This window comes from Mesorhizobium sp. Mes31 (genome assembly GCF_024519675.1).
In the GTDB taxonomy this organism is placed as follows: Bacteria; Pseudomonadota; Alphaproteobacteria; order Rhizobiales; family Rhizobiaceae; genus Mesorhizobium.
The window spans coordinates 1-57,671 of sequence record NZ_JALJRL010000009.1 but is presented as its reverse complement, the minus strand read 5'-3'; the positions used below and the strand labels follow the sequence as shown (position 1 = coordinate 57,671).

Annotated in this window: 49 protein-coding genes (1 of these 49 running past the window's edge); 27 read left to right on the top strand and 22 right to left on the bottom strand. The window is 63.9% G+C overall.

Going from position 1 to position 57,671, the window contains the following annotated elements:
* Both NR193_RS16775 and htpX read right to left on the bottom strand, forming a co-directional pair.
* Nucleotides 1-386: the beginning of an RsmB/NOP family class I SAM-dependent RNA methyltransferase gene (locus tag NR193_RS16775; RefSeq protein WP_256751899.1), read on the bottom strand. Its footprint begins 1,003 nt before the window's first position; the window shows 386 of its 1,389 coding nt (coding positions 1-386); the start codon lies at nt 384-386; the stop codon falls past the left edge of the window.
* Nucleotides 383-1,402, bottom strand: a complete 1,020-nt coding sequence (htpX, locus tag NR193_RS16770) for a zinc metalloprotease HtpX (protein WP_256751898.1) — start codon at nt 1,400-1,402, stop codon at nt 383-385. The genes NR193_RS16775 and htpX overlap by 4 nt, the downstream gene beginning before the upstream one ends.
* A 105-nt stretch (nt 1,403-1,507) precedes the next feature.
* On the opposite strand from htpX, the gene NR193_RS16765 reads away from it, so the two are divergent.
* Nucleotides 1,508-1,729: a DUF1674 domain-containing protein gene (locus tag NR193_RS16765; RefSeq protein ID WP_256751897.1), complete on the top strand. Its 222-nt coding sequence runs from the start codon at nt 1,508-1,510 to the stop codon at nt 1,727-1,729.
* Between the two features lie 109 nt (nt 1,730-1,838).
* Here the strand turns inward: NR193_RS16765 and NR193_RS16760 are convergent, their stop codons facing one another.
* Nucleotides 1,839-2,504, bottom strand: a complete 666-nt coding sequence (locus NR193_RS16760; RefSeq protein ID WP_256751896.1) for an HAD-IA family hydrolase — start codon at nt 2,502-2,504, stop codon at nt 1,839-1,841.
* Between the two features lie 167 nt (nt 2,505-2,671).
* Here NR193_RS16760 and NR193_RS16755 point away from each other — a divergent pair, with 167 nt between their 5' ends.
* From NR193_RS16755 to NR193_RS16745, 3 genes are all read left to right on the top strand, one after another.
* Nucleotides 2,672-3,541, top strand: a complete 870-nt coding sequence (locus tag NR193_RS16755; protein WP_256751895.1) for a transglutaminase family protein — start codon at nt 2,672-2,674, stop codon at nt 3,539-3,541.
* A 345-nt stretch (nt 3,542-3,886) separates the two neighbouring features.
* On the top strand, nt 3,887-5,248 hold the full coding sequence (locus NR193_RS16750; protein ID WP_256751894.1) for a TadE/TadG family type IV pilus assembly protein: 1,362 nt from the start codon (nt 3,887-3,889) through the stop codon (nt 5,246-5,248).
* Between the two features lie 358 nt (nt 5,249-5,606).
* On the top strand, nt 5,607-6,875 hold the full coding sequence (locus tag NR193_RS16745) for a cyclopropane-fatty-acyl-phospholipid synthase family protein (RefSeq protein ID WP_256751893.1): 1,269 nt from the start codon (nt 5,607-5,609) through the stop codon (nt 6,873-6,875).
* 1 nt (nt 6,876) lies between these two features.
* Here the strand turns inward: NR193_RS16745 and NR193_RS16740 are convergent, their stop codons facing one another.
* Both NR193_RS16740 and acs read right to left on the bottom strand, forming a co-directional pair.
* Nucleotides 6,877-7,626, bottom strand: a complete 750-nt coding sequence (locus tag NR193_RS16740) for an MOSC domain-containing protein (RefSeq protein WP_256751892.1) — start codon at nt 7,624-7,626, stop codon at nt 6,877-6,879.
* Nucleotides 7,626-9,581 (bottom strand): acetate--CoA ligase, encoded by a 1,956-nt coding sequence (gene acs / locus NR193_RS16735; protein ID WP_256751891.1) that lies wholly within the window; start codon nt 9,579-9,581, stop codon nt 7,626-7,628. The genes NR193_RS16740 and acs overlap by 1 nt, the downstream gene beginning before the upstream one ends.
* 304 nt (nt 9,582-9,885) lie before the next feature.
* On the opposite strand from acs, the gene NR193_RS16730 reads away from it, so the two are divergent.
* Nucleotides 9,886-10,158 (top strand): usg protein, encoded by a 273-nt coding sequence (locus tag NR193_RS16730; protein WP_091576148.1) that lies wholly within the window; start codon nt 9,886-9,888, stop codon nt 10,156-10,158.
* A 54-nt stretch (nt 10,159-10,212) separates the two neighbouring features.
* Here NR193_RS16730 and NR193_RS16725 read toward each other — a convergent pair whose 3' ends face one another.
* The gene (locus NR193_RS16725; RefSeq protein ID WP_256751890.1) at nt 10,213-11,247 is read right to left on the bottom strand and encodes an aldo/keto reductase; all 1,035 of its coding nucleotides are present in this window, start codon (nt 11,245-11,247) and stop codon (nt 10,213-10,215) included.
* A gap of 64 nt (nt 11,248-11,311) precedes the next feature.
* Entirely contained in the window at nt 11,312-12,493 is a 1,182-nt protein-coding gene (locus tag NR193_RS16720; RefSeq protein ID WP_256751889.1) for an MFS transporter, read from the bottom strand.
* A gap of 126 nt (nt 12,494-12,619) precedes the next feature.
* Here NR193_RS16720 and NR193_RS16715 point away from each other — a divergent pair, with 126 nt between their 5' ends.
* Nucleotides 12,620-13,528: a LysR family transcriptional regulator gene (locus NR193_RS16715; protein ID WP_256751888.1), complete on the top strand. Its 909-nt coding sequence runs from the start codon at nt 12,620-12,622 to the stop codon at nt 13,526-13,528.
* 47 nt (nt 13,529-13,575) lie between these two features.
* On the opposite strand, the gene NR193_RS16710 is transcribed toward NR193_RS16715, so the two are convergent.
* Together NR193_RS16710 and NR193_RS16705 are read right to left on the bottom strand one after the other, a co-directional pair.
* A complete protein-coding gene (locus tag NR193_RS16710; protein ID WP_256751887.1) occupies nt 13,576-14,625 on the bottom strand; it encodes an aldo/keto reductase in 1,050 nt (349 codons plus the stop codon).
* 195 nt (nt 14,626-14,820) lie between these two features.
* Nucleotides 14,821-15,483, bottom strand: coding sequence for a YggS family pyridoxal phosphate-dependent enzyme (locus NR193_RS16705; RefSeq protein WP_256751886.1), 663 nt, complete (start codon nt 15,481-15,483; stop codon nt 14,821-14,823).
* Between the two features lie 155 nt (nt 15,484-15,638).
* On the opposite strand from NR193_RS16705, the gene leuS reads away from it, so the two are divergent.
* The 3 genes from leuS (at nt 15,639) to NR193_RS16690 (ending at nt 21,658) form a co-directional block, all read left to right on the top strand.
* Nucleotides 15,639-18,263, top strand: coding sequence for a leucine--tRNA ligase (gene leuS / locus NR193_RS16700; RefSeq protein WP_256751885.1), 2,625 nt, complete (start codon nt 15,639-15,641; stop codon nt 18,261-18,263).
* Nucleotides 18,250-18,834 carry an LPS assembly lipoprotein LptE gene (locus NR193_RS16695; RefSeq protein WP_256751884.1) on the top strand — a complete coding sequence of 195 codons (585 nt, stop codon included), beginning with the start codon at nt 18,250-18,252 and terminating at the stop codon, nt 18,832-18,834. Before leuS ends, NR193_RS16695 begins: the two co-directional genes overlap by 14 nt.
* Before the next feature lie 265 nt (nt 18,835-19,099).
* Nucleotides 19,100-21,658, top strand: a complete 2,559-nt coding sequence (locus tag NR193_RS16690; protein WP_256751883.1) for a DNA translocase FtsK — start codon at nt 19,100-19,102, stop codon at nt 21,656-21,658.
* 86 nt (nt 21,659-21,744) lie between these two features.
* Here the strand turns inward: NR193_RS16690 and fsa are convergent, their stop codons facing one another.
* On the bottom strand, nt 21,745-22,401 hold the full coding sequence (gene fsa / locus NR193_RS16685) for a fructose-6-phosphate aldolase (protein WP_256751882.1): 657 nt from the start codon (nt 22,399-22,401) through the stop codon (nt 21,745-21,747).
* Nucleotides 22,402-22,491: 90 nt separating this feature from the next.
* On the opposite strand from fsa, the gene NR193_RS16680 reads away from it, so the two are divergent.
* The 8 genes from NR193_RS16680 to NR193_RS16645 all read left to right on the top strand — a co-directional run bounded on the left by NR193_RS16680 (nt 22,492) and on the right by NR193_RS16645 (nt 31,357).
* On the top strand, nt 22,492-24,675 hold the full coding sequence (locus NR193_RS16680) for a primosomal protein N' (RefSeq protein ID WP_256751881.1): 2,184 nt from the start codon (nt 22,492-22,494) through the stop codon (nt 24,673-24,675).
* A gap of 50 nt (nt 24,676-24,725) precedes the next feature.
* Nucleotides 24,726-25,421, top strand: a complete 696-nt coding sequence (locus NR193_RS16675; RefSeq protein ID WP_256751880.1) for an aspartate/glutamate racemase family protein — start codon at nt 24,726-24,728, stop codon at nt 25,419-25,421.
* Between the two features lie 98 nt (nt 25,422-25,519).
* Nucleotides 25,520-25,915 (top strand): DUF4345 family protein, encoded by a 396-nt coding sequence (locus NR193_RS16670; protein WP_256751879.1) that lies wholly within the window; start codon nt 25,520-25,522, stop codon nt 25,913-25,915.
* 246 nt (nt 25,916-26,161) lie between these two features.
* A complete protein-coding gene (locus NR193_RS16665; protein WP_256751878.1) occupies nt 26,162-26,722 on the top strand; it encodes a F0F1 ATP synthase subunit delta in 561 nt (186 codons plus the stop codon).
* Entirely contained in the window at nt 26,722-28,251 is a 1,530-nt protein-coding gene (gene atpA, locus NR193_RS16660) for a F0F1 ATP synthase subunit alpha (protein ID WP_256751877.1), read from the top strand. The genes NR193_RS16665 and atpA overlap by 1 nt, the downstream gene beginning before the upstream one ends.
* Nucleotides 28,252-28,283: 32 nt before the next feature.
* The gene (locus NR193_RS16655) at nt 28,284-29,168 is read left to right on the top strand and encodes a F0F1 ATP synthase subunit gamma (RefSeq protein WP_256751876.1); all 885 of its coding nucleotides are present in this window, start codon (nt 28,284-28,286) and stop codon (nt 29,166-29,168) included.
* Nucleotides 29,169-29,238: 70 nt separating this feature from the next.
* Nucleotides 29,239-30,849: a F0F1 ATP synthase subunit beta gene (gene atpD, locus NR193_RS16650; RefSeq protein WP_256751875.1), complete on the top strand. Its 1,611-nt coding sequence runs from the start codon at nt 29,239-29,241 to the stop codon at nt 30,847-30,849.
* A 100-nt stretch (nt 30,850-30,949) separates the two neighbouring features.
* Nucleotides 30,950-31,357 carry a F0F1 ATP synthase subunit epsilon gene (locus NR193_RS16645; protein WP_256751874.1) on the top strand — a complete coding sequence of 136 codons (408 nt, stop codon included), beginning with the start codon at nt 30,950-30,952 and terminating at the stop codon, nt 31,355-31,357.
* A 50-nt stretch (nt 31,358-31,407) separates the two neighbouring features.
* Here NR193_RS16645 and NR193_RS16640 read toward each other — a convergent pair whose 3' ends face one another.
* Complete coding sequence (locus tag NR193_RS16640; protein ID WP_256751873.1) at nt 31,408-32,901, bottom strand: mannitol dehydrogenase family protein; 1,494 nt, start codon at nt 32,899-32,901, stop codon at nt 31,408-31,410.
* A gap of 179 nt (nt 32,902-33,080) precedes the next feature.
* Between NR193_RS16640 and uxaC the strand changes: the two genes are divergently transcribed.
* Together uxaC and NR193_RS16630 are read left to right on the top strand one after the other, a co-directional pair.
* Nucleotides 33,081-34,490 (top strand): glucuronate isomerase, encoded by a 1,410-nt coding sequence (gene uxaC, locus NR193_RS16635; protein ID WP_256751872.1) that lies wholly within the window; start codon nt 33,081-33,083, stop codon nt 34,488-34,490.
* A gap of 47 nt (nt 34,491-34,537) precedes the next feature.
* Nucleotides 34,538-34,876: a cupin domain-containing protein gene (locus tag NR193_RS16630; RefSeq protein ID WP_256751871.1), complete on the top strand. Its 339-nt coding sequence runs from the start codon at nt 34,538-34,540 to the stop codon at nt 34,874-34,876.
* A gap of 172 nt (nt 34,877-35,048) precedes the next feature.
* On the opposite strand, the gene NR193_RS16625 is transcribed toward NR193_RS16630, so the two are convergent.
* On the bottom strand, nt 35,049-35,501 hold the full coding sequence (locus NR193_RS16625; RefSeq protein ID WP_256751870.1) for a cupin domain-containing protein: 453 nt from the start codon (nt 35,499-35,501) through the stop codon (nt 35,049-35,051).
* A 138-nt stretch (nt 35,502-35,639) separates the two neighbouring features.
* Between NR193_RS16625 and NR193_RS16620 the strand changes: the two genes are divergently transcribed.
* Entirely contained in the window at nt 35,640-36,686 is a 1,047-nt protein-coding gene (locus NR193_RS16620; RefSeq protein ID WP_256751869.1) for an AraC family transcriptional regulator, read from the top strand.
* Between the two features lie 147 nt (nt 36,687-36,833).
* Here NR193_RS16620 and NR193_RS16615 read toward each other — a convergent pair whose 3' ends face one another.
* A complete protein-coding gene (locus NR193_RS16615; RefSeq protein WP_256751868.1) occupies nt 36,834-37,850 on the bottom strand; it encodes a glycosyltransferase family 9 protein in 1,017 nt (338 codons plus the stop codon).
* A 164-nt stretch (nt 37,851-38,014) separates the two neighbouring features.
* Entirely contained in the window at nt 38,015-39,436 is a 1,422-nt protein-coding gene (locus tag NR193_RS16610) for a coniferyl aldehyde dehydrogenase (RefSeq protein ID WP_256751867.1), read from the bottom strand.
* Between the two features lie 278 nt (nt 39,437-39,714).
* Here NR193_RS16610 and recQ point away from each other — a divergent pair, with 278 nt between their 5' ends.
* The 3 genes from recQ to NR193_RS16595 all read left to right on the top strand — a co-directional run bounded on the left by recQ (nt 39,715) and on the right by NR193_RS16595 (nt 43,705).
* Nucleotides 39,715-41,565, top strand: coding sequence for a DNA helicase RecQ (gene recQ / locus NR193_RS16605; protein ID WP_256751866.1), 1,851 nt, complete (start codon nt 39,715-39,717; stop codon nt 41,563-41,565).
* Nucleotides 41,566-41,669: 104 nt separating this feature from the next.
* Complete coding sequence (locus tag NR193_RS16600) at nt 41,670-43,061, top strand: sensor histidine kinase (RefSeq protein WP_375162708.1); 1,392 nt, start codon at nt 41,670-41,672, stop codon at nt 43,059-43,061.
* Nucleotides 43,058-43,705, top strand: coding sequence for a response regulator transcription factor (locus NR193_RS16595; protein ID WP_256751865.1), 648 nt, complete (start codon nt 43,058-43,060; stop codon nt 43,703-43,705). Before NR193_RS16600 ends, NR193_RS16595 begins: the two co-directional genes overlap by 4 nt.
* 110 nt (nt 43,706-43,815) lie before the next feature.
* On the opposite strand, the gene NR193_RS16590 is transcribed toward NR193_RS16595, so the two are convergent.
* From NR193_RS16590 to NR193_RS16555, 8 genes are all read right to left on the bottom strand, one after another.
* Nucleotides 43,816-44,277: a hypothetical protein gene (locus NR193_RS16590; RefSeq protein ID WP_256751864.1), complete on the bottom strand. Its 462-nt coding sequence runs from the start codon at nt 44,275-44,277 to the stop codon at nt 43,816-43,818.
* Nucleotides 44,278-44,295: 18 nt separating this feature from the next.
* Nucleotides 44,296-44,628 (bottom strand): hypothetical protein, encoded by a 333-nt coding sequence (locus NR193_RS16585; protein ID WP_256751863.1) that lies wholly within the window; start codon nt 44,626-44,628, stop codon nt 44,296-44,298.
* Between the two features lie 426 nt (nt 44,629-45,054).
* On the bottom strand, nt 45,055-45,267 hold the full coding sequence (locus tag NR193_RS16580; RefSeq protein WP_256751862.1) for a hypothetical protein: 213 nt from the start codon (nt 45,265-45,267) through the stop codon (nt 45,055-45,057).
* Between the two features lie 182 nt (nt 45,268-45,449).
* On the bottom strand, nt 45,450-46,577 hold the full coding sequence (locus NR193_RS16575) for an ABC transporter permease (protein ID WP_256751861.1): 1,128 nt from the start codon (nt 46,575-46,577) through the stop codon (nt 45,450-45,452).
* A complete protein-coding gene (gene rbbA, locus NR193_RS16570) occupies nt 46,577-49,324 on the bottom strand; it encodes a ribosome-associated ATPase/putative transporter RbbA (protein WP_256751860.1) in 2,748 nt (915 codons plus the stop codon). The genes NR193_RS16575 and rbbA overlap by 1 nt, the downstream gene beginning before the upstream one ends.
* Complete coding sequence (locus tag NR193_RS16565; RefSeq protein WP_256751859.1) at nt 49,321-50,337, bottom strand: HlyD family efflux transporter periplasmic adaptor subunit; 1,017 nt, start codon at nt 50,335-50,337, stop codon at nt 49,321-49,323. The genes rbbA and NR193_RS16565 overlap by 4 nt, the downstream gene beginning before the upstream one ends.
* A 12-nt stretch (nt 50,338-50,349) precedes the next feature.
* The gene (locus NR193_RS16560) at nt 50,350-51,654 is read right to left on the bottom strand and encodes an ATP-binding protein (RefSeq protein WP_256751858.1); all 1,305 of its coding nucleotides are present in this window, start codon (nt 51,652-51,654) and stop codon (nt 50,350-50,352) included.
* The gene (locus tag NR193_RS16555) at nt 51,651-52,373 is read right to left on the bottom strand and encodes a response regulator (RefSeq protein WP_256752092.1); all 723 of its coding nucleotides are present in this window, start codon (nt 52,371-52,373) and stop codon (nt 51,651-51,653) included. The genes NR193_RS16560 and NR193_RS16555 overlap by 4 nt, the downstream gene beginning before the upstream one ends.
* A gap of 223 nt (nt 52,374-52,596) precedes the next feature.
* Here NR193_RS16555 and NR193_RS16550 point away from each other — a divergent pair, with 223 nt between their 5' ends.
* The 4 genes from NR193_RS16550 (at nt 52,597) to NR193_RS16535 (ending at nt 57,537) form a co-directional block, all read left to right on the top strand.
* Complete coding sequence (locus tag NR193_RS16550; protein WP_256751857.1) at nt 52,597-52,935, top strand: hypothetical protein; 339 nt, start codon at nt 52,597-52,599, stop codon at nt 52,933-52,935.
* 120 nt (nt 52,936-53,055) lie between these two features.
* A complete protein-coding gene (locus NR193_RS16545) occupies nt 53,056-53,262 on the top strand; it encodes a hypothetical protein (RefSeq protein ID WP_256751856.1) in 207 nt (68 codons plus the stop codon).
* On the top strand, nt 53,243-54,391 hold the full coding sequence (locus NR193_RS16540) for an efflux RND transporter periplasmic adaptor subunit (protein ID WP_256751855.1): 1,149 nt from the start codon (nt 53,243-53,245) through the stop codon (nt 54,389-54,391). The genes NR193_RS16545 and NR193_RS16540 overlap by 20 nt, the downstream gene beginning before the upstream one ends.
* Nucleotides 54,388-57,537: an efflux RND transporter permease subunit gene (locus NR193_RS16535; protein ID WP_256751854.1), complete on the top strand. Its 3,150-nt coding sequence runs from the start codon at nt 54,388-54,390 to the stop codon at nt 57,535-57,537. Before NR193_RS16540 ends, NR193_RS16535 begins: the two co-directional genes overlap by 4 nt.
* Nucleotides 57,538-57,671 lie beyond the last annotated feature (134 nt).

Sequence of the window (57,671 nt, the reverse complement as noted above, 5' to 3'; positions counted from 1 at the left end):
AGGTCGACGGCGGCGCTGTCGGGAATGTCGAGGAACAGGATCTGCGCGGCCGCCACGTGCAAGATGTGCGACAGTGCGGTGGCGTTGGGCGGCAGCGACTTTTCCAGGCGTCGCGCCAGCAGCCCCGTGATGGTCATGCGATAGCGCAGCGCGGTGACCAGGATGGCGCGGACCAGGCCACGGTCGCGCGGGTCGAGCGCCTTGTATTGCGGGTGGCCGTTTTCGTGGTCGGTCAGTCCGTCGAGCGGCGTCCTGGCATCGATGACGGCGGCAAGCAGGCGCGCCGCCGCTTTGCGCGCGGCAAGACCGGCGACGAATTCGCCGCCGGCATTGTGTTCCTGATCGCCTGAAACCGTGCGTCGTGGTGCTCTGTCCGCCACGCTCACGACCACCGGCCCCTGGGCCCGGTCGGGTTCCGGCCCCACGGGTTGGGTTTCGGCTTGGCCGGCTCCGCCGGCTGCTCCGGCCGCGCGACCTGGTCCCATGGGCCCGAAGGCCGCTGTTCGTCCGCCTGCCGTGGTGTCGGGGCCTGACGCGGGGCGGCCTGGGCGGCGCCAGCCATCTGCCGCGCCATCGCCTGAAGGGCGGCGATGCGGTTCTCGGTGCTCGGGTGGGTGGAGAACAGACTGTCCATGCGCTCGCCGGAGAGAGGATTGATGATGAAGAGGTGGGCCATTGCCGGGTTGCGCTCGGCATCGAGGTTGGGAATGCGTTCGGCGCCGCGGGCGATCTTGTCAAGCGCTGACGCCAGCCAGAGCGGGTGTCCACAGATTTCGGCACCGCGCCGGTCGGCTTCGTATTCGCGGGTACGGCTGACCGCCATCTGCACGACCATCGCGGCAAAGGGCGCCACGATCATAGCCGCCAGCACGCCAACAAAGCCGAACGGGTTGTTGTTGTCGCGATTGCCGCCGAGGAAGAAGGCGAAATTGCCGAGCATCGAGATGGCACCGGCAAAGGTTGCCACGATCGTCATCGTCAGCGTGTCGCGATGCTGGACGTGAGCGAGTTCATGCGCCATCACCGCGGCAACTTCCTCATGCGTCAGTGCCTGCAAAAGGCCGGTGGAGGCGGCGACCGCCGCATTCTGTGGGTTGCGGCCCGTGGCGAAGGCGTTCGGCTGCGGATTGTCGATCAGGTAGGTCTTCGGCATCGGCAGGCCGGCACGCTCGGCGAGGCCCTGGACGATCGCGTGGTATTCGGGCGCGTTTTTTTCGCCGACCTCGACAGCGCGGTTCATCGACAGCACCATCTTGTCGGCGTTCCAGTAGCTGAACAGATTGGTGCCGGCGGCGATCACCAGGGCGATCATCATGCCGCCCGATCCGCCGATCAGGAAACCGACACCCATGAACAGCGCGGTCATCGCGGCAAGAAGCATGGCGGTGCGAAGTGTGTTCATCGTCTGCTCCTGTCCAGAGGGTGGCAAAAAGGGGTCGATCGTCGCGGGTTCATCGCTATATGATGGGAAACGCCAGGTCCCGTTTCAATCCGCCGGAAATATCGCATGAACGACGAAACCAGTAAAACGCCTGCCGGCCAAGGCGGCGACGCGCCGCAAAAAAAACTGACGCCGGCCGCGCGCCGCGCGCTGGCCGAGGCCGAGGCACGGCGGCAAGACTATCGCCAGAAGGAAGCAGCGATGCCGAAGGAAATCGGCGGCCGTGGCGGCAAGGAACCCGGCCGTTATGGCGACTGGGAGGTGAAGGGGTTGACCAGCGATTTCTAGCGCCTGGTCTAGGGCCTGTTCCATCCCGATGGGATCGGGATGGGGCTCTATCTCTTTGTTTGAACATGATCTTTCCCGAAAACCGGATTCCACTTTTCGGGATCATGCTCTAGGCGGCGCTGCGCTGCGGCTCCAGCGCGATCCAGCCACGCTCGTCGATGGTGATGCCGATCGTTTCGTAACCAGCGATCGCGGCATGTTGCGTGGGCAGCGGATGCTGGTGCGTGGCGTTGATCACCATGACCGCGGCCTCCGCGGCCTCGGCCGCCGCTATGCCGGCCGGAGCATCCTCGAATACGAGGCAATCACGCGCATCGAAGCCGAGCCGGTTCGCGCCGAGCCGGAAGCAATCGGGCGCTGGCTTGCCACGGGAAACATCTTCCGCCGCGACGAGGATGGAAGGGATGGGAATGCCGGCAGCGACCATGCGCAACAGCGCCAGTTCGCGTGGCGCGGAAGTCACGATCGCCCAGCGTTCAGGCGGCAGCGAGTTGAGAAACGCCGCAGCGCCGGCGATCTGAACAATGCCATCCAGATCGGCGGCTTCGGCCTTCAGCAGCAGATCGGCTTCATATGCCGGATCGACTCCTGGGAGTGCCAGGCGGGTAATCGTCTCGATCGCCCGCACGCCATGGATCGTTGGCAGGAAGGCTGCGACGTCCAAGCCCTGCCGCCGTGCCCAATTGCTCCACACCCGTTCCGCCGATGCGATGGAATTGATGAGCGTGCCGTCCATATCGAAGAGGAAGGCGGCGAATTTTCTGCCTGCGAACATGGTTTTCCTTGAATCGGGGGGAACGTGTCGAGGGAAGGCCCAACCGTAACGTCAAGGCGCGGGCATGGGAAGGCGCGGGCAGGACTTTTCAATCGGCCTAGGGAACTACGGCACCCCTCCCGCGTTTGAGCAAAACTGTTTTCCACGACGATCGAAGGGGACCCGCGATGCTGATCCGGCTCGGCTACGAAATCGCCATCGAATGCGCCGAGGCTATCCCGGTGATTTCCCTGCTTGAGATCCACAAGGACAGGCAGGCCGACATCAAGCGGCAGACGCGCGTGCTGACATCGCCTTCGGTGCCGACCAGGCTCTACCATGACCTCCACGGCAATGCCTGCCGTCGCTTCACGGCGCCCGCCGGCGGCTTTCGCATCCTCTACGATGCCGTCGTCGAGGACAGCGGCGAGACCGACGAGGTCAATACGCTGGCCAGGGAAGTGCCGGTGGCGGAATTGCCCGACGAGGTCCTTGGTTATCTCCTGGGCAGCCGCTATTGCGAGACCGATCATCTCAGCAATCTCGCCTGGCAACTGTTCGGCCATCTGCCGCCCGGCTGGGCACGGGTGCAGGCGATCGTCGACTATGTCCACAACCGCCTGTCCTTCGGCTATGGCTATGCCCGTTCGACCCGCACGGCCGCACAGGCGCATGAGGAGCGGGTCGGGGTCTGCCGCGACTTCGCTCATCTGGCGATCACGCTCTGCCGTTGCATGAACATTCCGGCGCGCTACGTGAACGGCTATCTCGGTGACATCGGCGTGCCGATCGATCCGGCGCCGATGGATTTCTCGGCCTGGCTGGAAGTGTTCCTCGACGGCAAGTGGTACACATTCGATGCCCGCCACAACACGCCGAGGATCGGCCGCGTCGTCATCGCGCGCGGCCGCGATGCGACCGACGTGCCGCTGCTGCACAGCTTCGGCCAGCATCGGCTCAACCTCTTCAAGGTATGGACCTACGAACAGGACAGCAATCTGTTCAACCCGCCCTATCACGGCGTCGACAGGACGGCCAGCGCGCGGATGCTGGCCTAGTCTCCGGCGGTTGGCACCTGCACCGAGTTCGTTCGAACGCGATTTTTTTGGTCCTGCGGCTTCGGGACAGCTGGCCCGCTTCGGCACACAAGCCGCGTGCCGCAACGGGACGTCATCGGGTATTTCGCGATCCCTGGGTCGATCATGGTAAGCGGCTCGTAGAACGCCGGAGCGGCGATGGCTTTCTGTTTACCAGTTGTTCACCATCCTGCAGTCCGAAACCAAGCAAAAACAATGCGTTGCTTGTGAACCCTCTCACCTGGTGGGGCGTAGCGTCGTCACCCGGCTGGAATCCTGCATTGCCCTCCCTGCGGCGATAAGGCCGAGGCATGCGGAGGCTGTTGGATGCGGAATTACGGGGGTCTTGTCCACGCGGTCGGCGGTTTCGCCAGACATCGCGGTGGAAATTTCGCGGTCCTGTTCAGCCTTGCCGCATCGGTCTTGTCGCTCGGTGTTGGCTTTTCCGTCAACGTATCACAGCTCTACAATGCCAAATCGAGCCTGCAGGGCGTGGTCGACGCCGCCGTGACGTCGACGGCGCGCGATCTGACGACCGGCGTCATCAAGGAAGCCGATGCCAACAAATCTGTGCAGGCCTTTCTCGACGCCAACAGCCAGGCAGGCATCCTGCAGGCTGACCAGATCGTGCTGGACAAGCTGACGCTCGACAAGAACGCCAAGACGGTCCAGGCGGACGTCCATGTCGATGTCGCCTTGTTCTTCCCGATTCTTGGCATGGGCGACATGAAACGCGTCGCCGCCTCGACGACGGCGCTCTATTCGGACAAGACCATCGAAGTGGCGATGATGCTCGACGTGACCGGTTCGATGGCGGGTCAGAAGATCAAGGACCTGAGGGCGGCGGCGAGCAATGCGGTGGACAGTTTCCTGGGTGGTCAGGATCCCAGCAAGCCAAGGGTACGCGTTTCCATCGTGCCCTATGCCAATTCGGTCAATGCCGGTCAGCTTGCGGTCAGTAGCGTCTACGTCGAAGCCAACGCCAGCGAGCGCAAGCAGGCGCCCGGCAATGCAAGCGCCCAGCTTGCCTCTGCTTCGCCGCGCCCGGACAACTGCGCCACCGAACGCAAGGGTGTCGATCAGTATTCGGACGCGGGTCCCGACTCCAGCATGGTCAATCGGGACTACCTGCTGTCGGGCTTTGCCACGAATACACGCACCGCCGCTTGCCCAGTCGCCGCGCTCGTGCCTTTGACGGCCGACGCCGCCACGCTCAAGAACGTCATCAAGGATCTTGTCGCTTCGGGCGGCACGGCCGGCCATATCGGCGTCCAGTGGACCTGGTACATGCTTTCGGAAAGCTGGGGCAGCGTGCTCAACGCTTCGCAACGGCCCGCCAAGGCTGATCCGAAGAAAGTTGGCAAGTACGCGATCCTTATGACGGACGGCGAATTCAACCTGTCCTATTTCGATGCCACCAGCGTGAACGGTGTCTATAACGATGCCGGCAAGGAAGCGACCCGCACTGCGGCGACAAAGCTCTGCGCCGCCATGCGCAACAAAGGCATAGAAATCTTCACGATCGGCTTCAAACTCGATGAGACCAATGCCGTCACGACACTGCAGACCTGTGCCAGCCCCGATACGGGTTCAGTCAAGCACTTCTACCAGGCCGCCGACGGCGTCGAATTGGATACGGCCTTCCAGACAATCGCCCGGAACATCGAGACATTGGCGTTGACGAAATAGAGTTCGGCCCAAAAGGAAAAGGCCGCCGCTTCTTTCGAAGCCGGCGGCCTTCCGTGTTTCCGTCCATGGCGCGGCCTCTAGCGGCGACCCATAAGGTCACCCGCCGCGCATCTCGCGCCTTAACGGGAAGACTGCTTCCCGAAAGTGCAATCCGCTGAGGCCACGTTCTGGAAAACGAAATCACTCGACATCGGATCACCTCCTTTCGATTTGTTGAACACGCACAGATGATGGGGTCTCATTTGGAAAATGGCAAGGCATCACCCTCAAAAAGCCGGGTGGTGTGTCTTTCAAGACGCGCCGGCTTGCAGTTCAGGGGCAAAGAGACAACATTGCTGCACTCGCTTCGGGAGGAAGCATGGACGCCACCGACAAGGCCGCGCGGATCGTTCGAACGGTCGTTGAAACGCTGAAGCCGGGCTTTGCGGTCAAGCTCTGGACCGGCGAGCGGATTGGCCCAGCCACCGGTCCGGTGCTCACAATCAACGACCAGGATATTGCCTGGCAGATCATTCGCCGCCCCTCCTTCTCGACGCTGATCGAGATGTGGATTTCCAAGGCGGTCGATATCGAAGACGGATCACTGTTTGATTTCTACGCCCTGCCTTCGCAAGGCAAGCTCAGGTCGAAACTCAAGGCATTGCCGAAGCTGGCGATCCTGCGCGACTTGCCCGCCGTTCTGTTTTCGAGAAAGCAGATGACAACGCGGGTCGATCTTGCCGGACGAAACCCTTTCGTCAGCGGATCGAGCAAGGAGGCGATCCAGCATCACTACGACATCTCGAACGCCTTCTATCGGCTCTTCCTCGACGAACGCATGGTCTACAGCTGCGGTTACTTCAAGGATTTCGCCAACGGCATCGACGAGGCGCAGGCCGACAAGCTCGACCATATCTGCCGCAAGCTGCGGCTGAAGCCCGGCGAAAGATTGCTCGACATAGGCTGCGGCTGGGGAGCGATGCTGATCCATGCCGCGAAAAATTACGGCGTCACCGGCCACGGCGTCTCGCTGTCTGAAGCCCAGACGAAACTCGCCCGTGAGCGCATTCGCGCCGAGGGGCTGGAGGACAAGATCACCATCGAGATAAAATCCTACGCCGAGCTCACTGGCACCTTCGACAAGATATCGTCGATCGGCATGTTCGAGCATCTGGGGCTCGCCAACCATGCCGCCTACTTCTCCACCATCCACCGGCTGCTGAAGCCAGGCGGCATCTATCTGCATCACGCCATCACCAGGCGCAGCAAGGGCGACATGAAGAAGACCCTGCGCAAGGGGCCGGAATACAAGGCGCTGATCAAATACATCTTCCCCGGCGGTGAACTCGACACGATCGGCATGACGCTCGGCAATCTCGAGGCGCATGGCTTCCTCGTCCACGACGTCGAGAATCTGCGCGAGCATTATGCGCGCACCTGCAGGCTGTGGGCCGAGCGCCTTCATGCACGATTCGACGAGGCGATCGCCGAGGTCGGCGAGGCCAAGGCGCGTCTGTGGCTGCTCTACCTGACCGGCTGTTCGATCACCTTCGAACGCGCTTCGGCGCAGATTTTCCAGACTGTCGCCACCAGGCGCGCGCGCGGCTCGAGCGGCCTGCCGCCGACGCGGGCGGATCTGTACCGATAGCTTACAGGAAGCGCATCGCGTCGCCGACCTCGACGTTGGCCGGCCGATCGACCGTGCAGTAGACGCCGAGATTGTGCGCGTTGTGGCGAACCAGATTGCGCAGGATCGCCGGGTCGTGGTCGAAGCCATCCTGGCCGATGATGGTGAAGCCGCAACGGCGGCAGGGCTCTGAGATGGTCAACAGCAATTCGCCGATCGCGAGCCTGCGGCCGATCCATTCCGTCTCCGGAAACGAGCCTTCCACCGGAGCCATGTCGACGACGATATTGGGTCGGAAGCGACGCGGGTCGGCGGTGCCCTCCGGATGCAGCGCCTTCAGCCGCGCCAGCGACGCCGTGGTCAGAAGATGGATCGGGGCCTTGCGATAGCGTTCCGCCGTCAGCGGGCCGGAGTAGCCGACGGCAGCGTACTCCCTGCGAAACGGCCGGATCGAGGCTTCGAAGCCGAGATAGTCCGATACCGACCGATCGCTTTCGGCGCCGGGGGCCGGCAGCCATTCGCCGCCCGGCACGGCAACTTCGAGTTCGCGGTTGCGTGTCAGCCGGGTCCTGATGCGAGGCACGTTATGCCATTTCGCATCTCGATCCGGCCGTGCGATCTCATTGTCGGAGGCGTCGACCAGGCCGAACATGCGGTCGCCCGCGATGCCTTCGACCTCGATCGAGATTGCATCCAGCCGCTCGCCGGCAAGCGAACTCGCCGGATAGCGCCAGAGCTCGCTGACAGTGCCCAGCAAAGCCTCGTCGCGCATCAATCCTTCTTGTTCTGCCGGTTGGCGATCAGGTCGTCGACGACGGCTGGATCGGCCAGCGTCGAGGTGTCGCCAAGCGCGGCAAAATCGTCCTCGGCGATCTTGCGCAGGATGCGGCGCATGATCTTGCCGGAACGCGTCTTCGGCAGGCCGGGCGCGAACTGGATCTTGTCGGGTGAAGCGATGGCGCCGATCTCCTTGCGGACATGGGCGACAAGCTCCTTGCGCAGCTCCTCGCTGGGCGGCGCTCCGGCCATCAGCGTGACGTAGCAATAGATGCCCTGGCCCTTGATGTCGTGGGGGTAACCGACGACGGCGGCTTCGGAAACCTTGTCGTGGCTGACGAGCGCGGATTCGACTTCCGCCGTGCCCATGCGATGCCCGGAGACGTTGATGACGTCGTCAACGCGGCCGGTGATCCAGTAATAGCCGTCGGCGTCACGGCGGCAGCCGTCGCCGGTGAAGTACTTGCCCTTGTAGGTGGAAAAATAGGTCTGCTCGAAGCGCTCATGATCGCCATAGACGGTGCGCATCTGGCCAGGCCAGGAATCGGTGATGCAGAGATTGCCGTCGGCGGCACCCTCCAGCACCTTGCCTTCGCCGTCGACCAGCTGCGGCTGGACGCCGAAGAAGGGTCGCGTCGCCGAGCCCGCCTTGAGGTCGGTCGCACCCGGCAGCGGCGTGATCAGGATGCCGCCGGTCTCGGTCTGCCACCAGGTGTCGACGATCGGCACCTTGCCGTTGCCGATGACGTTGAAATACCACTCCCAGGCTTCCGGATTGATCGGCTCGCCGACCGAACCCAGCACGCGCAGTGACTTGCGCGAGGTCTTGGTGACATGGCTGTCCCCTGCGCCCATCAGTGCGCGCAATGCCGTCGGCGCGGTGTAGAAGATGTTGACCTTGTGCTTGTCGATGACTTCCCAGAAGCGGGCCTGCGACGGATAGTTCGGCACGCCTTCGAACATCAGCGTGGTGGCGCCGTTGGCGAGCGGACCGTAGACGATGTAGCTGTGGCCGGTGACCCAGCCGACATCGGCGGTGCACCAGTAGACGTCGCCGTCATGGTAGTCGAAGACATATTGGTGCGTCATCGACGCGTAGACGAGGTAGCCGGCGGTGGTGTGCAGCACGCCCTTCGGCTTGCCGGTCGAACCGGATGTGTAAAGGATGAACAGCGGGTCTTCCGCCTTCATCTTCTCCGGCTTGCACTCTGCCTTCACCGTCGCGACCTCGTCGTGGTACCAGACGTCGCGTCCCGGTGCCCAGCCGATCTTGCCGCCGGTGCGGCGCACGACGAGGACGTTCTTCACCATGACGAAGTTCTTCGCGGCGATGTCGATCGCCTTGTCGGTATTCTCCTTCAGCGGAATGGCCTTGCCACCGCGCAGGCCTTCATCGGATGTGATGACGAAGGTCGATTCGCAGTCGACGATGCGGCCGGCCAGAGCGTCCGGCGAAAAGCCGCCGAAGACGATCGAATGGATGGCGCCGATACGCGTGCAGGCGAGCATCGCATAGGCGGCTTCCGGGATCATCGGCATGTAGATGGTGACGCGGTCGCCCTTCTTGACGCCGTACTTCTTCATCACGTTGGCGAGCCGGCACACATGCTCGTAGAGCTCGTTGTAGGTGATCTTCTTGTCGTCGTAGGGGTTGTCGCCTTCCCAGATGATGGCGGTCTGGTTGCCGCGCTTCTTCAGGTGCCGGTCAATGCAGTTGTAGGAGACGTTGGTCAGCCCGTCCTCGAACCATTTGATCGAGACCTTGCCGTCGAAGGAGGTGTTCTTGACCTTGCTGTAGGGCTTGAACCAGTCGATGCGCTTGCCGTGCTTGCCCCAGAACCTGTCCGGATTCTTGACGCTGTCGGCGTACCATTTCAGGTAGGTGTCATTATCGATCAGCGCGTTCTTCTTCCACGCCGGCTGGACGCGATGGACATGCACATCGGACATTTTTCACTTTCCTCCCGAACCAAACCGCCGGCTTGAAACGCCGGCGGGGATCACGGCGACGGGGCCGCGAATTCGGCGGCATTATTACCAGTTCCGCGGTAACGGCAACATTAGACGTTGGATTCGCGTGGCGGGATGCCGCAGGGGCACTCTCCGGCGCTGTCAGCACTCGACAAAGGTCGCTGCTAACTGCATGTTTTTGCGCGGAAAACCCCCTTGCGATCAGGAAAAATCAATAGACAGTTAAGCAACGGCGCGCACAATCCAACGTTGGGAGGAAAGGAGAATCAACCTGGGGACCGCCATGCGCGACCATTCCGAAATGGACCTGATGCTCAAAGGCTACGGCTTGACCACGGCCAAGATTCTTTATCATTTCCCCGACCATCCGCATCTGCTGCAGAGCTTCATCTGGCAGGATTACGACCTGGCGCCGAAGTTTCCGGTGCTGATCCGGTTCATTGAGTTCTGGAAGGCCCGGCTCGACGGGCCACTGCATTCAGTCAGCTACACGCACCAGAAGCTGATCGCGCCGAACGAATGGCGCAAGGTCGACGGCGAATTCGTGCTGCATTGAAAAAAGCGGCGGCCTGAGAGCCGCCGACTGTTGTTGATCTGAGGGTTGTTCCGCTCAGACCGCCGGCGGGTTAAGCCTGGCGAAACCTTCCTGGCGGCGATAGGGGAAATACGGGTAGGGCGCGGTGACTTCGCTCGCCGCGTCGAGTTCCCTGATCTGCTGCGGCGTCAATGTCCAGCCGACGGCGCCGAGGTTCTGGCGCAGCTGCTCCTCGTTGCGGGCGCCGATGATGACCGAGGACACGGTCGGGCGCTGCAGGAGCCAGTTGATGGCGATCTGCGGCACGCTCTTGCCGGTCTCCTCGGCCACCGCGTCGAGGGCATCCATGACGCGGTAGAGATGCTCGTCGCCGACCGGCGGCCCGAAACTTGCCGTGTCGTGCAGCCGGCTCTTTTCCGGCAGAGGTTGGCCACGGCGGATCTTGCCGGTCAGGCGGCCCCAGCCGAGCGGGCTCCACACCAGGGCGCCGACGCCCTGGTCGAGGCCAAGCGGCATCAGCTCCCACTCATAGTCGCGGCCGACCAGCGAATAGTAGACCTGATGCGCGACATAGCGCGGGTAGCCGTGCCTGTCGGCCAGGCCAAGCGACTTCATCACTTGCCAGCCGGAAAAGTTGGAGACGCCGACATAGCGCAGCTTGCCGGCGCGCACGAGCTCGTCCAGCGTCGACAGCACCTCCTCGATCGGCGTGCCGGCGTCGAAGGCATGCAGCTGCAAGAGGTCGATGTAGTCGGTGCCGAGACGCGTCAGGGCGTCTTCCACCGATCTGATCAGCCGCGAACGCGACGAGCCGTAGTCGGCCGGCCCGTCGCCCATCGGCAGAGAGGTCTTGGTCGAGATCAGCACGGCATCGCGGCGGCCCTTGATGGCTTCGCCAAGCACTTGTTCCGAAGCGCCGTTCGAATAGACGTCGGCGGTGTCGAACAGGTTGACGCCGGCGTCGAGGCAGATGTCGATCAGCCGCCGCGCCTCCGTGGCGTCGCTGTTGCCCCAGGCGCCGAACAGCGGGCCGGAGCCGCCAAAAGTTCCCGCGCCGAATGACAGCGCCGGCACTTTCAGGCCCGATGCGCCGAGACGTCGATAGTCCATTTTTCTGCTCCTGCTGGTGTGGAAGGAAGGGATGTCGAAAGCGGTCTGGCTTTGCCGGCTGATGTCACGACCGGACGGAAGCAGGCGTGCCGAGCGTGGCAGGGCGATCGAGACGCAGTGCCAATCCTGCCACGGCGAGCGCCGTGAGCGGCAGCAGGGCGGCGACCCAGGGGAGCGCACCAAGGCCGAGGCCATGGGCGATGACCGCGCCACCAAGCCAGGCGCCGGCGGCGTTGCCGAGATTGAAGGCGGCGATGTTGAAGGACGAGGCGAGGCTCTGGCCGGCACCTTGCGCCTTTTCCAGTACCCACATCTGCAGTGGCGCCACGGTGGCGAAGGCGGCAGCACCCAGCAGGCCGACATAGATGACGGCCATGACCTGGCTGTGGATGGCGAAGCTCATGGTTGCCAGCACCAGCGCCAGCACCACGAGACTGCCCAGCACGGCCGGCACCAGCCAGCGATCGGCGACCTTGCCGCCGGCGAGATTGCCGGCGATCAGACCGCCGCCGAAGACGAGCAGGATCGGCGAGACGGCCGCTTCCTGGAAGCCGCTGATCTCAGTCAGCAGCGGGGCGATGTAGGTGAAGACGGCGAACACCCCGGCATAGCCTAGCACGGTGGTGGCGAGGCCGAGCAGGACGGGCGTGCGGCGCAGCACGGCGAGATCGGCGCGCAGGTCGCTCTTCTCGGGCGCCGTCTGGCTGCGCGGCACCAGAGCCAAGATGACGGCGAAGGCCGCCAGACCGACCACGGTGACCGCCCAGAAGGTCGCCCGCCAGCCAAAGGCCTGGCCGAGCCAGGTGCCGAAGGGAACGCCGAGGATGTTGGCGATGGTCAGGCCGGTGAACATCAGCGCGATCGCCGAGGCCTTCTTGTTGGGAGCCACCAGTCCGGTGGCGACGACAGAGCCGACGCCGAAGAAGGTGCCATGGGCAAAGGCGGTGATGACGCGGGCGCCCATCAGCGTCCAGTAGTCGGGGGCCAGCGCACAGGCGAGATTGCCAAGCGTGAAGATCGCCATCAGCGCCAGAAGCACCGTCTTGCGTGGCCAGTTGCCGGTGGCGATGGTCAACAAGGGCGCGCCGATGACGACGCCGAGCGCATAGCCCGAAATGAGCTGGCCGGCGGCGGAGATCGAAACGCCGAGATCCTTGCTGACATCAAGCAGCAGACCCATGATGACGAATTCGGTGACACCGATGCCGAAGGCACCGGCGGCGAGGGCGTAGAGAGCTAGAGGCATGGCGGTTTCCACTTCGACGACGAAGAGCGCCTTGTCCAAACCCGCGCCCCGACTCGGAAGATCGTGCCGCCATGCACTGTGAACCAGACTTGCAATGGGCACATTTTCTGTGAAATAGATTCACAGATGGCGAGATCCGACATCAACCGCTCCGGCGAGATAGAAGTGTTCGTGCGCGTCGTCGAGGAAGGTAGTTTCTCCTCTGCGGCCCGCGCGTTGCGCATGACGCCATCGGCGGTGAGCAAGCTGATCGCGCGGCTGGAGGCCAGGCTTGGCGCACGGCTGGTCAGCCGCTCGACACGTCGCCTGCAGCTGACGCCGGAAGGCACGGCGTTCTATGAAAGTGGCCTGCGCATCCTTGCCGACATGGCGGCGGCCGAGCGCGAGGCGGCGGCGGGTGCGGCGCCGCGCGGGCGGCTGCGCGTCAACACCTACGTGCCATTCGGCGTGCACCGGCTGATCCCGCTGCTGCCGCGCTTCCTCGAACGCTACAGGGAAATCTCGGTCGATCTGGTGCTGACCGACAGTGTCATCGACCTGATGGCCGAACGCGCCGATGTCGCCATTCGTGCCGGGCCGCTTGGCGAATCACGTCTGGTGGCGCGCAAGCTCGGGCAAAGCCCGGTGGTGGTCGTTGCCGCGCCCTCATACCTCGAGGCGCATGGCACGCCGCGGACACTTGCCGAACTGGAGCGTCACAACCGCATGGGCTTCGGCTTTGTCCGCCATATTGATGGGTGGCCGTTTGTGGACGCTGCCGGCGCTGCCGTCATCATCCCCATCACGGGCAATGCGCTTGTCGGCGACGGCGAAGCGATGCGGCTGATGACGTTGGCCGGGGTCGGCATCTCCCGGCTGGCGCGCTGGCATGTGGCGGCCGACATCGCCACCGGGCGGCTGGTGCCGCTGCTGGAGGAGTTCAATCCGGGCGACGAGGAGGTTACCCACGCCGTCTATGTCGGCCAGGGCCGTCACCTGCCGGCGCGAGTGCGTGCCTTTCTCGATTTTCTTGGCGAGAACGCGCGGCTGACCTGACATCCCGGAAGCCGACGGGCTCCCGGGATGGTCATCATCGGCAGGCGCTATGCCTTCGGCGTGAACGGCGCCGGGCGCCGGCCCGCTGCCTGGCGCTCCAGCATCCAGCCGGGATATTCGGCTGGCAAGGCGCTGATCGCGTCGAGCTTGGCGAGATCGTCCGCGTCGAGCTTCACTTCAGTCGCGGCAAGGTTCTGTTCGAGTTGCTCCATGCGGCTGGCGCCGATGATGACGCTCATCACGAAAGGCTTGGCCAGGACATAGCCGAGCGCAACCGTGGCGACACTGACGCCATGCTTGGCGGCGATCTCGCGCATGACCGCGACGGCTGCCCAGGCACGGTCCTCGTTGACCGGCGGGAAGTTGAAGCTGGCGCGACGGCCCTCGCCATTACCGGGCGCGCCGGGGCCGTATTTGCCCGACAGCAGGCCGCCGGCCATCGGCGACCATACCATCAGGCCGAGCTTTTCCTCGTTGAGCAGCGGCACGATCTCGCGTTCGAGGTCACGGCCGGCGATCGAATAATAGGACTGGACGGTCTCGAAGCGGGCGAACCCCTTGCGGTCGGCGATGCCGAGCGCCTTGGCGATGCGCCATGCCGCCCAGTTGGAGACGCCGACATAGCGGACCTTGCCGCTGGCAACCAGGTCGTCCAGGGCCCGCAGCGTCTCGTCGATCGGCGTCACCGTGTCGGTGCCGTGCAGCTGATAGAGATCGATATGGTCGAGCTGCAGCCGTTCAAGGCTGGCGTCGACCGAATCCATGATGTGGCCGCGCGAGGAGCCGCGCTGGTTCGGGCCTTCGCCCATGGCGCCATGGACCTTGGTGGCGATGACCACGTTCCGTCTGTCGACGCCGAGATCCCTGAGCGACTGGCCGAGCAGCCGTTCGGACTCGCCGAAGGAGTAGACATCGGCGGTATCGAAGAAATTGACCCCGGCGGCGAGCGAACGGGCCATGATCTCGTTGACACCCTTCTGGTCGAGGCTGGCGATCAGGCCCCATTGGGCATTTTCGCCGGCGGCGCCGAAAGTCATGGTGCCGAGGCAGAGTTCGGAGACGAACATCCCCGTGTTTCCAAGCTGGTTGTAACGCATGGTGAAGCTCCAGGAGAAATTTTAGATGGCACAAAGCAAATAGGAACGGTACGTTTCGTTTCAACCTTTGGCGCAATAATGCCTTGGGGTTGGCCCAAAGATGCTGGCATGGGTAAGGGTGAGACGCAGGCGGATAGGTTAGTCGGCAACAAGGAATGTTGCCCTGGACCTGCTGCCTAAGCAGACTTGCCGGGACTACAGGCTGCCGAAAATCGCCGAACCGACCCTGACACTGGTGGCGCCAAAGGCGATCGCCGTCTCGTAGTCGCCCGACATGCCCATCGACAGTTTCGCAACGCCGGCTTCCTTGCCGAGCTTCTCCAGCAAGGCGAAGTGGGGGCCAGGGTTTTCGTCGGCCGGTGGGATGCACATCAGGCCTTCGATGGCGAGGCCATGGATATCGCGGCAGCGGGCGACGAAGGCGACGGCGTCGCGCGGCTCGATGCCGGCCTTTTGCGGCTCGGAGCCGGTGTTGACCTGGACGTAGAGTTCTGGCGCGCGGCCTTGCCGGGTAATCTCCTTGGCGAGTTCGGCGGCGATCTTCTCGCGATCGACCGTCTCGATGACGTCGAACAGCGCCACCGCTTCTTTCGCCTTGTTCGACTGCAGCGGGCCGATCAGGTGCAACTCGATATCCGGGAATGCCTGCTTCAGCGCCGGCCACTTGCCTTGCGCCTCCTGCACGCGATTCTCGCCGAAGACGCGCTGGCCGGCCTCGATGACGGGGCTTATGTCGGCTGCATCGAAGGTCTTGGAGACCGCGACCAGCGTCACCGCACCGGCTTCGCGACCAGCCTCGCGCTCGGCGGCGGCGATCTTCGCCTTGACCGCGAAAAACTGCTGAACGGCGTCGCCCATATGCAAATCCCGCTGTTTTGACCCGCGTTTTTACCCGACGCGATGCCCATATGGTTGACGGGTTTGCCAAACCATGGTGAACACCCGGACCACATTCCCTGAACCGCCGAGCTGTCGCCCGCGGTCCGTGCCTGCTTTTAAGTGAAAAACATCCGATGGCAACCGAACGATACAATCCGCGCGCGTCAGAGCCCAAATGGCAGAAGGCCTGGGACGCCAAAAAGCTGTTCGAGGCGAACAACGACGACCCGCGTCCGAAATACTACGTGCTGGAGATGTTCCCCTATCCGTCGGGGCGCATCCACATCGGCCACACCCGCAACTACACGATGGGCGACGTGGTGGCGCGCTACAAGCGGGCCAAGGGTTTCAACGTGCTGCACCCGATGGGCTGGGACGCCTTCGGCATGCCGGCCGAGAACGCGGCGATGCAGAACAAGGTCCATCCCAAGGAATGGACCTATCAGAACATCGCCACCATGCGCGAGCAGCTCAAGGTCATGGGCCTGTCGCTGGATTGGGCGCGCGAATTCGCGACCTGCGACGTCGACTATTATCACCGCCAGCAGATGCTGTTCCTCGATTTCGTCGAGAAGGGGCTGGTGACGCGCAAATCCTCCAAGGTCAACTGGGACCCGGAGGACATGACCGTGCTCGCCAACGAGCAGGTCATCGACGGCCGTGGCTGGCGTTCGGGCGCGCTGGTCGAACAGCGCGAACTGACGCAGTGGTTCTTCAAGATCACCGACTTTGCGCAGGACCTGCTGGATTCGCTCGACGGCCTCGACGAGTGGCCCGAAAAAGTGAAGCTGATGCAGCAGAACTGGATCGGCCGTTCGGAAGGCCTGCTGATCCGTTGGCCGCTGGCCACCTCGATCGCCGGCGAGCATGAGCTGGAAGTCTACACGACAAGGCCCGACACCATTTTCGGCGCCTCCTTCATGGCTGTCGCCGCCGATCATCCGCTGGCCAAAAAAGCCGCCGAGAACAACCCGGCGCTGGCGAAGTTCATCGACGAAGTCCGCCATATGGGCACTTCGGTGGCGGCGCTGGAGACGGCCGAGAAGAAGGGTTTCGACACCGGCATCCGCGTCGTCCATCCGTTCGACGAGAACTGGACGCTGCCGGTCTATGTCGCCAATTTCGTGCTGATGGAATACGGCACCGGCGCCATCTTCGGCTGCCCGTCCGGCGACCAGCGCGACCTCGATTTCGCCAACAAATACGGCCTGCCGGTGATCCCGGTGGTGATGCCGGAAGGTGCCGATGCGAAGACCTTCCAGATCACCGAGGAGGCCTATGTCGACGACGGCGTGATGATCAATTCACGCTTCCTCGACGGCATGAAGCCGGAGAAGGCGTTCAACGAGGTCGCAAAGCTGCTGGAGCAGAAGACCGTCGGCAACCGGCCGATGGCCGAGCGCAAGGTGAATTTCCGCCTGCGCGACTGGGGCATTTCGCGCCAGCGCTACTGGGGCTGCCCGATCCCGATGATCCATTGCGAGGATTGCGGCGTGGTGCCGGTGCCGAAGGCCGACCTGCCGGTCAGGCTGCCCGACGATGTCGAGTTCGACCGGCCCGGCAATCCGCTCGACCGCCACCCGACCTGGCGGCACGTCAAATGCCCGCAATGCGGCAAGGACGCGCGGCGCGAAACCGACACGATGGACACGTTCGTCGATTCGTCGTGGTACTTCGCCCGCTTCACGGCACCCTGGGCGCATGAGCCGACCGATCCCAAGGCGGCGAACGAGTGGCTGCCGGTCGACCAGTATATTGGCGGCATCGAGCATGCGATCCTGCACCTGCTCTATTCGCGCTTCTTCACCCGCGCCATGCGCGAGACAGGCCATGTCGATCTGGCCGAGCCGTTCAAGGGCCTGTTCACGCAAGGCATGGTGGTGCACGAAACCTACCGCGTCGGCTCGGCATCGAACGGCCGCTGGCTGGCGCCAACCGAGGTGCGGCTGGAGGGCGTCGACGGCGAACGCCGCGCCTTCGACATCGCCACCGGCGAGGCCGTCACCATCGGCCCGCTCGAGAAGATGTCGAAGTCGAAGAAGAACACGGTGAGCCCGGAAGACATCACCGACGGCTACGGCGCCGACACCGCGCGCTGGTTCATGCTGTCGGATTCGCCGCCCGAGCGCGACGTCGAGTGGACCGACGATGGCGCCGCCGGCGCGCATCGCTTCATCCAGCGCATCTGGCGCCTGGTGTCGATGGCTGCCGAAACGCTGGCAGGCATCAAGCCCGCGGCGGCTGGTGCCGGCGAGACCGCAGTCGTCTCGAAGGCCGCGCACAAGATCCTGAAGGCGGTCGGCGAGGATATCGAAAAACTCGCCTTCAACCGCGCCATCGCCCGCATCTACGAACTGGCCAACGCGCTGACCGCGCCGCTCAACGAGGTGGCGGAAGGCAAGGCGGATCCGGCGCTGCAGGGCGCCTGCCGCGAGGCCGTCGAGATCCTCGTGCATCTCATCGCGCCGGTCATGCCGCACCTGGCCGAGGAGTGCTGGGAAACGCTCTGCGGCACCGATCTGGTCGCCGAACGGCCATGGCCTGTCTTCGATCCGGCGCTGGTCGTCGACAACGAAGTCACCTATCCGATCCAGGTGAACGGCAAGAAGCGGGGGGATTTGACAATTGCCCGCGACGCGGACCAAGGTGCGGTCGAAAAAGCGGTATTGGCTCTCGACTTCGTGCAGAAAGCGCTCGAAGGTAAGGCACCGCGCAAGGTGATCATCGTGCCGCAGAGGATCGTCAATGTCGTTGCCTGATCCGGAGAAGACAGACGTGAGCCGTGTGCTGCGCCACATCGCGCTTGCCGGCCTGATCGGCTCGCTTGCGCTGGTCTCGGCCTGCACGGTGCGGCCGCTCTATTCGAACGCGCCGCTGTCTGCGGGCTCGAACGCCAGCGCCAATGCCGAGTTGGCGTCGATCGGCATCAAGCCGGTCAAGACGCGGTACGCCCAGCAGGTGCGCAACAATTTGATCTTCGGATTTGGACGCGGCGCCGGCGAACCAGCCTCGCCCGCCTATTCGCTTGATCTCAGTGTGACCGAAGCCGTCGAATCCTCGGCACTTGTCCAGGTTGGAACCGATCAGGACGAGCCGACCGCCGGTTCCGTGACGCTGACCGCCAGCTACTTGCTGCACGATGCGAACACCGGGGCGGCGATCGCATCCGGCAAGCGCTCGATCACTTCGTCCTTCGACAGGCCGCGTCAGGAATTCGCCTCGTACCGGGCGCAGATCGACGCCGAGAATCGCGCCGCGCGCGAACTGGCCGAAGCGCTGCAGCTGTCCATCGCCCAGGATCTGGTCAGGCACGGCAAGACAGCCGGCTAGCGCCCTCTTCGTTTCACGGAAACGCTATCTCGATCTTGGTGCTCGGGCCGCTTTGCGATGGCCAGGAGCCAGATCTTGGGCTCTCTTTCCAGCCCTAGGCATGTGGATGAGTGGTTGATCGTGGACGACGATCAGCGGCCCGAATCCGATCGTCCGCCATCGCCGCAAAAGATGCGGCTCTCTCGCTCCGACGGAGCCGACGGGAAGCAACTGTTAACCACTCGCTCCCTATTGCTCAACAGACATTTCAGAGTGAGTCTTGAGAATGGAATCCAAGCGTTTTCCTCGGGTCAATTCATTGCATGCAGCTTCGCCCGATGATCCCGAAGGTGAGCGTTTCAACGGCATGAGCGACAAGGTGGATGGCCGGCAGGTTGGCGCAGCCAGGGCCGGCTATTCCCCGCGGTTTGTTGATCTCGGCGGCAACGAAAGCCCCGCCTGGCAAGACTATTTCTTCCTGGCGCCCAATGTGCGGTTCACGCGCACGCCAGATTACGAAGCCAACACGCGCCGTCCGCAGCCCGACCAGATTGCCGTCGAGCAAAGCGAAGCACAGGCGCCGCCGGCGCGGCAGGAAAGCACACAATCCACCGCGGCTGCGGCATCCCACGCAGCCTCGTCCTCGCCATTGTCGGCGCCGAAGAAAAGCCCCGCTTTGGACGCGGCCCGGCCGCCTGCCGGCGCCAGGGCCATGATGCGTGAAAGACCGCCGGCGACGGCCACGGCATCCGTTCCGCCAAGGCCTGCCGGCGAAATCGCGCGGGCTGCGCCGGTGGGTCCGAGGATGGCCGCGACGGCACGCGCATCCGCACCTGCGGCGCCTGCCCAGAGAACGGCGGCGGTCAAGACGACCGGTCACGAAAATGTGCGCTGGCCCTATCTGTCGGATCACGTCTTTTTCGAGGTCATGGCGCCCTACATGATCGAAGGTCCGTCACCAGCGCCGCGCGCCGTCCCGGTTCGGCGCACGGCCGCGCCGGTTGCCGAACGGGTCGACGTTCGTGCAACGCCAACGGCCGATCTCACCTCGTCGTTCCGTGTCATTGAATGCCTGCCAGGCGTGCAAGCCCCGTCAGCCTTACCGGACGTCCGCCCGGCCAATTCGAACGAAGCCGCGGTGCAGCCGGCGGCGGTCGCAATTCCTGCCGTTGCGAGCAACGCCATTTCGGTACGAGCCTTGCCGGCTCCGGAAGAGACCGTGCCGGTTCCGGTCGCGCGCGTATCTTCGCCACTGCCCATGGCCGGGAAAATTGTGCCAGCGACGACTGGCGGGGCGTACGAGCTCCCCTCGGAGGAGCTGTTGCAGCAGCCGCCGGAGGGACAAGGCTTCTACATGTCGCAGGAGCGGCTCGAGCAGAACGCCGATCTCCTGGAAAGCGTGCTCGAGGATTTCGGCGTGCGCGGCGAGATCATCCATGTTCGCCCGGGCCCGGTCGTCACGCTCTATGAGTTCGAACCGGCGCCGGGCGTCAAATCCTCCCGTGTCATCGGGCTTGCCGATGATATCGCCCGCTCCATGTCTGCTATTTCGGCGCGCGTCGCGGTCGTGCCCGGCCGCAACGTCATCGGCATCGAACTTCCCAACGAGACGCGCGAAACCGTCTATTTCCGCGAGCTGATCGAATCGGAGGGTTTTCGCAGGACCAGCTGCAAACTGGCGCTTTGTCTCGGCAAGACGATCGGTGGCGAGCCGGTCATCGCCGAGCTGGCGAAGATGCCCCATTTGCTCGTCGCCGGCACCACCGGCTCCGGCAAGTCGGTTGCCATCAACACCATGATCCTGTCCTTGCTTTACCGGCTGAAGCCGGAAGAGTGCCGGCTGATCATGGTCGATCCAAAGATGCTCGAACTCTCCGTCTATGACGGCATCCCGCATCTTCTGACCCCCGTCGTCACGGATCCCAAGAAAGCCGTCACCGCGCTCAAATGGGCGGTGCGCGAGATGGAGGATCGGTATCGCAAGATGGCGCGGCTCGGTGTGCGCAACATCGACGGCTACAACGAGCGCGCCGCCGCCGCCCGCGACAAGGGCGAGACGGTTGTCATGACCGTGCAGGCCGGCTTCGAAAAGGGCACTGGCGAACCGCTTTTCGAGCAGCAGGAAATCGACCTTGCGCCGATGCCGTACATCGTCGTCATCGTCGATGAGATGGCCGACCTGATGATGGTTGCCGGCAAGGAGATCGAAGGCGCCATCCAGCGTCTGGCGCAGATGGCGCGCGCCGCCGGCATCCACCTGATCATGGCAACGCAACGCCCCTCGGTCGATGTCATCACGGGCACGATCAAGGCGAACTTCCCAACCCGGATTTCCTTCCAGGTGACATCCAAGATTGACAGCCGCACCATCCTCGGTGAGCAGGGCGCCGAACAACTGCTCGGCCAGGGCGACATGTTGCACATGATGGGTGGGGGGCGCATTTCCCGCGTGCATGGTCCCTTTGTTTCCGACGCGGAGGTCGAGCATGTCGTGGCGCATCTGAAGGCGCAGGGCCGCCCTGAATATCTGGAAACCGTCACAGCCGACGAGGATGAGGAAGAAACCGAGGACGACCAGGGCGCGGTCTTCGACAAGGGATCCGTTGCAGCCGAAGACAGCGATGCCATCTACGACGAGGCGGTCAAGGTGGTGGTGCGCGACAAGAAGTGTTCGACGTCCTACATCCAGCGCCGCCTCGGCATCGGTTACAACCGCGCCGCATCCCTGGTCGAGCGCATGGAAAAGGAAGGGTTGGTCGGCGCACCCAACCATGTCGGCAAACGCGAGATCATCATGGGCCGGCGCCAGCAGGTGAGCGCGCCTGACCAGGACGGCACCGATTGAGCGGCAGGGTCCTTTGACGATGTGACCTATGAAGCGCAATAAAAAAGGCCGGTTGCCCGGCCTTTTTGTTCAAGCGGCGCCTGGCTTCAGCCGATCTTCTGGCCGGTCTTCGCCCAGTCGGCCAGGAACTGCTCGAGGCCCTTGTCGGTCAGCGGATGCTTGACCAGCGCTTTCAGCGTCGCCGGCGGGGCGGTGACAACATCGGCGCCGATCAGGGCTGCCTGCTTGACATGGTTCACGGTGCGAACCGAAGCAACGAGGATCTCGGTCTGGAAGTCGTAATTGTCGTAGATCTGCCGGATCTCCTGGATCAACTCCATGCCGTCCGAGCCGGTGTCGTCAACGCGGCCGACGAAAGGCGAGATGAAGGAGGCGCCGGCCTTGGCGGCGAGCAGCGCCTGGTTGGCCGAGAAGCAGAGCGTGACGTTGACCATGCGGTTCATCTTCGTGCGGATCGTCTTGCAGGCCTTCAGTCCGTCGAGCGTCAGCGGCACCTTGATGCAGACATTGGGCGCGATCTTGGCCAGCACCTCGGCCTCCGCCATCATGTCCTTGTACTCGGTCGCCACGACTTCCGCCGAGACCGGACCTTCGACGATATCGCAGATCTGCTTGGTGACGTCGGCGATCTTGCCGCCCGATTTGAGGATCAGCGAAGGGTTGGTGGTGACGCCGTCGAGCAGTCCCAGATCGTTCAGCTCACGGATATCCTTGATGTCGGCGGTGTCGACAAAAAATTTCATGGCGGTCTCCTGACGATTTCGTCGTGCCGACAAGGGCACGTTCAGCGTTGCGCTTTGATCTAGACCAAAGTCGGGGCAAGGTCACGCCTCATGATCGAAGATTCGCCCTTTGTCGCGGCCGCACCGGTGCTGGTGCCGATGCCCGCCGAACGCCCCTACACCTACGCCGTGCCGGCCGGCATGCGTGTGGTGCCGGGTTCGATCGTGCGCGTGCCGCTCGGCCCGCGCCAGGTCGCCGGCATCGTCTGGGATGGCGCCGTCGAGAAGGTCGACGCAAGAAAGCTGCGTCCCATCGAGCAGGTCTTCGATTGCCCGCCGATCGGCCGCGCGATGCGCCGTTTCGTCGACTGGGTGGCGCAGTACACGCTGTCGCCGCCGGGCATGGTGGCGCGCATGCTGCTCAGGGCGCCTGAGGCCTTCGATCCCGAACCGTGGATCGAGGGGCTGCAACGCACCCTCATCGCACCCGACCGGATGACGGGGGCGAGAGCGCGCGTGCTGGAGACAGCCGAAGGCGGTCTTGCGTGGACGCGGTCGGGTCTCGCCCATGCGGCCGGCGTATCGTCGACGGTGATCGACGGCCTGAGGGCGCAAGGCGTGTTCGAGACGGTGATGATCCCGCCGCGACCGGTGGTGGCCGCGCCCGATCCCGGCTATGCCGTGCCGGAATTGATGCCGGACCAGAGTGACGCGGCGCTGATGCTGCGCGCCAATGTCGCAGCCGGCGTGTTCAATGTCGCGCTGCTCGACGGCGTCACCGGCTCGGGCAAGACCGAGGTTTATTTCGAGGCGGTGGCGGCGGCGCTCGACCAGGGCAAGCAGGTGCTGATCCTGCTGCCGGAGATCGCGCTGACGCATGCCTTTCTCGAACGCTTCCAGCAGCGATTTGGCGCCAAGCCGGGCGAATGGCATTCCGACCTGCCGCCGAGGATGCGGGAACGGGTCTGGCGGCAAGTGGCGGAAGGCGGCGTGCGTGTCGTCGCCGGCGCGCGTTCGGCGCTGTTCCTGCCGTTCAAGGAGCTTGGCCTGATCGTCGTCGACGAGGAACACGACCCTGCCTACAAGCAGGAAGACCGCGTCTTCTACAATGCGCGCGACATGGCGGTGGTGCGCGGCCATATCGGCAGCTTTCCGGTCGTGCTGGCGTCGGCGACGCCATCGGTCGAAAGCCGCGTCAATGCCCAGCAGGGTCGATACAGCAGGGCCGTGCTCGCCGCCCGCTTCGCCGAGGCGGCTCTGCCGCACCTCAAGGCGATCGACATGCGGCGCGCGCCGCCCGCGCGTGGCGGCTTCCTGTCTCCGGTGCTGCTCGACCATATGCGTCAGACGCTGGAGAAGAAGGAGCAGTCGCTGCTGTTCCTCAACCGGCGCGGCTATGCGCCGCTGACGCTGTGCCGGGTCTGCGGCCATCGCTTCGGCTGCCCGGTGTGCTCGGCCTGGCTGGTCGAGCATCGCTTCCGCGGCCAGCTCGTCTGCCACCATTGCGGGCACAATGAGCGCCGTCCCGAGGCCTGCCCGGAATGCGGCACGCTCGATCATCTGGTGGCTTGCGGGCCGGGCGTCGAGCGCATCGCCGAGGAGGTCGTCGCGCATTTCCCCGACGCGCGCACCATCGTGCTGTCGTCCGACCTGATGGGCGGCGTGCGGCGGCTGCGGCTGGAGCTGGAGGCGATCGCCAATGGCGAGGCTGACATCGTCATCGGCACGCAACTCGTCGCCAAGGGCCACAACTTCCCCAACATGACCCTGGTCGGCGTCGTCGATGCCGATCTGGGCCTGGCCAATGGCGATCCGCGCGCCGCCGAGCGTACCTTCCAGCTGCTCAGCCAGGTGACCGGCCGCGCCGGCCGCACCGGCAAGAAGAGCCTCGGCCTGCTGCAGACCTTCCAGCCCGACCACCCGGTGATGCGGGCGATCGTCTCAGGCGATGCCGAGGCGTTCTACGAACGCGAGATCGCCGAGCGCGAGCGGGCGGCCTTGCCGCCCTTCGGCCGGCTCGCCGGCGTCATCGTCAGTGCGGTGACCCGAGCGGAAGCCGAGGGCCATGCGCGCGGCCTGCGCCGCGCCGCGCCCGAGGCAAAGGATCTGTTCGTGCTTGGCCCGGCGGAGGCACCGCTGTCCTTGCTCGGCGGCCGTCATCGCTTCCGCCTGCTGATCCAGGGTGAGCGCCGCGCCGACATGCAAGGCTTCATCCGCGCCATGCTCGCCAACGGCCCGAAGCAGCGCGGCTCGGTCAGGGTGCAGGTCGACATCGACCCGCAGAGCTTTTTGTAGGGTCGCGATATCAGCACTCGGCCGCAAGCCGGAGAGAGATGGAAGATCACATGAAAACCCTTGGCCTTCTCGGCGGCATGAGTTGGGAATCGACCGCCATCTACTACCGCCTGCTCAACGAGATGGTGCGCGAGCGCCTGGGCGGCTTGCACTCGGCGAAACTGCTGCTGTGGTCGTTCGACTTCGCCGAGATCGCCGAGCGGCAGCATCACGGCGACTGGGACGGCGCCGGCGCGCTTCTCGTCGAAGCGGCGCGCAAGCTCGAGGCGGGCGGCGCGGAAGGCCTGCTTCTGTGCACCAACACCATGCACAGGCTGGCCGATCAGGTGCAGGCGTCCGTATCCATCCCGCTGATCCACATCGCCGATGCCACAGCGGTGGCGGTCAAGCGCGCCGGCATGCAGCGCCCGGCGCTGCTGGCGACGCGCTTCACCATGGAGCAGGATTTCTACAAGGGCCGCCTCGCCGACAAACATGGCCTGCGGCCCGTCGTGCCCGATGCGGCCGGGCGCGACATGGTCCATCGCGTCATCTACGAGGAACTGTGCCAGGGCATCGTCGCCGAAGCCTCCAAGGCGGCCTATATTGCCGAGACCGAACGCCTGCGGCGCGAAGAGGCGGCCGACAGCGTCATCATGGGCTGCACCGAGATCACCATGCTTATCGGCCAGCAGGACTTCGACATTCCGGTCTTCGACACGACGCGCATCCATGTCGAAGCGGCGGTCGAGTTCGCGCTGGGCTGACGCGCTTCCGCTCGAAAATAGCCGACGCCTATCTGGCGCATGTCTGCGCCTTGGCTAGAATGCCCGGAATTTCAAAGCAGGCATTTCGAGGGGACAAGATGGATTTTGCGTTTCCATGGCCGATGAGCCAGGGCGAATGGCTGGCCTGGTCGAGCGCTGTCGTCACCGCGCTGCTCGGCCTTCTGTTTTTTCTGGCGCCTGCCCTGGCCTTCCGTGTCCTGCGCCTGCAGGTCAGGCCCGAGAAGGCGGCGGCGATCGCCGAAGGGCGCGGCAGAATGTCGGGCTTCTATCTCGGTGTCGGCCTGTGCTGCATCCTGCTGGCGCAGCCGCTGATCTACATGACGCTTGGCTTCTCCTGGCTGTTCACTGCCTTCGGCCGGTTGCTGTCGATGATGTCGGACGGCGCCAACACGCCTTTCAACTGGGTCTCCATTGTGGTGGAATTGGCGCTGGCGGCGTTGCCGCTCGCCTTCGCCTTCGGCTTTGTGCCTTGAATCGTTGGCTATTCCGGGGCGCAAGACGGGTGACTTTCGCCGGATGCGACAATAGTGCCTGAAAACCATGCGGAACGACGCATTGCGGTCTTAAAATGCCTGTGCTAGACGGCAATCGACTTTCGGCCGGGGATAGCGGAAGCCGCGCCTCCGTGCTCGAAAAAATGCAGTAAGGTCAAAGATTTAGCCAGAGTTTTTGCTCGCGCCAACAATCTGCGGCCTGTCAGACAAGAGAAAAGACGGTCCGTGGCCCAATCGTCATCGCCAATCTCAGGTGTCGCAGAACGCTATGCGGGTTCGCTGTTCGAACTCGCGCTGCAGGCAAATTCCGTCGCCAAGGTCGAGGCCGACCTCAACAGTTTCGAGGCGATGCTCGCGGGCAGCGCGGATCTTACCCGGCTGATCAACAGCCCGGTGTTTTCCAGCGAGGACCAGGCCAAGGCTATCGCGGCGATCGCCGACAAGGCCAGGATCACAGGACTCACCGGCAATTTCCTGCGCGTCGTCGCGAGGAACCGCCGGCTGTTCGCCATCCCCGGCATGATCAGGGCATTCCGCCAGATCGCCGCCGAACATCGTGGCGAGACTGCTGCCGAAGTGACGTCGGCTCATGAGCTGACCGCCGCCCAGCAGACCGAACTCAAGGCGGCGCTGAAGGGCGTTGCCGGCAAGGACGTGGCCATTTCCGTTACCGTCGATCCGTCGCTGCTCGGCGGGCTGGTGGTCAAGATGGGCTCGCGCCAGATCGATACGTCGCTCAAAACCAAACTCAATTCGCTCAAGCTTGCACTGAAAGAGGTCGGCTGATGGACATCCGCGCCGCGGAAATTTCCGCAATTCTGAAAGACCAGATCAAGAATTTCGGCAAGGAGGCCGAGGTCTCCGAAGTCGGACAGGTGCTGTCCGTCGGTGACGGTATCGCCCGCGTCTATGGCCTCGACAACGTCCAGGCCGGCGAGATGGTCGAATTCCCCGGCGGCATCCGCGGCATGGCGCTCAACCTCGAAGCCGACAATGTCGGCGTCGTCATCTTCGGTGCCGACCGTGACATCAAGGAAGGCGACATCGTCAAGCGCACCGGCGCCATCGTCGACGTTCCCGTCGGCCCCGGCCTGCTCGGCCGCGTCGTCGACGCGCTCGGCAACCCGATCGACGGCAAGGGCCCGATCAAGGCAGTCGAGCGCAAGCGCGTCGACGTCAAGGCGCCCGGCATCATCCCGCGCAAGTCGGTGAACGAGCCGATGTCGACCGGCCTCAAGGCCATCGATGCGCTGATCCCGGTCGGTCGCGGCCAGCGTGAGCTGGTCATCGGCGACCGTCAGACCGGCAAGACCGCCATCATCCTCGACACGATGCTCAACCAGAAGTCGGTGCACGACAACGGCCCCGAAAAGGAAAAGCTCTACTGCGTCTACGTCGCCGTCGGCCAGAAGCGCTCGACGGTCGCGCAGTTCGTCAAGGTGCTGGAAGAGCGCGGCGCGCTCGAATATTCAATCATCGTCGCCGCCACCGCTTCCGATCCGGCGCCGATGCAGTTCCTGGCGCCGTTCGCCGGCTGCACCATGGGCGAATATTTCCGTGACAACGGCATGCACGCGCTGATCAGCTACGACGATCTGTCGAAGCAGGCCGTCGCTTACCGCCAGATGTCGCTGCTGCTGCGCCGCCCGCCGGGCCGCGAAGCCTATCCGGGCGACGTCTTCTACCTGCACTCTCGCCTGCTCGAGCGCGCCGCCAAGCTCAATGACGATCTGGGCGGTGGATCGCTGACCGCGCTGCCGATCATCGAGACGCAGGCCAACGACGTGTCGGCCTACATCCCGACCAACGTGATCTCGATCACCGACGGCCAGATCTTCCTCGAAACCAACCTGTTCTTCCAGGGTATCCGCCCTGCGGTGAACGTCGGTCTGTCGGTCAGCCGCGTCGGCTCGGCCGCGCAGGTCAAGGCGATGAAGCAGGTCGCCGGCTCGATCAAGGGGGAGCTCGCGCAGTACCGCGAAATGGCGGCCTTCGCGCAGTTCGGCTCGGATCTCGACGCCGCCACGCAGCGCCTGCTCAACCGCGGGTCGCGCCTGACGGAGCTGCTGAAGCAGCCGCAGTTCTCGCCGCTGAAGACGGAAGAGCAGGTCGCGGTGATCTTCGCCGGCGTCAACGGCTATCTCGACAAGCTGCCGGTCAACCAGGTCGGCAAGTTCGAGCACGGCCTGCTCAGCCACATGCGCGCGGCCGGCAAGGATGTGCTCGATGCCATTCGCAAGGAAAAGGCGCTGTCGGACGATCTGCGCGCCAAGCTGAAGGCGGAAATCGACGCCTTCGCCAAGACCTTTGCTTGAACGAAGCCGGACGACGGGATCAGGTTTGAAGCATGCCTTCACTAAAAGACCTTCGTAACCGTATCGCCTCGGTCAAGGCGACGCAGAAGATCACCAAGGCGATGCAGATGGTCGCCGCGGCGAAGCTGCGCCGTGCGCAAGAGGCCGCGGAAGCGGCGCGCCCCTATTCGGAGCGCATGGGTTCCGTGCTGGCCAACATCACCCAGGCTGTCGGCGGCGGCGGCGATGCCCCGGCGCTGATGACCGGCACCGGCAAGGACGACGTGCACCTGCTCGTCGTCTGCACTGCCGAGCGCGGCCTGTGCGGCGGCTTCAATTCGCAGATCGCCCGCCTTGCCCGCGACCATATCCGCAAGCTGCTGGCCGACGGCAAGCAGGTCAAGATCATCTGTGTCGGCAAGAAGGGCTTCGATATCCTGCGCCGCGACTATGCATCGATGATCCTCGACCGCGTCGACCTGCGCGAAGTCAAGACGCTCGGCTTCGTCAACGCCGACGCCATCGCCAAGAAGGTCATCCACCTCTTCAACGAGGGCGGCTTCGACATCTGCACGCTGTTCTATTCGCAGTTCAAGTCGGTGATCAGCCAGATCCCGACCACGCAGCAGATCATTCCGGCCGGTCTCGCCTCCGCTCCCGCAGAGGCGGTGGATGGTGGCAACGCCGTCTACGAATACGAACCGGAGCCGGGCGAAATCCTCTCCGACCTCATTCCGCGCAACATCTCTGTGCAGGTTTTCCGGGCGCTGCTCGAAAACGCGGCCGGCGAAATGGGCGCCAAGATGAGCGCCATGGACAATGCGACGCGCAACGCCGGCGAGATGATCAACAAGCTGTCGATCACCTACAACCGTCAGCGGCAGGCGCAGATCACCAAGGAACTGATCGAAATCATTTCGGGCGCCGAGGCGCTCTAGGCGCGGTTCGCGGGTCATCGATCCGCGACCGGATCGCGTGAGAAACAAAGGACGAAAAAGGGTAAAGACGATGGCGAAAGCAGCGACCCCCAAGACAGCGGCCCCCAAGGCCGCGGCCGCGAAGACCGCAGCCCCCGCGAAGGCGGCAAAGGCTCCGGCAGCGGCAGCCAAGGCGGCTCCGGCCAAGGTATCTCCGGCAAAGACGGCGGCAGCGCCCGCAAAGGCCGCCGCAGCCAGGACATCGGCAGTGGCCACCAAGGCGACCGGCGTCGTCGGCAAGGTTCGCCAGGTCATCGGCGCGGTCGTCGACGTGCAGTTCGGCGATCACCTGCCGGCGATCCTGAACGCGCTCGAGACCACCAATGTCGGTAACCGCCTGGTGCTCGAAGTTGCCCAGCATCTGGGTGAAAACACCGTGCGCTGCATCGCCATGGACTCGACCGAAGGTCTGGTGCGCGGCCAGGAAGTGCGCGACACCGGCGCGCCGATCACCGTGCCGGTCGGCCCGGGCATGCTCGGCCGCATCATCAACGTCATCGGCGAGCCGGTCGACGAAGAAGGCCCGGTCGACGCGATCGAAATGCGCTCCATCCATCAGCCGGCTCCGAGCTATGTCGAGCAGTCGACGGAGGCCCAGATCCTGATCACCGGCATCAAGGTGCTCGACCTGCTGGCGCCCTACGCCAAGGGCGGCAAGATCGGCCTGTTCGGCGGCGCCGGCGTCGGCAAGACCGTGCTGATCCAGGAACTGATCAACAACATCGCCAAGGCGCATGGCGGCTACTCGGTGTTCGCCGGCGTCGGCGAGCGCACCCGCGAAGGCAACGATCTCTATCACGAGTTCATCGAATCCGGCGTCAACAAGAAGGGCGGCGGCGAAGGCTCCAAGGCGGCACTCGTCTATGGCCAGATGAACGAGCCGCCGGGCGCGCGCGCCCGCGTCGGCCTGACCGGCTTGACGGTTGCGGAATATTTCCGCGACCAGGGCCAGGACGTGCTGTTCTTCGTCGACAACATCTTCCGCTTCACGCAGGCAGGTTCGGAAGTGTCGGCTCTGCTCGGCCGTATCCCGTCGGCCGTGGGCTATCAGCCGACGCTCGCCACCGACATGGGCGCGCTGCAGGAACGCATCACCACCACCACCAAGGGTTCGATCACCTCGGTGCAGGCCATCTACGTGCCGGCCGACGACTTGACCGATCCGGCACCGGCGACCTCGTTCGCCCACCTTGACGCGACGACGACGCTGAACCGCGCCATCGCCGAAAAGGGCATCTACCCGGCAGTCGATCCGCTGGATTCGACCTCGCGCATGCTCGACCCGCTGGTCGTCGGCGACGAGCACTATGGCGTCGCGCGCCAGGTGCAGTCGATCCTCCAGCGCTACAAGTCGCTGCAGGACATCATCGCCATCCTGGGCATGGACGAGCTGTCGGAAGAGGACAAGCAGACTGTGGCGCGCGCGCGCAAGATCGAGCGCTTCCTGTCGCAGCCCTTCTTCGTCGCCGAAGTGTTCACCGGCGCGCCGGGCAAGCTGGTCGACCTCGCCGACACCATCAAGGGCTTCAAGGGCCTCTGCAATGGCGACTACGACCACCTTCCGGAAGCTGCCTTCTACATGGTCGGCGGCATCGAGGAAGCGGTCGAGAAGGCACAGCGCCTGGCGGCCGAAGCGGCTTAATCAAGCGAATAGCGAATAGGGAGTAGCAAATAGGGGGCAGTGGGTCGGTCGAGTTTCTTCACTACTCGCTACTCGCTATTCCCTATTTGCTAGATTGATCATGGCTGAAGCTTTCAAATTCGAACTGGTTTCGCCGGAGCGCCTGCTGGTTTCCGAGCAGGTCGAGTCCGTCGTCATTCCGGGCGCCGAAGGCGAGATGACCGTGATGGCGCATCACGCGCCGGTCATGACCACCATCAAGCCGGGTGTCGTCACGGTGAAGACCGCGGCGGGCCAGGAAGAGCGCTATGTCGTGTTCGGCGGTTTCGCCGACATCGTCCCGGCCGGTTGCACGCTGCTGGCGGAATCGGCTGTCGCGGTGAAGGATGTCGATCGTGCCGATCTCGCGCGCCGCATCCAGGAAGCCAAGGAAGACGCCGCCGACGCCAAGGACGACCAGGCCCGCAGCAAGGCGGAACAGTTCCTCAGCCAGCTCACGACGCTGGAAGGCGCCATCCTGCCGGCCTGAGCCGGATCGCGATCGCGGATTGAAAAAGCGGGGCTTGCCCCGCTTTTTGTTTAGCTGCCCAATGTGGCGAAGGCCGCTGCCGGTCCGCCACGGCGCAACTGTTCGAGATGGTTGGCCGTGAGCTCCATCAATCTTTCGCGCCCTGGCTCCCCCTTGGCAAAGCCGGCCAGATCGAACACCGCGGCGGCAGTCTCGGTGGCCGACAGGCGGCTGCCACAGATTGCTGTCATCGGCACGTCGAGCGGATCGGTGAAGTGGGCCTCGGGCAAGGATTTGCCGCGCGCTTCGCAGGCCGCGATCCAGGCGGCCACGACCAGCATAAGATGCCTGGGCGCGGCGCTTGCATGGAGGCGCTCGATGGCCGACGCGACGATGCGCTGTGGCAGCTTCTGGCTGCCGTCATTGGCGATCTGGGCCGTGCGGTGGGCGAGCGCGGTGTTGGAAAAGCGCTCGGCGAGCTCGGCCGTATAGGCTGATGTATCGAGCCCGGCATCCTCGGGCAACGTCGGAATGGCTTCGGCCCATAATGCGTCAACAAACTGGCGTATCGCCGGATCGGCGAAGGCGCGGTCGACGGTGGCGTGGCCGCTGAGCAGGCCGAGATAGGCGATCCCCGAATGCGCGCCGTTGAGCAGCCTGAGCTTCATGTCCTCGAACGGCCCGACGTCTTCGACCATGGTGACGCCGAACCGTTCCCAGGCCGGCCGACCCGCTGGGAACCGGTCCTCGATCACCCACTGGCAGAACGGTTCGGTCATGACCGGCCAGGCGTCCTCGACACCGAGTTCGACGGCGATCCTTGCCCGGTCGGCGTCGGTGGTCGCCGGCACGATGCGGTCGACCATGCTCGACGGAAACGCCACCTGGTCGGCGATGTGGCTGGCGAGACTGGCATCGCCCTTCGTGCCGAGCCTGGCATCGCGCAATTCGGCGAATTCGGTCAGCAGCCGGTGCAGCGTGGCGCCGTTGGCCGGAAGGTTGTCGCAGCAAAGCACGGTGAAGGGCGGCGTGCCGGCGTCGCGCCGCCGGGCAAGCGCCTCGGCGAGAAAACCATGCGCGGTCTTCGGCATTTGCGGATTCGCCAGATCATGGACGACATCGGGGTGAGCGGTGTCCAGTCCGCCGCCCGCTGCCCTCAGATAAGCCTTTTCGGTGATCGTCAGCGTCACGATGCGGGTGCGCGGATCGGTCAGCGCGGCCAGCACAGCGCCAGGGTCTTCCGGCGCCACCAGCATCGAGCCGATGGAGCCGATGACGCGGAGTTTCTCCTCGCCGCTGCTCCTGATTGCCAGCGTGTAGAGCCCGTCCTGTGGCGACAGCGCGTCGCGCGTATCGACGCTGCGCAGCGAAACGCCGACGATGCCCCAATCCATCTCCCCCGCCGCCAGGCAGTCGTCGACATAGGCTGCCTGATGGGCGCGGTGGAAGGCGCCGACGCCGAGATGCACGATGCCGGGGACGACCTTGCTGCGGTCGTATCCCGGGATTGCGACCCCCTTGGGCAGCTGTTGTAGCGTGGTGTCGGACAGATGGCTGCTGGTCATCGCATTGCAGGAGCTAAGGGGTTTGGGCGGCGTGGCATGGAAATATCCCGGCGCGGCGGATGACAAGCGGCGTAACACCTGTTTCCGCCTGCCGCAAGGATGCCTGTTTCGGAGGCTACGTTGACATCGTCTCTGGCCGAACGTACCGATTAACCAATCTGGAAGGAGCCGCTTTTCCCATGGTCGCGCTGACCGATCCGGACCTGCTGTTTCCATCCGAGGCGCGTTCGCGCTCGCTTGCCCGCGACCTCTACGCCGGCGTCAAGGATCTGCCGATCGTCAGCCCGCACGGCCACACCGATCCGCGCTGGTATGCGCTCAACGAGCCGTTTCCCGATCCGGCGCAACTGCTCATCGTGCCGGATCACTACATCTTCCGCATGCTGTTCAGCCAGGGCGTGCGCCTGGAAGATCTCGGCGTGGCGACGCTGGACGGCGCACCGGTGGAGACCGACGGCCGGGCGATCTGGCGGCGCTTTGCGGAAAACTATTTTCTCTTCCGCGGCACGCCGACCAGGCTTTGGTTCGACCATGTGCTGGCGCATCTGTTCAACATCGAGGAGCCGTTGAACGCCGCGACGGCCGACCGCCATTACGACGCCATCGCGACGCTGCTGCAGTGGGAGAATTTCCGCCCGCGCGCCTTGTTCGAGCGCTTCAACATCGAGGTGATCGCGACGACGGAAGGCGCGCTCGACGATCTCAAATGGCACCAGATGATCCGCGACAGCGGTTGGCAGGGCAGGGTCGTCACCGCCTACCGGCCGGATGCCGTCGTCGATCCCGACTTCGAAGGGTTTTCAGCCAATCTCGACCGGCTCGGCGAGATCACCGGCTGCGACACCGGCGGCTGGGCCGGCTATCTCGATGCGCATCGCCAGCGGCGCGCCTTCTTCAAAAGCTTTGGCGCGACCTCGTCCGATCACGGTCATCCGACGGCCGAGACCGCCAATCTTTCGGATGCGGCGGCCGAAGAGCTGTTCAATCGGGTTCGCCATGGTTCGGACGACGAGCGCGAGAAGCGGCTGTTTCGCGCTCAGATGCTGACCGAGATGGCAAAGATGAGCCGGGATGACGGGCTCGTCCTGCAGATTCATCCCGGTTCCCAGCGCAACCACTCGCGCGCCATCTTCGAGACATTCGGCCGGGACAAGGGTTTCGATATTCCGACCAGGACGGACTATGTCTCGGCGCTGAAGCCGCTGCTCGACTGCGTCGGGCTGGAGCGCGACCTGACGATCATCCTGTTCACGCTCGACGAGAGCAGCTATGCGCGCGAACTGGCGCCGCTGGCCGGCGTCTACCCGGCGCTGAGGCTCGGCCCGGCGTGGTGGTTCCACGACAGCCCGGAAGGGATGCGCCGGTTCCGCGAGATGACCACGGAAACGGCCGGCTTCTACAACACCGTCGGCTTCAACGACGACACCCGTGCCTTTCCGTCGATTCCGGCCCGCCACGACGTGCCGCGCCGCGTCGACTGCGCTTTCCTGGCCAAACTCGTCGCCGAGCACAGGCTGCGCGAAGACGAGGCGCATGAGCTGGCGCGGGAACTGGCCTATACGCTCGCCAAGAAAGCCTATCGACTCTGAAATGTGCTGGCGCGGGCCCGGCTGTCTGGCGCCATGAGGATGGAACGATGACGCAAGCAGAGTTTTTCGCGCATGCCGGCGAGGGTGGCTGGACGGCGACGCCGGACGGCAATCGCCGGCGTGTTCTCTTGCACACCGATGAATTGATGATGGTCGAGTTCGGCTTCGACAAGGGTGGCGTCGGCGCGCTGCATTCGCACCCGCATGTCCAGGCAAGCTATGTCGCCGAAGGCCGCTTCGAGGTGACCATCGACGGCCGGACCGAGATTTTGGAAGCCGGCGGCAGCTTCATCGTCCCGTCCGGTCTGGTGCACGGCGTCAAGGCACTTGAGGCGGGACGGCTGGTCGACAGTTTCACGCCGCACCGGGCCGATTTCCTCGCCTGATCGCGCGGAATCAATGCGCGCCGGAAGGTGCCCGCGCCGCTTTGGTCCGGCACATCCCGCAAACGAAAAACCCGCACCTCCGCAGAGGCACGGGCTGCTGCCTGTGCGCTTTGGTGCTGCGGTATTCCAACACCACAGCGGGATACGAACCTGGCGCATCAAAAACGAATTGTCACTTCTTGCTCGGATCGTCCGCCGGGTTGACGTAGGTGATGGCGAAGGGGCCCTCGCCGTGAACCTGGACAATCGTATCGCTTGTCGTCCACGCGAAATGGTTCATTCCCGTCGGGGCAACGCCGAAGCCGCCAGCCGTCAGTTCGATACCCTTCGCCTCGTCGAGCTTGTCGCCCATTCCGATATGAAAATTGCCGGAAATCACCGTCACATATTCCGAGGTGGGGTGGTTGTGCGCCGGAATTTTGTAACCTGCCGGCATCTTCAGCCGCAGCACATAGATGCCGTCTTTTGACGGATCGCCCGCAACAACCGCGAACTGTGCGCCAGCCGGAAGGACAGCAGGAGCGGGACCCCATTTGATGCTGTCGGCATTCATCGGCATGTCATCAGCAAGCAGGGGCGCTGTTCCAACAAGCAGAAGTGCAAGTGTGCAGGCAAGTTTCAACATCTTGGTATCTCCGTTCGGTTCGCAGAAAGGTCGCGTTTTTGCCGAGCTCGACAGATGACAAGGTCAGGTCATCGGATGGGGATTAATCGGCTGAGCTGCAGCGTTTGGAGATGTAGACGCCCGACTCGAGGTTCAACAATGATTGCAACATCGGATTTACATGCAGGGAAACCGGATCACGGGCCTCCTGCCGGGCCGGACCTGTTGTCGGAAATGCTGAAAGCCGTAAGACTGACCGGCTCCGTCTTTCTGAATGCCTGCTTCAGCGCGCCGTTCGGCGTCGTGGCCCCGAAATACTATGACCCGGTCAGCCCCATGGCGTATCTGCGCCACATCAGCATTTTCCATTTCATCGTAGCGGGCAACTGCACCTTCGAGGCCGCAAACGGCGAGCGGCGAGAAGTCACTGCTGGCGATCTGCTGTTCCTGCCATTCGCCGGTCATCACAAGATCTGGAAGGGCGAACCGCTGGTGATGGCCGAAGCCGGACAAATCGTTCAGCCTGGTCGGATCGAAGGGATGTGGACTGTCAACTATGGCGGCGGCGGTGACGAGCTGCGCATGGTCTGCGGCTTCCTCGAGTCTTCGGAATTTCTGTTCGCGCCGGTGTTCCGCACGCTTCCGGCGCTCATTGTCGAGAAGATGTCGGACGACAAGGTTGGCGCCCTGATTGCCTCAACCGTGCGCGAAATCGATTTGCACGTCGAGGCGGCGGCGCCGGGTTCGCAGGCGATGCTTGGAAGGCTCATGGAGCTTTTGTTCGTCGAACTGCTGAGGCGCCATGTTGCCCGGCTTCCACCCGGCTCAAAGGGTTGGTTCGCGGCGCTGAACGATCCGATCGTCGGAAGGACGCTGCAGCTTCTCCACGCCGACCCAGCGCGCCACTGGACCGTCGGTCAGATTGCCGACAAGGTTGGCTCATCGCGCACGATCGTCGCAGAGCGGTTCAACGCGCTGCTCGGCCGCCCGCCGATCGAGTACGTGACGAGCTGGAGGATTCAGCTGGCTGGCGAGCGTCTGCGTTTCGGCCACGAAAGTCTGGCAAGTATCGCTGCCGGTGTCGGGTATCAATCCGAGGCTGCATTCAGTCGCGCCTTCAAACGCGTCACCGGGATCACGCCGGGAAAATGGCGGGAACGGACCGGCTCCCACGGGGGTTTTGCCATAGGATCCGCATCACCATAGGCTACTTCGAGGCGACATCGACAGCAGGAAATGACAAAACCCGCGCCTCCGGAGAGGCGCGGGCAGTTGCCTGGGCGCCTGTGGCGCCGCGGTACTCAAGACATAACCGCAGGATTGGAAACCTGCCGGATGATGGTGAATATAAACTTAACGCGCTGGCGCCGGGTGGTCGCGACGGCTGGTGGCGAGCAAGCGATGGGTGGCTTCGAGAATGGCCTCGACCGGCGTGTCGGCGATATCAGCCGATCCGCCGCGTCTCGGCGCCGTCACCACTTCGACCATATTCGACAGCGGTCGCCAACGCTCCATGTTGGCGCCGTTGTTGACGATCACCGCCGGGGTCATGACCGCGGCGAACAGGTGTCCAAGACCGCCTTCCATGCCGACATAGGCGGCCGCCATCTCGCCGAGCGCGAGCAGCAGATCACCGAACGCCTCGACATCGAGCCCAAGATCCGGACCGACCGCGGATAAACGAGGTTCCTTGGCGGCAAGGGCCTGCCACGCCGGTCCGTTGCCAGGAGTCACCAGATAGAGCACCCGATAGCCGGCATCGATGAGATTACCTGATATGGCTGATATCTGGGCCTCGCTCATGAACTTGTTGCTCTTGGCGTTGCCGCCAAGAAGGATGAGCGGACGGTCGTCCGCGCCGCGAAGCTGACGCGCCAGGGCGCGGGCGGCTTGCGGGACATCCAGCCTGTGGTCGAATGGCAGGTGCCGGCCGGCCAGGCGCTCGATCAGCCGGTGGTAGCGCCAGGCATTGTGTTCGGGACGCAAAGTCCATCTGCTACGCCAGCGCAGCGATAGAAGATAACCGGCAAAATTGGGCTCGTAGCGTACGCCGCGGCCGACAAGCCGCAGTCCTGTCGCCATCAGGCTGGGCACGCCGGCGCGGAAATCGACGACCGTCGTTGGCCTGCCAGGCGTCGCGAACTCGGCCAGAATGGCCGAAAGCGGCACAATCGTCCTGAAGTCATCGACGAGGGGAGCGGCATGCCTGCGCAACACGCCGGTGAGCGAGGATTTGCGTATGCTGCCATAAACGATCTGGCTTTGCGGGAAGGCTGTTCTTGCCGCGCGCAATGCCGGTATCCGCAGCAATCCGTCGCCAAGCGCGTCGTTGCGGGCGTAGAAGATCAGCAGAGGGGCGGTCGAATCCATGGCCAGGTGCGGAATCCGTAGGTCGCTCGACGAAGGCGTGAAATGGATGGCCCCGATCGAAGGCGTTCTGTTCCGATCGTCAAAGCCTGATATTGAAGCCCTTCTGGCAAGTCAAAGACGATCTGCCGTGACTGCGCCCCGGCCGGGTTTTTCCGGGGCTTCGGTCAGGTGATTTGCCGGAGCAGGCTGAAAATCCGTTCGAACGTCTTGCCGTAAGGCGGGCGCAGAAGTCCTCCGGCGCTCAGCCGGGACTGCAGGAAAACCGGCTTCTCCTTGCTGAAAGTGCGAAAACCCCATTCGCCGTGATAGGCACCCATGCCGCTGGCGCCGACACCGCCGAAGGGCTGGTTTTCCTGCACCAGATGCAGCATGCAGTCGTTGATGGTGACGCCGCCGGCGACGGTCTCGCGCAGGATGCGCTGGCGGTTGCCGCTGTCGCGCCCGAACCAGTAGAGCGCCAGCGGCCGGTCCGCCCGGTTCACGTGGTCGATCGCGTCGTCGAGGGTGGTGTATTCGACGATCGGCAGCACCGGGCCGAAAATCTCCTCGCGCATCAGCCGCAGGTTTGAGCCGGGGTTTTTGACCAGGGTCGGCGGCAACTTCCGGCTCGTGGACCCGAACTCTTCACGGGCCGGATTGACCTCGATGACATCGGCGCCGGCATCACGCGCCTCGGCAATCATGTCACGCAGACGCTGGTAGTGCCGGTCGCTGACGATGGCGGTATAGTCTGGGTTGTCGCGCAAGGTCGGGTAGAGCCGCGCTATTGCGGTTGCGAGCTTCGCGGCGACGGTGCCTGCCTGTCCTTGCGGTACCAGCAGATAGTCCGGCGCGATGCAGGTCTGCCCGGCATTCAACAGCTTGCCATAGGCAATGCTGGAGGCCGCCGTATCGAGATCGCAGGAGGGATCGAGGATTGCTGGCGACTTGCCGCCGAGTTCGAGCGTGACCGGGGTCAGGTTGGCGGCAGCGGCGATCGCGACCTGGCGGCCGACCGCGGTCGAACCGGTGAACAGCAAATGATCGAACGGCATCGACACGAAGGCCTTTCCCACCTCGGCGTCGCCGGCGATGACGCTGACCTCATCCGGCGCGAAATGCTCGCCGGCCAGTCGCGCCAGCAGCGCGGAAAAAGCCGGCGTCAGTTCGGACGGCTTGACGAGCACGCGATTGCCGGCGGCAAGGGCCGCGGTGACCGGCGCGACAGCGAGCTGGAAGGGATAGTTCCAGGGCGATACGACCCCGACAACCCCGAGCGGCTGCGGGACGAGGCGATTTCTGCCTGGCAGGAACGGCATGGTGGTGGCAACACGACGCTCCCGCATCCAACCCTTCAGATGGGAAAGCGCGTGGTGGATGCCGGCACGCACGACAAACAGTTCCGCAAGGCGCGTCTCATGCACTGACCGGCCGCCAAAATCGGCGTCGATCGCCGCGCAGATGTCAGCCTCATGCCGCTCGGTGAGCGCCAGCAGGCGCTTCAGGCGGTCCTTGCGGACGCCAAGGTCTGGAAAGGGCTGCGCCTCGAAGGCCGCGCGCTGCAACTGGAACCGCTCGCCGAGAGCATCCTGTCTGGTCTGCAGCATTGCCTTCTCCCTGTATTGTCGGGTCAAGCTTACATCGCGACGCGTGAAGGAATCCAGCGGGGTGCGGGTGTCGCAAGGGAAGGCGAGGCGCGCCGAGCAGGCCAATCAGTCAAACAGCTTCAGCGCTTCTCGCAGTCTGGCGATCCCTGTGCAGGCTTGTTCCTGTTGTGGTCCGATGACGGCTGCGCTACTGCAGGGCGCAACGCGGAGAGTATCTTGATCGGTTCCCTCATCCTCTCCAATCCATCAAAAATCGATTCCAGCCCGGTGTCCGCCTGATGCAGGCATCTGCGATGAGTGTTCCGGCCGAGGATCCCAAGCGGCGCGTCCTGAAGGATGTGTTCGGTTTCGATGATTTTCGTCCCGGCCAGGCCGATGTCATGGAGGCGCTGCTGGCCGGGCGTCATGTGCTGGCCGTCATGCCGACGGGTGCGGGCAAATCGCTCTGCTACCAGGTTCCGGCGCTGGTTCTGGGCGGGCTCACCATTGTCGTTTCGCCGCTGGTGGCGCTGATGCAGGACCAGGTTGCCGCGCTGCGCCTTGCCGGTGTGGCGGCCGATACGATCAATTCCTCGATCGACCGCGATGCCAATATCGCCGCTTGGCGCCGCGTGGCTTCGGGCCAGACACGCCTGCTCTATCTCGCGCCGGAGCGGCTGATGACCGAACGGATGCTGGAGGCGCTCGCCAGGCTCGACGTCCGCCTGATCGCCGTCGACGAGGCGCATTGCATCTCGCAATGGGGTCCGGCGTTCCGGCGCGAATATGAAGACCTGTCGCGGCTGCGCGACATTTTTCCTGATGTGCCGATCATCGCGCTGACGGCGACAGCGGACGAGAGCACGCGCACCGACATCGAGGCACGGCTGTTCGCCGAGCGCGTCGAAACCCTGGTGCTGGGCTTCGACCGGCCGAACATCAAGCTTGCCATCGAAGCCAAGCAGGACGGCAAGCGGCAGTTGCTGAACTTCATCGGGCGCCATCAAGGCCGCAGCGGCATCGTCTATTGCCTGTCGCGCAAGAAGACCGAGGAGACGGCGGCGTTCCTCGAGAAGAATGGCGTCACCGCGCTCGCCTATCATGCCGGCATGAGCAAGGACGCGCGTGACGCGAATCAAAACGCTTTCATGACCTTGTCCGGCGTCGTCATGGTGGCGACCATCGCCTTCGGCATGGGCATCGACAAGCCTGATGTCGCCTTTGTCTTCCACACCGATATGCCGGGCAGCCTGGAGGCCTACTACCAGGAAATCGGCCGCGCCGGCCGCGACGGGCGGGAGGCCGAGGCGCATATGCTGTTCGGTCTTGGCGATATCCGCATGCGGCGCATGTTCATCGACGACGAGGACGCGTCCGCGGAGCACAAAAGGCGCTCGCATCGCCGGCTCGATACGCTGATTGGCTATTGCGAGACGGCACAATGCCGACGCCAGGTGCTGCTTGGCTATTTCGGCGAGGAAGCGCAGCCTTGCGGCAATTGCGACAACTGCCTCGACCAGGCGCCGCGCGCCGATGGCGGGCCGGAGGCGCGAATCATCCTGGCGGCGATCGCGCAGAGCGGCGAACGTTTCGGTGCGGGCCATGTCATCGACATCCTGCTCGGCCATGAAACCGAGAAGGTGCTGGCCAGGAGCCACCAGAGGCTGGCCAGCTTCGGCAGCGGTGTGGCGCACAAGAAGGATTTCTGGCTGTCGCTGATCCGGCAGCTCGTCGCCGGCGGGTTCCTGGCACCGGACCCGGCCGGCCATGGTGGCCTCGCCATCTCAGACGGCGGCCATGCGCTCGGCCGTGGCGAGGTCCCGTTCCACTATCGCGTCGAGGTGCGCAGCCGAGCCCTGCGCGCCAAGATGCGTTCCGCCCAGGGTTCCGCCGCGGATACCGAGGGACTGGATGCTTCGCTGCTGGCCACGCTCAAGGCATTGCGCCTGCGTCTCGCCAAGGAGCGCCAGGTGCCGGCCTATGTGGTGTTCTCCGATCGCACCTTGATCGACATGGCCGAGCGCCGCCCGCGCGACCTCGACGCCTTCGCCGAAGTGAATGGCGTCGGTGCCGCCAAGCTCAAGGAGTTCGGCCAGGTTTTTTTGCGCGCAATCGCCGCGCACCAGCACCAGTCCAACGGGGCGGCCTGAAAGGCGACCGCCATAGCCGGGCTAAAGTCCTGCGCAAGGCAAGACTGAAGCCCAATGTCGCAAGCGTTGCACAGTCTCTATGATCGCCGCAGTCAGGATGGATCGTGCGATTGGTTGAGGACTTCATACGGCGCTGGAACAGGCTTTCGCTGGCCTTGCAGTTCCTTGTCGCCGGCGGCGTCGGGCTGCTTACGGTGATGCTGGTGGTCGGACTGTGGGTGACCTCGCAGATACGGCAAGGCGTCATCCGCAACTCCGCCGCCACCACGGCGCTCTATGTCGACAGCGTGATCGCGCCGCTGCTGCCGGACATGCGCAAGAGCCGCGAGCTCAGCGACAGCGTCAAACAGGCGCTCGACGAAACGCTCGACCAGGGCGCGCTCGGCAAGCGGCTGGCCTCGTTCAAGCTGTGGCGGCGCGACGGCACGGTTCTCTACGCCAAGGACAAGACATTGATCGGCAAGGTTTTCGAGCCGAACGCCAACCTCGACCACGCTTTCAACGGTAATGTCGTGGCCGAGTTCAACAGACTCGACGACGCCGAAAGCAGGAGGGAAAAGGGTATCGGCGTGCCGCTGCTCGAAATCTACAATCCGGTGCGCGAACCCTGGTCTGGCGATGTCGTCGCCGTCTCCGAATTCTACGAGGTCGCCGAGGATTTTCAGACGACGCTGAACGCCGCCTTGTGGTCGAGCTGGCTGGTGGTGGCCGGCGCCACGGCGGCCGCTCTCGCACTTCTTTCGGGCATCGTCTTTCGCGGCAGCCGTACCATCGAGACGCAGCGAACCGCGCTAGAGGCAAAGGTTGCAGAATTGCAGGCGCTGCTATCGCAGAACTCGACGCTGCGCCAGCGCGTCCAGCGTGCCTCGCGCCGCGCCACCGCCATCAACGAGCGATATCTCAGGCGCATCGGCGCCGACCTCCACGACGGGCCGGCCCAGTTGGTGGCGCTGGCGGCGCTGCGTATGGACAGTCCGCTGCTACTGGACCCCGACGCCTCGGCCGAACAGCGTCAAGCCGAGGTGGCAGGCATCCACAAGACGCTCAGTGAGGCGATGCGCGAGATCCGCGGCATCTGCAACGGGCTGGTGCTGCCACAAATCGAAACGGCCGCGGTGGCCGACATCCTGCGGCTGGCGGTGGCCGAGCACGAAAGGCGCACGGCGAGTTCGGTATCGCTGGCGCTGCCCACACAGTTGCCGGAACCTGGCGCTTCCGAGAAGATCAGCATCTATCGTTTCGTCCAGGAAGGTTTGAACAACGCCTGGCGCCATGGGCAAGGCAAGGACCAGGCGGTCAAGGCGGGGACGAAAGCCGGCAAGCTTTTCGTTACAGTGTCGGACGGTGGCCCCGGGTTCGATCCGGCAAGGAGCGAGGGCCTAGGCCTCGCCGGCCTAAGGGAGCGCATAGAGAGCATCGGCGGCCGTTTTGAAACCGCGTCCGGCCCGAAAGGCACGCGCCTGTTGATCACATTGCCCATCGAGGAGCAGCCGTGACCCCTATCATCCACATTGCCATTGTCGACGATCATCCGTTGTTTCGCGAGGGTGTTGCGCGCAGCCTTGCCGAGATCGGCGGCTTCGAAGTGGTTGGCGAAGGCGCGAACGCCGAGGACGCCGAGCGACTGGTCGCGGCCAAGCACCCCGACATACTGTTGCTGGACATCAGCATGCCGGGCGGCGGACTTGCCGCCGCGGCAAGCATCCTGGCCCGGCATTCCGGCCAGAAAATCGTCATGCTGACTGTATCGGAGACCAATGCCGACGTTGCCCAGGCGCTCAATGCCGGTGTGCGCGGCTATGTGCTGAAAGGCGTCGGCTCGAAGATGCTGGCCGAAATCCTGCATGACGTTTTTGCCGGCGAAAGCTATGTCTCGCCAACGCTGTCGGCGCGGCTGCTGTCGGACCTGCTGCAGCCAGCCAACCGCAGGGCCGATCCGCTGGGCCTGCTCACCGACCGCGAGGCCGAGATCCTGCGGCTGGTGGCGGAGGGCCTGAGCAACAAGGAGGTTGCCGGGCGGCTGGCCCTGCAGGAAAAGACCGTCAAGCATCACATGACGCGGGTCCTGTCGAAGCTCAATGTGCGCAACCGCACCGAGGCCGCGCTGCTGATGCGCGAGGCGAAGGACCGGACTGGCTGAGGGCGGGTTCCGGGCCCTGGAGGCAATCCGTATCGACACAAAAACTCACCCCCGCCCGAAGGCGAGGGTGAGGTGAGAAGCGAGTGTTGCCTTACTAAACTCCCCCGCTCTCACAACCTTTTCAGGCGGGCCAGATCGGCGGCAGTCGCCGCGCGCTCGACGATTGTGCGGCCGAGCGCATCCTTCATCACGAAGCGGCCGTTTTCGATCTTTTCCCGGAGGCCATCGGGGTGGACAACCTGGATGGTGCTGCCGTGAATACTAACCTTGTCGCCGGTCTCGGGATTGACGTGGCTGTTGCCGGGACCTGTACCACCACCGCTGCCGCTGTTGCTGCCGCTCCCGCCGCTACCGCTGTTGCCGCCGCCGCTACCGCTGTTGCTGCCGCTACCACCACTGCCGCTACCGCTGCCACCTTCACTCTCGCCGCCATCATCCTCGGCGCGGACATCGGCAGGAACGATCTTGGCGGTGCCGTCAAACGTCAAGTGATAGGGTGCGGCGGTAAGAACGAGCGCCGTCGAGGCCCGCAGAACGAACCAGCAAATTCGGGTCAACGACGGCGCTCTCATGTCTACAGTCCAGCCATGCTAGGGCGCGGTCACCAGCGGTGGGGTGTCATCGTCGCTGGCATCGGTACCATTGTCGTCGCCAGCGTCATGGCCTGCCCCGTCATCGCCGCCATCATGGTCTGCGCCGTCGTCGCCGCCATCATGGCCTTCGCCGGAGTGGCCACCCTCGCCGCCACCACCGCCACCTTCACCACCACCACCACCTTCGCTCTCGGCGTAGGCGCTGGCGGAGACTACCTTTGCGACGCCGGCGCCGTCAAAGGTGAGATGGTAGGGCGCGACGGTCAGCGCGAGCGCGGCGGAAGCCCGCAGGGCGAGCCAGCACAGTCGGGTTAAAGGTAGTTTGCGCATCTTGATCCTCCTTATGCCGGTCTGTGGGAGGTCCTGCTTGAAAAACGAACCCGAACCGGCGTTGTTGACAGGAGGAGCATCTGCCGGAACGGAGCCCGACGATAGCGGCCCAAGACTCATGCCTTGCCTGGTAGGACTTTTTCGCCACCGGCCTCCGACTTAAGTCCGCCGTCCTGGCCGGCTCCGCAGGTTGGACAGGTCAGTTCGGCGTCGTCAGCCCAATCCGAGTCCAGCCACCGGGCTCGGCGCCTTTCATGCAAGCCGCATCATCCGAAGCGAGGAAAAGGACAACCGTCGCAACCTCGTCGGCGCTGCCACCGTGGTCCCAAAGCGATTTGCGCGTACGCGCTGTTCCGCTCAATCGCGTCAGCGCTCAAGCCGTCCTTGTGTATGAGGTCGGTATCAATGAGACCCGACCAGCTGGCATCAGTCGGGCTTCTTGGCTGAAGTTCCAGTAAAGATGCCGCGGAGCTTGGGAAGATACAGGACCACAACCGAGGCGGCCAAGATCAGCAGGAGGAAAACCACGAACTGCATGATCGTATAGCCGATCTGATCGCGCGGCATGAACCACCCGGCCACGATACCGGCGCCAGCCAGGAGAATGCGAATGAGCCAACTCATAGTGATGGAATCCAATGGTTGAACATTTCCAGCATATCGGGTTCTGCCCGCCGGACCTTGCTTTGGATCAAGTGCCTACGATGGCAGCGGCCCGGTGTGAGGAAAAACGAGCGGTCGCGTGACGAATGACTGGCGGCGCGGCAATTCAGGGCAGTCTGCTCCCGACACGCCTGTGTGCTCACGCGCGAAGATCCTGCCTACTGTGTCGTCGCAATGGAGCGCCTGAAAAGGAGCAGGCTCGCTCCGAGAAACGTTATCCCCATTATCAGCACGGTCGCGAACTCCTTCCATACAATTGTGAAATCCGCCCCCCGCGAGACGATCGCCTGCATGAAGCTGACGTAATGTCGGGAAGGCAGAAACCACGTCACGTACTGAAGCCATTGAGGTTGGCTCGCGACCGGTGACATGCCCCCTGACAACATCATCATCGGCATGACGACCATCATCATCAGGAGCGCGAACTGCGCCATGGTGCGCGCGAGCGTACCGAGAAAGATGCCGATGGCAGCGGCGGCAAATACGTAGATGGTCGTGCCAAGCATCAGCAGCCCGCGCGAGCCAGCGATTGGAACGTCGAGCGCCCCCTCCACGACCAGCAGCAAAGAGCAGGCGAATGCGACGATGATCACGAGGCCGTTCGCCCAGACCTTGGCCAGCGCGATCTCGAATGCCGTGAGGGGCATCACCAAGAGATGCTCGATGGTGCCGTGCTCGCGCTCGCGCAACAGCGCCGCTCCGGTCAGGATGATGACCAGCATCGATAACTCATCTCCCAGGCTTACAATCGACTTGAACCAAGATTGTGTTCCGTCAGGATTGAAGGCGCGACGGATGGCGAGATCGGAGGAGAGCCCCGTTGTTGCTTCGAAATCCTTCTGGTACCGGTCGACCTCATTCGTCACCATGTTCTGGATATAACCAGCCCCGAGCGAAGCCTGTTGCGAGGCCGTGGCGTCCACATTCACCTGGATTTCGGTGTCACTTCCCTTCCTCGTGTCTTTCTCGAATCCCGGGGGGATGACGATGACGAAGGTGTAGAGCCCCTCGTCCATCGCCCGGTCGATGTCGGCGGCACTGATGGTTTTGACGGTCTGGAAGTACGGCGGATAGAACAACCCGGCGATTGAGCGAGAGAGCTGCGATTGGTCCTCATCGACAATGCCGATGGCGGCGTTGTTGACAGTCTCTCCAGCGCCGGTCGACTGCATGTAGATGCTGAAGCCAAACGACCAGATGATGAAGAGGATCATCGTCAGGTCCTTCGCAAGCGCCCGAAGCTCCTTGGTGCCGAGCCAGAAGATGTTGGAGAAGCTCGCTATCATCACTTCTCCTGTTTTTTCAGCAGGATCACCGACAGCATAAGAAAGGCCGGGGGGAACAGCGCGAGCGCCAGGAGATCCGTCATCATGTCGCCAAGCCCGAGCCCCTTGGTGAAGGCGCCGACGCTCATGTGCGTGTAGTAGGTCGTCGGCCACAGCCGGCCCATGAGGCGCGCGCCGCCTTCGAGGGTGGAGACGGGCTGCATCATCCCCGAGAATTGCATGGTTGGCAGCATCGACAAGACCGCGCCAGCGAAGACCGCTGTCACTTGGCTCCTGGTGAGGGTCGAGATGAAGAGTCCATAGCCAGTGGCGGCTGCGGTGTAGAGCAGAGCCCCAAGGGCCAGGACCATGCCGTTGCCCTTGAGTGGAACCCCAAACAAGAACAGCACGGTCGCCGTCAGGATGACGAAATTGATCATTCCGACGCCGAGATAAGGCACCTGCTTGCCGATCAGGAATTCCAGCCGGGTCGTTGGCGTCGCATAGAAATTGGTGATCGTGCCGATCTCCTTTTCCCGGGCGACGCTCACCGCCATCAGAATCGCCAGGAACATCATCATCAGCATGGCCGGAAGCGATGGCCCGATGGAATAGATGCTCTCGGCTGTCGGATTATAACGATAGCGGACCTGGAGCGTCGTGGTGGGATCGGATGTGGATGGGGTGCTCGCCTCACGGCTTCTCTGCTCGGAAAAGAGATCGTGCGCCTGCTGTACATATCCCTCGATGGTCGCCGCCCTCGTGGTGTTCGCGCCATCGATCCACGCTGAGACCTGCCAGTCGGAGCCGCGTTTCACCATGCGGCCGAAGTTCGGCGGGATCTCGATAGCGAGCTCGATCTCGTTGGACTTCAGCCGGTCTTCCATCGCCTGCACGTCCTGGATCGGCGACCGCTCCGTGAAGTATTGGGAGCTCGAGAAACTGCCGAGATAGGCCCGGCTTTCGGGTGTGTTGTCATGGTCGAAGGCCGCGTAGGTCAGGTTGGTCACGTCGTTCGACAAGCCGAAGCCGAAGATCAGCATGATGATGAAGGAGCCGAGGAAGGCGAAGGCGAGCCGGACGGGATCGCGCATGAGCGACAGCATCTCGCACTGCGTGTAGGCGAACAGGCGCCGTAGCGGCATAAAGCGGGGGCGAGCAGGCGAAGTGGCCCGCGCTTCCTGCCGGACCAGCGAAGGAGCTTCCTGCGCGGCCGGCGCGGATCGGGACCCCTCGGCTTCCTCGATATAGGCGATGAAAGCCTCTTCGAGATCGGCGCCGTTCTTGGAGGCGATCACGTTCTCCGGCGCGTCGCACACGAGCACGCGACCTGCATGCATCAACGAGATGCGGTCGCAACGCATCGCTTCGTTCATGAAATGTGTGGAGACGAAGATGGTCACATTGCGGCTTCGCGACAGGTCGACCAGCAGCCGCCAGAATTCGTCTCGCGCCTGCGGATCGACGCCGGAGGTCGGCTCGTCGAGTATGAGGAGTTCCGGATCGTGCACGATCGCGACCGCGAGCGAGAGGCGCTGGCGCACACCAAGCGGAAGGGAATTGGCATCAGCATCCGCATAGTCGGTCAGCCCGACGTCCTTGATGAGCTTTTCGCTGCGGTCGGCAGCGTTGGCTTTGCTCAGATGGAACAGGCGGGCGTGCAGAAGAAGGTTCTGTCGAACCGTCAGCTCGCCGTAGAGAGAAAAGGATTGCGTCATGAAGCCCACGCGCCGACGTATCGACAGATCCTTGGCGTCGACTGGGCTGCCGCACACCTCCGCCTCGCCCTCGGTCGGTGCAAGCAGCCCGGTCAGCATCTTCATCGTCGTGGTCTTGCCGCAACCGTTGGAGCCAAGGAAGCCGAAGATCTCGCCTTTCTCGATCGTAAAGCTGACACGATCGACCGCGGTGAACTTACCGAAGCGGCAAGTCAGGCCCTTCGCCACGATCACCGGTTCTTCGCCGCTCGGCTTGCGCGGCGGAATGACGAAGCGCTCCTGTTTGCTCTTTTGCCCTGGCTGCAGGGCGACAAAGACCGATTCGAGATCTTGCTCGCCGGTGGCTTGCCGGAGTTCGTCGGCGGTGCCGGAGGCGAGTATTTTCCCGTGATCCATTGCGACCAGCCAATCGCAGTGGCCGGCTTCGTCCATGTAGGCGGTCGAGACAATGATGCTCATCGCCGGCCGCTCGCGGCGCAGGTCGGCGATGAGCGTCCAGAACTGTCGCCGCGAGAGTGGATCGACGCCCGTCGTCGGCTCATCGAGAATAAGAAGGTCGGGATCATGGATGAGCGCGCAGCACAGTCCCAGCTTCTGCTTCATGCCGCCCGAGAGCTTCCCCGCGGGACGGTCGAGAAAGGGCAGCAGTCCCGTTGCGCCCGCGAGCTGGCGAATGCGCATCTCCCGCTCAGCCGCGGCAAGACCAAACAGCCTGCCAAAGAAAGCAAGGTTCTCCGCAACGCTTATCTCCTGGTAGAGGTTCTTGCCGAGCCCCTGCGGCATGTAGGCGATGCGCGTGCAGACTGCCCGGCGATGTCCGGCGTTGGCCATGCTGCCGTCCAGGACCTGGACCGTGCCGATCTGCAGCTTGCGCGCGCCGGCAATCAAACCAAGCAGAGTCGACTTGCCAGCGCCGTCGGGGCCAATGAGGCCCGTCATCCGGCCGCTCGGCAGGTCGAACGACACGTTGTCGAGCGCCAGGACCTTGCCGTAGGCATGGGTCACGCCGGAGATCCGGGCAATCTGGCCAGCCGGTGCCGCCATCGTCATTCTCCGGCGTCGACGGGATCGCCCGGGAAACGTTTCTGCAGGGACTCCGGCCAGTCGGGCGGGTTCGGGTCGAGCCGGACATAGCCGGTGCCCCTCGCCCCGGTCTTCACCTGCTCGATGTGATCGTCAACGAGGCTCGGCGGAATGCGCAGCTTGACCCGGAACATCAGCTTGTCCCGCTCGCTGCGCGTCTCGATCTGCTTCGGGGTGAACTGGGCTTCGGGCGAGACGAAGCTCACCTTGGCGGGCACGGCGAAGTCGGCGCCGTCGAACTGGATGCGAGCTTGCGAGCCAACGGGAACCCGCATGGCCTGTTCGGAGGTCAGATAGATCTCCATGTATATCTCCGAGAGATTGACGATCGTCAGAACCTTGCCGCCGGCGCTGACGACTTCGCCGGGATTTGCAAGGCGGTAGAGGACGCGGCCCTTGACTGGTGTTGCCAGGGTCGCGTCGGCGATCTGGGCATCGGTCTGATCCACCAAAGCTTTCGCCGCATCGATCGAGCGCTCCCTGGCAGTCACATTCTTCTCCGCGGCCTCAACGACGGCACGCGCGGAATCGCGCTCGCTCTGGTACTGATCGCGTGTTTGCTGGCTGAGAGCGCCTGTATCGACGAGTGTGAGGGCCCGACGGAGGTTGGCCTCCTTGAGCATCAATTCGGCCTGCCGCTGAGCCACCGTCGCCTTCGCCTCGAGCATCGAAGCTTCCTCGGAGGTCTGGTCGGCGACATACTTGGCACGCTCGGCCAGAAGTTCCGTCGTATCGATCCGGGCGAGGATCTGCCCGGCGGAAACGAGGTCGCCCTCTTCGACGAGCACGTCCCGCACGCGACCGGCGGATTTCGCGGAGATGTCGACCTCATCGGACTCGATCCGACCGTTGCCCGATACCAGCCCATCCGGCAGCTTTCCTTGCTGGCTCTGCCACCAGTACCAAGCGCCGCCAGCACCAGCCGCCACGATCAGGACAAAGATCAGAACACTCGTCGTCGATGGGCGGCGGATCTTCACTCGTGATTGCTCCTACAAGGCTGCGGAAATCGGATTGAACTCTTGATCCGGTTCAAATCCGGACTTTTCCAGCACCGCATCGAAAACGACTTTCTGAGAAAGACCGCCGCCATGGCGGTTCTCCAAGGTCACGGTTCCGCCGTACCGTTCGATAATTTCCTTCGCGATGGCCAGGCCAAGGCCGGCACCTGGAATTGATTGCCAGCGGCCCGGATCGACACGAAAGAACGGCTCGAATGCCTTGTTCAGCAGCTCGCGCGGGATGCCCGGTCCGCGATCGGCAATGCTGAGAACGACGCGACCGTCCGCGGCGGCAAGCGAAACGCAGCAACCTTTGCCATGGGTGGCCGCGTTGACGATGAGATTGCGCAGGGCCCGACGCAGGCCAAGCGCGCCTGCCCTGACCGAGACCTTGTCCAAATTGCCGGTCGTTACCGCGTGACCAAGCGAAACCATCTCGGCCTCGATGTCACGGACCAGCCTTTCAAGATCGACAGATTCGACGGCATCCCCCGCAACCTCCTCGCGCACCAGCCGGATGGCGCTGTCGGCGATGCGGTCGAGTTCCTCGAGATCGTGCAGCCATTTCTCGCGTTCTTCTTCCGCCAGAAATTCGACACGCAACCGCATCCGCGTCATCGGCGTTCGCAGATCATGGCCCGCGGCTGCGACCAGCCGCATGCGGCTTTCCATGGCCGCCTTGAGCCTGGTCGAAAGCTGGTTCAGCGCGCGTGCGGTGGCTCGCACCTCGCCCGAGCCTTCTTCCGGCAGCGGCGCAAGCACCCCATCCAGCCCGATGCGCGCAGTGGCGGCTTCCAGCATGACCAGGGGCTTCGTCAAAACCGTCGCGAAGTAGAGCGAAACGGCCGTGGCACCAAGCACAATCAAGGTGATCCAGCCAGCCAGCACCAACCAGCGGTCGGCCGGCGGCGAGAAATCCGGAATATCGACGGCCATCCAGCGGCCGTCCGGCAGTTGCACCGAGGCGACCATGCCTTGCTTGCCTGCGACGCGGACCACGACGGCTGGAAAATCCGCACCGCTGTGTTGAAGTGCTCGGGCAAGAAGATAGGTTGCGCGTTCGTCTTCCTGCCCGCTTGCGGGCTGAGTTCCAAGCCCGATCCGCAGATCGTCGGCGCTGGCGACATGGCTCGGGAGCGACTGCGCCAGAAGCCTGATCTGTCGTGCAACCGGCTCGGTGGTCGATTCCGGCGTTGGAGGCCCAACCACACTGACGACCGCAAACGTCGCCAGCGCCACCACCCCGACGATCGCCGCCACCAGAAGCAGCGCAATCCGCGCTCTGAGAGAACTCATGCCCGCTCGTCCAAGGTCTCCACGCGCACGGTCATCTGGTAACCGCCATTGCGCACAGTCTTGAAAAGGGGCGCCGCCGCATCTTCGCCAAGCTTGCGCCTGAGCCGGCTCATCAGCACATCGACGGAGCGATCGAGAGGTTCCCGCTCGCGGCCTTGCGTGATATCCAAAAGCTGGTCGCGCGACAGAACCCGACCCGGCCGGTCGACAAAAACCTGCAGCAGATCGAACTCCGCACCGGTAAGGTCGATTGTTTCATCTCTCACATTGGCGACACGGCGAATGCCTGGCTCCATCGTATAATTGGCGAAGCGGTAGACCCGGGTAATGGCAGGGGCCTGTTCGTGCGACGAACGCCGCAGCACCGCGCGGATGCGTGCCGTCAACTCGCGCGGGTTGAATGGCTTGCCGAGATAGTCATCGGCGCCGAGCTCAAGTCCGACGATGCGGTCCACATCCTCCTTCAGCGCCGTCAGCAGAATGACGGGAACATGCGGTTTGCTGTCACGCAAGGCGCGGCATATGTCGAGGCCCGAGCCATCGGGCAGCATGACATCGAGCACGATCAGGTCGAACTGGTCTGTAGTCAGCTGTTGCTCGCATTCGCGCCGGTCCGCCGCAACTGAAACACGGAAACCCTGGCCGTCGAGATAGCGACCGAGAAGCGTCCTGATCTCGCGATCGTCGTCGACGACAAGAATCTGTGGTTGTGGCTGCATTGCCTGGTCTGCCCGATGCCGTTCGCCCTGTTCTTTGCCAGTTATAGGGCGAGCTGTGGGAGTGCGGGACGGAAAATTGCAACGGAATGTTTCCAGACAGGGCACAGAAACATTCTGTAACAAATCTCCCTTTTTCAGCAACCTTCGGAAATATACCGAAGCAAATGGGAAAAAAACGCTCCCTATCCTGCTGCCATCGATGCATGTTGGAAAGGAATACATCATGCGAAGCAGGATTTTCGCGCTTGGTCTCTTTTCCGTGGCGGTTGTTCATCCCGCGCTGGCGCTGCAGTTTGAACCCACCGCCGCATCCGGCGACAGGCTGGCCGACGCTCTCACCAAACGTGCTGCTTCCGCGGGCAGGCTGAAGGACGCAATCGCCGCGCTGCGCACCAGGCTGACGCCCGAACAGCTCGAAATCCTTGCTTCGGCGGAACGACCCCAGGGACCACCCCCCGGCCCCTGGGACACTCCGCCGGATGATGCAGCCGGCCCCAGAGGCCTGTCCAGTCCTGGCAGGCAGCTCCCACCCCCCCAACCCCGGATAGGTGAGCAACTCTGAGCGGCTGCACCGGCCGGATCTGCAGCGTGTCGCCAATGATCCGGCCGGTTTCCTTTCCCGAAACGGCGGCCCATCCGAACGGATGGCCCGTTCGAAACCAGGAAAATCGAAAGCACAAGAATGTGGGAAGCCCTGATGATGGTGCGGTTGATCGCATCCATCGCTCCGACTTTTTCGAACGGCAACGGAGCCAGCGTATCGCCGGTGACCCTGCCGGCGGAGACGCTCAAAGGCATGATCCGGCTGAGCTTCGCCGCGTATCGCCTGTCACTGCCGCTTTCCGGCCACCGAAACGAAACCAGAAATCATGATCAGAAAATTGCGTAAGGGATATCTTGTCCTGGCGGGCGTGTTGATTGCAGTCGCGGCACTCAAGGCCTATGGCCGCGGTGTGGTCGAACCTGCGGCACAAACGGTTGCGCCCGCGCAGACCGCCGCGCTGACGGTTTCGGTCGAGAACGTGCGTCCCGAGCTCATCGCTTCCTCGGTCGATGCCACCGGCACAGTTGCGGCCTGGCAGGAAGGGACGATCGGTGCGCAAGCCAGTGGTTTGCAATTGACCGAAGTGCTGGTTTCCGAAGGCGATCAGGTGAAATCCGGCGAAGTCGTCGCGCGGCTGGACGCCTCGCTGTTGAAAGCGGAACTGGCCGAACAGAAGGCTGCGATCGCGCAGGCCCAGGCGACATTGGACGCGGCTATATCGGCGGCCGCCCGTGCCGACAAGCTGCTGACGAGCAAAGCGGTCAGCGCCGAGACGGCAGAGGATAAGGCGACGGCGGTCAAGACCGACCGGGCGCAGCTGGAGCAGGCTGAAGCTGTCGCGCAAAAATTGCAGGCGGAACTCGATCAAACGACCATTCGCGCGCCCTTCGATGGCATCGTCTCCAGCAAGCCGGCGGTCGCCGGCTCGATCGTCCAAACCGGCACCGAGATCATGAAGATCATGCGTGACGGCAGGCTGGAGGTCGATGTTCTCATTCCCGAAAAGGACCTGCCGGCAATTGCGGTTGGCCAGTCGGCTACCATCGTCGACGCGGCGGGGCGCACGACAAAAGGCGCGGTTTCGTCTATCGCCGAGACGGTCAATTCGACGACGCGGCTTGCCACGGTCCATGTCTCCCTGAGCGAAGGCTCAGACCTGAAGCCTGGCATGTTCGCGCGCGTATCGATCGCGACCGCGGCTTCGCCGCAGCTGAGCATCGCCGAGGCCGCCCTGGTCTGGCATGACGGCAAACCTGCCGTCTTCGTCGTGGGCGACGGTGGAAAGGTCAGTGCGCGCGCTGTCTCGACCGGCATGCGCCAGAGCGGCCGGGTGGTGGTCGAATCCGGGCTGTCGGAGGGCGACAGCATCGTGGTTGCCGGCGCCGGTTTCCTCAACGACGGCAATCTGGTGCGCGTCGCCACCCGGGAGGCGGATGCCGGCGATGCCGCGACCGCCAGGGACATTCCCCGATGAACGCCATTTCCTCCTGGTCGATCCGCAACCCGGTTCCGACCATCGTGCTGTTCCTGTCGCTGACGATCGCCGGCCTGTACGGCTTCATGCAGCTGCGCACCAACAACATGCCCGACATCGACCAGCCGACGGTCACCGTCACGGTGACGCAGTCGGGCGCGGCTCCAAGCGAGATGGAGGTTCAAGTCGCGCAGGTGATCGAGAATGCCGTGGCGAGCCTCGAAGGCGTCGACGACGTCTCGACTTCGATCAGCGAAGGCTCTTCGGTTACCACCATCGAGTTCACACTCGACACAAACTCCGAGACGGCTGCCAACGACGTCCGCAATGCCGTTTCGGGCGTACAGTCCAGCCTGCCGGCCGCCGCCCAGACGCCGGTCGTGGCCAAGGTCAACGCGACAGGCAATTCGGTGCTGACCTATGTGGTCGAGGCGCCGACCATGTCGCCCGATCGGCTGAGCTGGTACATCGACAACGACGTCGCCAAGGCCATGCTCGGCGTCGACGGCGTTTCCAAGATCACCCGTTCGGGCGGCGTCGACCGGGTCATCCGGGTCGAACTCAATCCCGATCGGCTTGCCGCGCTCGGCATCAGCGCCGGCGATGTCAGCCAGACGCTTGCATCCAACAATGTCAACCGGCCGGGCGGCCGCACTGCCATCGGCGGGCAGGAGCAGTCGGTGCGTACGCTCTCCAGCGCCGCGACCGTCGAGGCGCTGGCCGATACACGCATCGCGCTGACGGGAGCAGGCGACGTCAAACTCTCCGATCTCGGCACGGTGGTCGACAGCTGGGAAAAGCCGCGCCAGGCGGCCTATCTCGACGGCAGAAAGGTCGTCGCCTTCAACATCTACAGGTCCGTCGGGTCGAGCGAGATCGACGTGGTCAAGGCCGCGCGCGCCGCGATCACCGAAATCGGCTCCAGGACCACCGCCGCAAAATTCACCGAGGTCACGTCATCATCGGGTTTCGTCCAGGAAAGCTACGATGCCGCGTTCGAAGCGCTCTGGCTCGGCGCGCTGCTCGCCATCGGCGTCGTCTGGCTGTTCCTGCGCGACATCAGGGCGACCCTGGTATCGGCGGTCGCCATGCCATTGTCGCTGATCCCGACCTTCGCGGTGATGGCGGCCTTCAACATCTCGCTCAACAACATCACTCTACTCGCTCTGTCGCTGGTGGTCGGCATTCTGGTCGACGACGCCATCGTCGAGATCGAGAACATCGTGCGCCATATGCGCCAGACCGGCAGCAGCGCCTATCAGGCGGCGATCGAGGCTGCCGACGAAATCGGCCTTGCGGTGGTTGCGACTACCGCGACCATCGTCGCCGTGTTCCTGCCGGTCGCCTTCATGCCCGGCATTCCCGGAAAATTCTTCTTCAGCTTTGCCATCGCCGTTTGCGTCTCGGTGCTGTTCTCGCTGCTGGTCGCACGCATGCTGACGCCGCTGATGGGCGCTTATCTGGTGCGTGCCGGCGCCCACAGCGAAGATGACATGCCGGCCTGGGTGCCGACTTATCTCTGGCTGCTGCGCAGCGCGCTCAAACACCGCTGGATCACACTTGTCGCCGGCATCGCCTTCTTCGCCGGCTCAATGATGCTGGCGACGAAACTGCCGACCGAATTCATGGCGGCCGCCGATCGCGGCCGTTCGGTGATCTCGGTCGAGCTGCAGCCGGGATCGACCATCGAGCAGACGGCGGCTGTCGTGCAAGGCATCACCAGCCGTCTCGAGAAAGAGCCGGCGGTCGACAGCGTCTTCGCGACCATCGGCACGGCGGCCACATCGGGCGGCGGACCGAACCGCGGATCGACATCGGCCGAGGTGCGCACCGCCACCGTAACCGTCAATCTGAAGCCGCGGGCCGAACGCACCGCCAGCCAGCAGGCGTTCGAGGCCGAGGCCTCGCCGAAGCTCAACGACATCCCCGGGGCCCGCATCCAGTTCGGCGCCGATGGCTTTTCGGGAGCCAAGGTGTCGGTCACGCTGGTCGGCGACGATGGCGAGGCGCTGCAGAAGACGAGTGACGCGCTGATGGACGAGATGAAATCGATCCCGGGCCTCAGCAATCCAACCTCGACGGCGGCGACCACCAAGCCGGAACTGATCGTGCGCCCGGACAGCGCAAAGGCCGCTCAGCTCGGCATCACGCCGACCGAGATCGCCGATACGGTGAAGATCGCCACCCTTGGCGATACCGACACCAGCCTGCCGAAGTTCAATCTCGGCGATCGCCAGGTGTCGATTGTCGTGACACTGCCTGATGGAGCTATCGACGATCCGTCGAAACTGGCTGTCCTGCCGCTGACCGGTACGAAGGGCGTAGCGCCGCTTGGCGCGGTCGCCGACATCAGCTTCAGCGCCGGGCCCAACAGCATCGCAAGGGTGGATCGCAGCCGCAGTGCCACCATCGAGGCTAATCTGTCCGGCATCACGCTCGGCGAAGCGACCACGGCAATCCGCGCTCTGCCGCTCATGCAGAACTTGCCGGACGGCGTGCACGAATTGGCGCGCGGCGACGCCGCTCGCATGCAGGAATTGTTTGCCGGCTTTGCCACCGCGATCGCCGCCGGCATCCTTCTGATGTACCTGACGCTGGTTCTGCTGTTCCGCAGTTTCGTGCAGCCGGTGACCATTCTGGTCGCGCTGCCGCTGTCGGTCGGCGGCGCGCTCGGCCTGCTTTTGATCACCGGCAAGGCGCTTGGCCTGACACCACTGATCGGCCTGCTGATGCTGATGGGTATCGCGGCGAAGAACTCGATCCTGCTCGTCGAATATGCGCTGGTGGCGCAGAAGGAACGTGGCCTGGGCCGCTTCGAGGCGCTCATCGATGCTGCCCGGAAGCGTGCCAGGCCCATCGTCATGACATCCATCGCCATGGGCGCCGGGATGCTGCCGATCGCGCTCGGCATCGGCGCCGATGCCGAGACGCGGGCGCCAATGGCGATCGCCGTGATCGGCGGGCTGCTGTCCTCGACCATGCTCAGCCTGGTCTACGTGCCGGTGGTCTACACTGTCATGGACGATATCCAGCGCTTCCTCGCCCGGCACCTGGGCAAGTTGCTGGTGGAATCACCCGATGCCGGCAGCCAGGCGGCGACCGCAACTCCAGGGAAAGATCGACCAGACAATGCCTATCCAGCCTGACCGATCCCTGCAGCCGGGCGCGGGGCGCTGCTGCGCACCCCGCGTCGCAATGCTTGCCTCGCCCTTCTTCCGGCGGCTTGCATCGGCGTGATGGGCGGGATGATCGCGGCGACGGTGATCGGCGTGTTCCTGGT

Coding starts and splice junctions, on each gene's coding strand:
- htpX (WP_256751898.1), bottom strand. CDS start 1,402: ATGAACACACTTCGCACCGCCATGCTTCTTGCCGCGATGACCGCGCTG.
- NR193_RS16765 (WP_256751897.1), top strand. CDS start 1,508: ATGAACGACGAAACCAGTAAAACGCCTGCCGGCCAAGGCGGCGACGCG.
- NR193_RS16760 (WP_256751896.1), bottom strand. CDS start 2,504: ATGTTCGCAGGCAGAAAATTCGCCGCCTTCCTCTTCGATATGGACGGC.
- NR193_RS16755 (WP_256751895.1), top strand. CDS start 2,672: ATGCTGATCCGGCTCGGCTACGAAATCGCCATCGAATGCGCCGAGGCT.
- NR193_RS16750 (WP_256751894.1), top strand. CDS start 3,887: ATGCGGAATTACGGGGGTCTTGTCCACGCGGTCGGCGGTTTCGCCAGA.
- NR193_RS16745 (WP_256751893.1), top strand. CDS start 5,607: ATGGACGCCACCGACAAGGCCGCGCGGATCGTTCGAACGGTCGTTGAA.
- NR193_RS16740 (WP_256751892.1), bottom strand. CDS start 7,626: ATGCGCGACGAGGCTTTGCTGGGCACTGTCAGCGAGCTCTGGCGCTAT.
- acs (WP_256751891.1), bottom strand. CDS start 9,581: ATGTCCGATGTGCATGTCCATCGCGTCCAGCCGGCGTGGAAGAAGAAC.
- NR193_RS16730 (WP_091576148.1), top strand. CDS start 9,886: ATGCGCGACCATTCCGAAATGGACCTGATGCTCAAAGGCTACGGCTTG.
- NR193_RS16725 (WP_256751890.1), bottom strand. CDS start 11,247: ATGGACTATCGACGTCTCGGCGCATCGGGCCTGAAAGTGCCGGCGCTG.
- NR193_RS16720 (WP_256751889.1), bottom strand. CDS start 12,493: ATGCCTCTAGCTCTCTACGCCCTCGCCGCCGGTGCCTTCGGCATCGGT.
- NR193_RS16715 (WP_256751888.1), top strand. CDS start 12,620: ATGGCGAGATCCGACATCAACCGCTCCGGCGAGATAGAAGTGTTCGTG.
- NR193_RS16710 (WP_256751887.1), bottom strand. CDS start 14,625: ATGCGTTACAACCAGCTTGGAAACACGGGGATGTTCGTCTCCGAACTC.
- NR193_RS16705 (WP_256751886.1), bottom strand. CDS start 15,483: ATGGGCGACGCCGTTCAGCAGTTTTTCGCGGTCAAGGCGAAGATCGCC.
- leuS (WP_256751885.1), top strand. CDS start 15,639: ATGGCAACCGAACGATACAATCCGCGCGCGTCAGAGCCCAAATGGCAG.
- NR193_RS16695 (WP_256751884.1), top strand. CDS start 18,250: ATGTCGTTGCCTGATCCGGAGAAGACAGACGTGAGCCGTGTGCTGCGC.
- NR193_RS16690 (WP_256751883.1), top strand. CDS start 19,100: ATGGAATCCAAGCGTTTTCCTCGGGTCAATTCATTGCATGCAGCTTCG.
- fsa (WP_256751882.1), bottom strand. CDS start 22,401: ATGAAATTTTTTGTCGACACCGCCGACATCAAGGATATCCGTGAGCTG.
- NR193_RS16680 (WP_256751881.1), top strand. CDS start 22,492: ATGATCGAAGATTCGCCCTTTGTCGCGGCCGCACCGGTGCTGGTGCCG.
- NR193_RS16675 (WP_256751880.1), top strand. CDS start 24,726: ATGAAAACCCTTGGCCTTCTCGGCGGCATGAGTTGGGAATCGACCGCC.
- NR193_RS16670 (WP_256751879.1), top strand. CDS start 25,520: ATGGATTTTGCGTTTCCATGGCCGATGAGCCAGGGCGAATGGCTGGCC.
- atpA (WP_256751877.1), top strand. CDS start 26,722: ATGGACATCCGCGCCGCGGAAATTTCCGCAATTCTGAAAGACCAGATC.
- NR193_RS16655 (WP_256751876.1), top strand. CDS start 28,284: ATGCCTTCACTAAAAGACCTTCGTAACCGTATCGCCTCGGTCAAGGCG.
- atpD (WP_256751875.1), top strand. CDS start 29,239: ATGGCGAAAGCAGCGACCCCCAAGACAGCGGCCCCCAAGGCCGCGGCC.
- NR193_RS16645 (WP_256751874.1), top strand. CDS start 30,950: ATGGCTGAAGCTTTCAAATTCGAACTGGTTTCGCCGGAGCGCCTGCTG.
- NR193_RS16640 (WP_256751873.1), bottom strand. CDS start 32,901: ATGACCAGCAGCCATCTGTCCGACACCACGCTACAACAGCTGCCCAAG.
- uxaC (WP_256751872.1), top strand. CDS start 33,081: ATGGTCGCGCTGACCGATCCGGACCTGCTGTTTCCATCCGAGGCGCGT.
- NR193_RS16630 (WP_256751871.1), top strand. CDS start 34,538: ATGACGCAAGCAGAGTTTTTCGCGCATGCCGGCGAGGGTGGCTGGACG.
- NR193_RS16625 (WP_256751870.1), bottom strand. CDS start 35,501: ATGTTGAAACTTGCCTGCACACTTGCACTTCTGCTTGTTGGAACAGCG.
- NR193_RS16620 (WP_256751869.1), top strand. CDS start 35,640: ATGATTGCAACATCGGATTTACATGCAGGGAAACCGGATCACGGGCCT.
- NR193_RS16615 (WP_256751868.1), bottom strand. CDS start 37,850: ATGGATTCGACCGCCCCTCTGCTGATCTTCTACGCCCGCAACGACGCG.
- NR193_RS16610 (WP_256751867.1), bottom strand. CDS start 39,436: ATGCTGCAGACCAGACAGGATGCTCTCGGCGAGCGGTTCCAGTTGCAG.
- recQ (WP_256751866.1), top strand. CDS start 39,715: ATGCAGGCATCTGCGATGAGTGTTCCGGCCGAGGATCCCAAGCGGCGC.
- NR193_RS16590 (WP_256751864.1), bottom strand. CDS start 44,277: ATGAGAGCGCCGTCGTTGACCCGAATTTGCTGGTTCGTTCTGCGGGCC.
- NR193_RS16585 (WP_256751863.1), bottom strand. CDS start 44,628: ATGCGCAAACTACCTTTAACCCGACTGTGCTGGCTCGCCCTGCGGGCT.
- NR193_RS16575 (WP_256751861.1), bottom strand. CDS start 46,577: ATGATAGCGAGCTTCTCCAACATCTTCTGGCTCGGCACCAAGGAGCTT.
- rbbA (WP_256751860.1), bottom strand. CDS start 49,324: ATGACGATGGCGGCACCGGCTGGCCAGATTGCCCGGATCTCCGGCGTG.
- NR193_RS16560 (WP_256751858.1), bottom strand. CDS start 51,654: ATGAGTTCTCTCAGAGCGCGGATTGCGCTGCTTCTGGTGGCGGCGATC.
- NR193_RS16555 (WP_256752092.1), bottom strand. CDS start 52,373: ATGCAGCCACAACCACAGATTCTTGTCGTCGACGACGATCGCGAGATC.
- NR193_RS16550 (WP_256751857.1), top strand. CDS start 52,597: ATGCGAAGCAGGATTTTCGCGCTTGGTCTCTTTTCCGTGGCGGTTGTT.
- NR193_RS16545 (WP_256751856.1), top strand. CDS start 53,056: ATGTGGGAAGCCCTGATGATGGTGCGGTTGATCGCATCCATCGCTCCG.
- NR193_RS16540 (WP_256751855.1), top strand. CDS start 53,243: ATGATCAGAAAATTGCGTAAGGGATATCTTGTCCTGGCGGGCGTGTTG.
- NR193_RS16535 (WP_256751854.1), top strand. CDS start 54,388: ATGAACGCCATTTCCTCCTGGTCGATCCGCAACCCGGTTCCGACCATC.